General features: G+C 71.8%; 56 protein-coding genes, 1 tRNA gene and 1 riboswitch (1 of these 58 cut by a window edge). Of the genes, 29 read left to right on the top strand and 28 right to left on the bottom strand.

The window, feature by feature from the left end:
* The 5 genes from QR78_RS09290 to QR78_RS09270 form a co-directional block, all read right to left on the bottom strand.
* A protein-coding gene (locus tag QR78_RS09290) for a response regulator transcription factor (protein WP_048427225.1) crosses the window boundary here: on the bottom strand, positions 1-448 show its 5' portion. 236 nt of this gene lie to the left of the window's left edge; only the first 448 of its 684 coding nucleotides appear in the window; it begins with the start codon at positions 446-448; the stop codon falls past the left edge of the window.
* 344 nt (positions 449-792) lie between these two features.
* A complete protein-coding gene (locus tag QR78_RS09285) occupies positions 793-1,500 on the bottom strand; it encodes a glutathione S-transferase (RefSeq protein WP_048427224.1) in 708 nt (235 codons plus the stop codon).
* Positions 1,501-1,569: 69 nt separating this feature from the next.
* Entirely contained in the window at positions 1,570-2,313 is a 744-nt protein-coding gene (locus QR78_RS09280; protein WP_048427223.1) for a YidB family protein, read from the bottom strand.
* 175 nt (positions 2,314-2,488) lie between these two features.
* A complete protein-coding gene (locus tag QR78_RS09275) occupies positions 2,489-2,812 on the bottom strand; it encodes a hypothetical protein (RefSeq protein WP_048427222.1) in 324 nt (107 codons plus the stop codon).
* Positions 2,813-3,128: 316 nt separating this feature from the next.
* A complete protein-coding gene (locus QR78_RS09270) occupies positions 3,129-3,392 on the bottom strand; it encodes a hypothetical protein (protein ID WP_048427221.1) in 264 nt (87 codons plus the stop codon).
* A gap of 310 nt (positions 3,393-3,702) precedes the next feature.
* On the opposite strand from QR78_RS09270, the gene QR78_RS09265 reads away from it, so the two are divergent.
* The 4 genes from QR78_RS09265 to QR78_RS09250 all read left to right on the top strand — a co-directional run bounded on the left by QR78_RS09265 (position 3,703) and on the right by QR78_RS09250 (position 6,794).
* Positions 3,703-4,098, top strand: a complete 396-nt coding sequence (locus tag QR78_RS09265; RefSeq protein WP_048427220.1) for a VOC family protein — start codon at positions 3,703-3,705, stop codon at positions 4,096-4,098.
* A gap of 95 nt (positions 4,099-4,193) precedes the next feature.
* Positions 4,194-4,742, top strand: a complete 549-nt coding sequence (locus tag QR78_RS09260; protein WP_048427219.1) for a twin-arginine translocation signal domain-containing protein — start codon at positions 4,194-4,196, stop codon at positions 4,740-4,742.
* Between the two features lie 100 nt (positions 4,743-4,842).
* Positions 4,843-6,411, top strand: a complete 1,569-nt coding sequence (locus QR78_RS09255) for a GMC family oxidoreductase (protein ID WP_048427218.1) — start codon at positions 4,843-4,845, stop codon at positions 6,409-6,411.
* Positions 6,411-6,794 (top strand): hypothetical protein, encoded by a 384-nt coding sequence (locus tag QR78_RS09250; RefSeq protein ID WP_048427217.1) that lies wholly within the window; start codon positions 6,411-6,413, stop codon positions 6,792-6,794. Before QR78_RS09255 ends, QR78_RS09250 begins: the two co-directional genes overlap by 1 nt.
* A gap of 46 nt (positions 6,795-6,840) precedes the next feature.
* On the opposite strand, the gene QR78_RS09245 is transcribed toward QR78_RS09250, so the two are convergent.
* Complete coding sequence (locus tag QR78_RS09245) at positions 6,841-7,167, bottom strand: hypothetical protein (RefSeq protein WP_048427216.1); 327 nt, start codon at positions 7,165-7,167, stop codon at positions 6,841-6,843.
* Positions 7,164-7,286, bottom strand: a complete 123-nt coding sequence (locus tag QR78_RS36455) for a hypothetical protein (RefSeq protein ID WP_280140376.1) — start codon at positions 7,284-7,286, stop codon at positions 7,164-7,166. Before QR78_RS36455 ends, QR78_RS09245 begins: the two co-directional genes overlap by 4 nt.
* A 231-nt stretch (positions 7,287-7,517) precedes the next feature.
* On the opposite strand from QR78_RS36455, the gene QR78_RS09240 reads away from it, so the two are divergent.
* Positions 7,518-7,778 (top strand): DUF3297 family protein, encoded by a 261-nt coding sequence (locus QR78_RS09240; protein WP_048427215.1) that lies wholly within the window; start codon positions 7,518-7,520, stop codon positions 7,776-7,778.
* A gap of 98 nt (positions 7,779-7,876) precedes the next feature.
* Here QR78_RS09240 and QR78_RS09235 read toward each other — a convergent pair whose 3' ends face one another.
* On the bottom strand, positions 7,877-8,386 hold the full coding sequence (locus tag QR78_RS09235; RefSeq protein ID WP_048427214.1) for a VOC family protein: 510 nt from the start codon (positions 8,384-8,386) through the stop codon (positions 7,877-7,879).
* A 135-nt stretch (positions 8,387-8,521) separates the two neighbouring features.
* Here QR78_RS09235 and QR78_RS09230 point away from each other — a divergent pair, with 135 nt between their 5' ends.
* From QR78_RS09230 to lexA, 4 genes are all read left to right on the top strand, one after another.
* Positions 8,522-9,499 (top strand): LysR family transcriptional regulator, encoded by a 978-nt coding sequence (locus QR78_RS09230; protein WP_082171586.1) that lies wholly within the window; start codon positions 8,522-8,524, stop codon positions 9,497-9,499.
* Positions 9,496-10,563, top strand: coding sequence for a PAS domain-containing protein (locus tag QR78_RS09225; RefSeq protein ID WP_048427213.1), 1,068 nt, complete (start codon positions 9,496-9,498; stop codon positions 10,561-10,563). Before QR78_RS09230 ends, QR78_RS09225 begins: the two co-directional genes overlap by 4 nt.
* Positions 10,564-10,607: 44 nt before the next feature.
* Positions 10,608-13,406 carry an excinuclease ABC subunit UvrB gene (gene uvrB / locus QR78_RS09220; protein WP_048427212.1) on the top strand — a complete coding sequence of 933 codons (2,799 nt, stop codon included), beginning with the start codon at positions 10,608-10,610 and terminating at the stop codon, positions 13,404-13,406.
* Between the two features lie 221 nt (positions 13,407-13,627).
* Entirely contained in the window at positions 13,628-14,368 is a 741-nt protein-coding gene (lexA, locus tag QR78_RS09215; RefSeq protein WP_048427211.1) for a transcriptional repressor LexA, read from the top strand.
* A 230-nt stretch (positions 14,369-14,598) separates the two neighbouring features.
* On the opposite strand, the gene QR78_RS09210 is transcribed toward lexA, so the two are convergent.
* Genes QR78_RS09210 through QR78_RS09200 form a run of 3 tightly spaced genes read right to left on the bottom strand, consistent with a single transcriptional unit; the run spans position 14,599 to position 19,498 of the window.
* On the bottom strand, positions 14,599-15,939 hold the full coding sequence (locus tag QR78_RS09210; protein WP_048427210.1) for an NCS2 family permease: 1,341 nt from the start codon (positions 15,937-15,939) through the stop codon (positions 14,599-14,601).
* Positions 15,930-18,677, bottom strand: coding sequence for a molybdopterin-dependent oxidoreductase (locus QR78_RS09205; RefSeq protein WP_048427209.1), 2,748 nt, complete (start codon positions 18,675-18,677; stop codon positions 15,930-15,932). Before QR78_RS09205 ends, QR78_RS09210 begins: the two co-directional genes overlap by 10 nt.
* Positions 18,674-19,498 carry an FAD binding domain-containing protein gene (locus QR78_RS09200; protein WP_048427208.1) on the bottom strand — a complete coding sequence of 275 codons (825 nt, stop codon included), beginning with the start codon at positions 19,496-19,498 and terminating at the stop codon, positions 18,674-18,676. Before QR78_RS09200 ends, QR78_RS09205 begins: the two co-directional genes overlap by 4 nt.
* A 294-nt stretch (positions 19,499-19,792) precedes the next feature.
* Between QR78_RS09200 and QR78_RS09195 the strand changes: the two genes are divergently transcribed.
* Together QR78_RS09195 and QR78_RS09190 are read left to right on the top strand one after the other, a co-directional pair.
* On the top strand, positions 19,793-20,683 hold the full coding sequence (locus QR78_RS09195) for a hypothetical protein (RefSeq protein ID WP_048427207.1): 891 nt from the start codon (positions 19,793-19,795) through the stop codon (positions 20,681-20,683).
* Positions 20,684-20,711: 28 nt separating this feature from the next.
* A complete protein-coding gene (locus QR78_RS09190; RefSeq protein ID WP_053220848.1) occupies positions 20,712-21,716 on the top strand; it encodes a DMT family transporter in 1,005 nt (334 codons plus the stop codon).
* 154 nt (positions 21,717-21,870) lie between these two features.
* Here the strand turns inward: QR78_RS09190 and QR78_RS09185 are convergent, their stop codons facing one another.
* The 3 genes from QR78_RS09185 to QR78_RS09175 all read right to left on the bottom strand — a co-directional run bounded on the left by QR78_RS09185 (position 21,871) and on the right by QR78_RS09175 (position 28,389).
* A complete protein-coding gene (locus QR78_RS09185; protein WP_048427206.1) occupies positions 21,871-24,159 on the bottom strand; it encodes a putative bifunctional diguanylate cyclase/phosphodiesterase in 2,289 nt (762 codons plus the stop codon).
* Positions 24,160-24,802: 643 nt separating this feature from the next.
* Positions 24,803-26,254, bottom strand: a complete 1,452-nt coding sequence (locus tag QR78_RS09180; protein ID WP_244276300.1) for a PepSY domain-containing protein — start codon at positions 26,252-26,254, stop codon at positions 24,803-24,805.
* Complete coding sequence (locus QR78_RS09175) at positions 26,254-28,389, bottom strand: TonB-dependent receptor (protein ID WP_048427205.1); 2,136 nt, start codon at positions 28,387-28,389, stop codon at positions 26,254-26,256. Before QR78_RS09175 ends, QR78_RS09180 begins: the two co-directional genes overlap by 1 nt.
* 157 nt (positions 28,390-28,546) lie before the next feature.
* Here QR78_RS09175 and QR78_RS36450 point away from each other — a divergent pair, with 157 nt between their 5' ends.
* From QR78_RS36450 to QR78_RS09145, 7 genes are all read left to right on the top strand, one after another.
* On the top strand, positions 28,547-28,669 hold the full coding sequence (locus tag QR78_RS36450) for a hypothetical protein (protein WP_280137045.1): 123 nt from the start codon (positions 28,547-28,549) through the stop codon (positions 28,667-28,669).
* Positions 28,654-28,854: riboswitch (cobalamin riboswitch) on the bottom strand. It overlaps the preceding gene by 16 nt.
* Positions 28,855-29,071: 217 nt before the next feature.
* Positions 29,072-30,298, top strand: a complete 1,227-nt coding sequence (locus QR78_RS09170; RefSeq protein ID WP_048427204.1) for an ABC transporter substrate-binding protein — start codon at positions 29,072-29,074, stop codon at positions 30,296-30,298.
* A 92-nt stretch (positions 30,299-30,390) separates the two neighbouring features.
* Positions 30,391-31,218, top strand: coding sequence for an aldo/keto reductase (locus QR78_RS09165; RefSeq protein ID WP_048427203.1), 828 nt, complete (start codon positions 30,391-30,393; stop codon positions 31,216-31,218).
* 171 nt (positions 31,219-31,389) lie between these two features.
* Entirely contained in the window at positions 31,390-31,827 is a 438-nt protein-coding gene (locus tag QR78_RS09160) for an acyl-CoA thioesterase (RefSeq protein ID WP_048427202.1), read from the top strand.
* Positions 31,824-32,228, top strand: a complete 405-nt coding sequence (locus QR78_RS09155) for an ACT domain-containing protein (RefSeq protein ID WP_048427201.1) — start codon at positions 31,824-31,826, stop codon at positions 32,226-32,228. The genes QR78_RS09160 and QR78_RS09155 overlap by 4 nt, the downstream gene beginning before the upstream one ends.
* Positions 32,229-32,352: 124 nt before the next feature.
* A complete protein-coding gene (locus QR78_RS09150; RefSeq protein WP_048427200.1) occupies positions 32,353-32,559 on the top strand; it encodes a hypothetical protein in 207 nt (68 codons plus the stop codon).
* Between the two features lie 12 nt (positions 32,560-32,571).
* A complete protein-coding gene (locus QR78_RS09145) occupies positions 32,572-33,336 on the top strand; it encodes a sulfite exporter TauE/SafE family protein (protein WP_048427199.1) in 765 nt (254 codons plus the stop codon).
* Positions 33,337-33,349: 13 nt separating this feature from the next.
* Here the strand turns inward: QR78_RS09145 and QR78_RS09140 are convergent, their stop codons facing one another.
* Positions 33,350-33,616: a hypothetical protein gene (locus QR78_RS09140; protein ID WP_048427198.1), complete on the bottom strand. Its 267-nt coding sequence runs from the start codon at positions 33,614-33,616 to the stop codon at positions 33,350-33,352.
* A gap of 755 nt (positions 33,617-34,371) precedes the next feature.
* On the opposite strand from QR78_RS09140, the gene QR78_RS09130 reads away from it, so the two are divergent.
* The 4 genes from QR78_RS09130 to QR78_RS09115 all read left to right on the top strand — a co-directional run bounded on the left by QR78_RS09130 (position 34,372) and on the right by QR78_RS09115 (position 37,207).
* Entirely contained in the window at positions 34,372-34,581 is a 210-nt protein-coding gene (locus QR78_RS09130) for a hypothetical protein (RefSeq protein ID WP_048427196.1), read from the top strand.
* Between the two features lie 109 nt (positions 34,582-34,690).
* On the top strand, positions 34,691-35,452 hold the full coding sequence (locus QR78_RS09125; RefSeq protein ID WP_048427195.1) for a 5-oxoprolinase subunit PxpA: 762 nt from the start codon (positions 34,691-34,693) through the stop codon (positions 35,450-35,452).
* 4 nt (positions 35,453-35,456) lie between these two features.
* Positions 35,457-36,179: a 5-oxoprolinase subunit B family protein gene (locus QR78_RS09120; protein WP_048427194.1), complete on the top strand. Its 723-nt coding sequence runs from the start codon at positions 35,457-35,459 to the stop codon at positions 36,177-36,179.
* Complete coding sequence (locus tag QR78_RS09115; RefSeq protein ID WP_048427193.1) at positions 36,176-37,207, top strand: 5-oxoprolinase subunit C family protein; 1,032 nt, start codon at positions 36,176-36,178, stop codon at positions 37,205-37,207. The genes QR78_RS09120 and QR78_RS09115 overlap by 4 nt, the downstream gene beginning before the upstream one ends.
* On the opposite strand, the gene QR78_RS09110 is transcribed toward QR78_RS09115, so the two are convergent.
* Complete coding sequence (locus tag QR78_RS09110) at positions 37,195-38,460, bottom strand: serine hydroxymethyltransferase (protein ID WP_048427192.1); 1,266 nt, start codon at positions 38,458-38,460, stop codon at positions 37,195-37,197. The genes QR78_RS09115 and QR78_RS09110 overlap by 13 nt on opposite strands.
* Positions 38,461-38,580: 120 nt before the next feature.
* On the opposite strand from QR78_RS09110, the gene QR78_RS09105 reads away from it, so the two are divergent.
* Positions 38,581-39,492 (top strand): LysR substrate-binding domain-containing protein, encoded by a 912-nt coding sequence (locus QR78_RS09105; protein ID WP_048427191.1) that lies wholly within the window; start codon positions 38,581-38,583, stop codon positions 39,490-39,492.
* Here QR78_RS09105 and QR78_RS09100 read toward each other — a convergent pair.
* From QR78_RS09100 to QR78_RS09065, 8 genes are all read right to left on the bottom strand, one after another.
* Positions 39,485-40,006 (bottom strand): GNAT family N-acetyltransferase, encoded by a 522-nt coding sequence (locus QR78_RS09100; RefSeq protein WP_048427190.1) that lies wholly within the window; start codon positions 40,004-40,006, stop codon positions 39,485-39,487. The genes QR78_RS09105 and QR78_RS09100 overlap by 8 nt on opposite strands.
* Before the next feature lie 135 nt (positions 40,007-40,141).
* Entirely contained in the window at positions 40,142-41,662 is a 1,521-nt protein-coding gene (locus QR78_RS09095) for a PAS domain-containing protein (protein ID WP_048427189.1), read from the bottom strand.
* A gap of 188 nt (positions 41,663-41,850) precedes the next feature.
* The gene (locus QR78_RS09090; RefSeq protein WP_048427188.1) at positions 41,851-42,195 is read right to left on the bottom strand and encodes a DUF3088 domain-containing protein; all 345 of its coding nucleotides are present in this window, start codon (positions 42,193-42,195) and stop codon (positions 41,851-41,853) included.
* Positions 42,196-42,221: 26 nt separating this feature from the next.
* Positions 42,222-42,800, bottom strand: coding sequence for a cytochrome b (locus QR78_RS09085; RefSeq protein ID WP_048427187.1), 579 nt, complete (start codon positions 42,798-42,800; stop codon positions 42,222-42,224).
* A gap of 138 nt (positions 42,801-42,938) precedes the next feature.
* Complete coding sequence (locus QR78_RS09080; RefSeq protein ID WP_048427186.1) at positions 42,939-43,706, bottom strand: hypothetical protein; 768 nt, start codon at positions 43,704-43,706, stop codon at positions 42,939-42,941.
* A 145-nt stretch (positions 43,707-43,851) separates the two neighbouring features.
* A complete protein-coding gene (gene proC / locus QR78_RS09075) occupies positions 43,852-44,688 on the bottom strand; it encodes a pyrroline-5-carboxylate reductase (protein WP_048427185.1) in 837 nt (278 codons plus the stop codon).
* Positions 44,685-45,188, bottom strand: a complete 504-nt coding sequence (locus tag QR78_RS33595) for a type III secretion system chaperone family protein (protein WP_048427184.1) — start codon at positions 45,186-45,188, stop codon at positions 44,685-44,687. Before QR78_RS33595 ends, proC begins: the two co-directional genes overlap by 4 nt.
* A gap of 310 nt (positions 45,189-45,498) precedes the next feature.
* On the bottom strand, positions 45,499-45,789 hold the full coding sequence (locus QR78_RS09065; protein WP_048427183.1) for an accessory factor UbiK family protein: 291 nt from the start codon (positions 45,787-45,789) through the stop codon (positions 45,499-45,501).
* A gap of 297 nt (positions 45,790-46,086) precedes the next feature.
* Here QR78_RS09065 and QR78_RS09060 point away from each other — a divergent pair, with 297 nt between their 5' ends.
* Positions 46,087-46,803, top strand: a complete 717-nt coding sequence (locus QR78_RS09060; protein WP_048427182.1) for a response regulator — start codon at positions 46,087-46,089, stop codon at positions 46,801-46,803.
* A gap of 16 nt (positions 46,804-46,819) precedes the next feature.
* A complete protein-coding gene (locus QR78_RS09055) occupies positions 46,820-48,184 on the top strand; it encodes a sensor histidine kinase (protein WP_048427181.1) in 1,365 nt (454 codons plus the stop codon).
* A 36-nt stretch (positions 48,185-48,220) separates the two neighbouring features.
* Here the strand turns inward: QR78_RS09055 and ruvA are convergent, their stop codons facing one another.
* Positions 48,221-48,847 (bottom strand): Holliday junction branch migration protein RuvA, encoded by a 627-nt coding sequence (ruvA, locus tag QR78_RS09050; protein WP_048427180.1) that lies wholly within the window; start codon positions 48,845-48,847, stop codon positions 48,221-48,223.
* A 162-nt stretch (positions 48,848-49,009) separates the two neighbouring features.
* Between ruvA and QR78_RS09045 the strand changes: the two genes are divergently transcribed.
* Both QR78_RS09045 and QR78_RS09040 read left to right on the top strand, forming a co-directional pair.
* Positions 49,010-49,086 (top strand) — tRNA-Pro (locus QR78_RS09045).
* A 24-nt stretch (positions 49,087-49,110) separates the two neighbouring features.
* Positions 49,111-49,419 (top strand): ETC complex I subunit, encoded by a 309-nt coding sequence (locus QR78_RS09040; protein ID WP_048427179.1) that lies wholly within the window; start codon positions 49,111-49,113, stop codon positions 49,417-49,419.
* A gap of 133 nt (positions 49,420-49,552) precedes the next feature.
* On the opposite strand, the gene QR78_RS09035 is transcribed toward QR78_RS09040, so the two are convergent.
* A complete protein-coding gene (locus tag QR78_RS09035) occupies positions 49,553-50,152 on the bottom strand; it encodes an ActR/PrrA/RegA family redox response regulator transcription factor (RefSeq protein WP_089504105.1) in 600 nt (199 codons plus the stop codon).
* A gap of 42 nt (positions 50,153-50,194) precedes the next feature.
* Entirely contained in the window at positions 50,195-51,571 is a 1,377-nt protein-coding gene (locus tag QR78_RS09030) for an ActS/PrrB/RegB family redox-sensitive histidine kinase (protein ID WP_048427177.1), read from the bottom strand.
* 366 nt (positions 51,572-51,937) lie between these two features.
* Here QR78_RS09030 and QR78_RS09025 point away from each other — a divergent pair, with 366 nt between their 5' ends.
* Complete coding sequence (locus tag QR78_RS09025; protein WP_048427176.1) at positions 51,938-53,215, top strand: polyhydroxyalkanoate depolymerase; 1,278 nt, start codon at positions 51,938-51,940, stop codon at positions 53,213-53,215.
* Between the two features lie 193 nt (positions 53,216-53,408).
* Positions 53,409-54,152, top strand: a complete 744-nt coding sequence (locus QR78_RS09020; RefSeq protein ID WP_048427237.1) for a M48 family metallopeptidase — start codon at positions 53,409-53,411, stop codon at positions 54,150-54,152.
* A gap of 46 nt (positions 54,153-54,198) precedes the next feature.
* On the opposite strand, the gene QR78_RS09015 is transcribed toward QR78_RS09020, so the two are convergent.
* Positions 54,199-54,564 carry a hypothetical protein gene (locus QR78_RS09015; RefSeq protein ID WP_053220847.1) on the bottom strand — a complete coding sequence of 122 codons (366 nt, stop codon included), beginning with the start codon at positions 54,562-54,564 and terminating at the stop codon, positions 54,199-54,201.
* Positions 54,565-54,592 lie beyond the last annotated feature (28 nt).

Genomic DNA, 54,592 nt, shown 5'->3' with positions numbered 1-54,592 from the left:
GGCCGTCGATCTCCGGGTCGCGTCCGTCGGTATGGACGGTGAGGCGGCCGCTCTTGTCCGGGGTGCTCGCCGGCCGGCTGTCGGCGCGGTTGGTCCGGCGGCGGATCGCGCCGGCCCGGGCGATGATCTCGCGGACATGGACGGGCTTGCGCACCACGTCGTCGATGCCGGCGGTGAACAGCGCCAGGGTCTGTTCGAGCGAGCGGGTCTCGTTGAGGGCGATGATCGGAGCGCGGGACAGGCCGCGCAGGGCCGCGGTGAAGGCCGTGCGGTCCGCGCAATCGCCGATGACGAAGCCCTGGATCGCTTCCAGGTCCTGGGGCGGCGTCGCATCGATCCAGGTCTGGATGTCGCTCACGTCCAGCCCCCGGGCCGCCACGCCCTCGGCGCCGAAGCCCTGAACGTACTGTGCGGCCACGCTTTCCCGCTCGTCGACCACGATGTACACGCCAGCCCCCAAGATATCTTGACGACTTGTCTCACCCCGCAGCCAGTCAAGGCGCGAGCTTGATTGTCGTCGAATTGTCTGGATATTTCCGAGATCTTCGCGGAGAGCCGCGAGATGATCCGGCTTGCGCCTTGCGGGCGCCAACTCGTGAATGATTTGTTAAGGCGTCTATCGCCCCGAAATGGTTAATTTTCTGTTAAGCTCACCCACAAGCTGTTCACTTGCGGACACAACGTGTTGCGGCCAGGCCACGACCGGCTCGGGAAATCGTTGAAAATCAATGCGTTGCGATGAGGCAGGGTGTCATCGCCACCTGTGGCGGGGGAGCGACAGCTGTCCGGCGCTCAGCCGTCGAGTTCGGGGTAGCGCCGAAAGATTCCGTCCTCGCTGAAGGCCAGGCGTCGATCGCTCGCCAGATAGGCGGCGATGCGCGGGCGCGCGGCGACGAGCCGGTGGAGGGCAACGACCTTCGGGGTCGCGGCGAGCGCCCGCTCGGTCGCCTGCGGAAAGGCGTAGGCCAGGCCTTCGACGAGCTGGAACAGGGACAGGTCGGCGTAGCTCAGGCGGTTGCCGACGAGGTGGCGCGGGCCGAAGGGGTTGGCGGCTAGCACCCGTTCGAGCCAGCCGAGGAATTTGGGAATGCGCTCGTCACGAAAATCCGCGGACCGCCGTGCCGCCTCTCGCGTCTGGTCCGCGTAAGTGAGCGAGGAGGCGATCGGGTGGTGGCTGTCATGCGCTTCCGCCACCGCATCCGCGATGGTGAGCTGGATCTGGTGGGTCCAGATCCGGTCCGCCTCGCTCTCGCCGACGAGACCGAGGCGCGGCCCGAGATAGTGCAGGATCGCGGCGGTCTGGCCGACCACGAGATCGCCGTCGCGCAGGTATGGCGGCGCAAAGGCCGGGCGGGGCGGGGCGTCGAGGCCCGCCATCATGTCGTCGATGCCGTCCTCGCGGGTGATGTCGCGGTAATCCGCCCCCGCCTCCTCGAGCGCCAGCCGGACGAACTCGCCCCGGCCCTGGATGCACGGCCAGTAGTGGAGCTCGTAGGCCATCGCAGCACTCCCTCGACGATGTCGGGCGCCCGGGCGGTGCCGGGCGCCGAGCGGATCACCCTCGGCGTCTCACCAGCCGCGCATCTCGTCGTGGTTCGGGCGCCGGCCCTGGGGCGTCAGGCCGTCGATCACCCCCGGCAGCACCTGGGCGAGCTGCGCCAGCAGGTCGTCGCGGCCGAGGCCGGTCTGGCGGCTCAGGGTGTCGACCGTGTCGGGCCCGAGCGCCTGGGCGAGCTGGCGCGGCTCGATCGACCGGTTGTGGCCGGGGCCGATCCAGGATTCGATCACGTCGCCCAGGCCGCCGCGGCGGAAGCGGTCGATCAGCTGGTCGAGACCGCCGCCACCCGCATCGTCGGGCTGCTCACGGTCGAGGCGGGAATACGGGCCGGCGCCCTGGTCGCCGGCGCCTTGACCGAAGGAGTTCTGGTCGAAGGGATTCTGGACGCCGCCACCCGTCGGGGAGGGGGATGCGGTGCCGCCGCCCGGGCCGTCGAGCATGCCGGCGAGATCGGAATAGGGATTGTTCGGATCCTCGCCGCGCCGGCTCCGGCCTTCGTCCCGGGGCTCGGGCGCGCCGTAGCCATGCGGATCGGGGGCGTAGCCGTCCTCCGGCCCGGCCTGCGGGACCGGCCGGCGCCCGCCGCCGAAGATGTCGCCGAAGCCGCCGTTCATCGCCTTGGCGGCGAGCAGCATCAGCAGCGCCTTCACGAGGGGCGACATCGCCCCCGAGCCGCCACCTCTCTCCTCGTGCCGGCTCCCGCCCCCGAGGACGTTGCCGAGCACGGAACCGATGACCTGGTCGAGCAGACCCATGGGTGCCTCCCCCTCGCGCGTGCCGCGCCGGGGTTAACCACGCTGTGCCGCCTCGGTTGCCTTCCGGGAGGGGGCTAGTGCGCTTCACGATCGCGTTGCAATCGCGAAGCTCTCTAAGTCTTTGTTTTGCCGCATTTTCTTCGACGAACCGGCATCCACTTCGTCGGAAAATGCTCTAGCGCCGGTCGCCGGAGCCGTCGCCGCCGCCGGTGGCGCGCCGGTCCTTGGGGTCGAGCTTGTCGAGGGGGTTGGTCCGCGCCGGCGTGCCGCCGGGGGGCGCTTGTGACGGCGTCACCTGCGTCTCGGGCTTGAGTGCCTGGGGCGGCGCGACGCCGGAGCCCCCGGCGCGCGTGCCGTCGGGCGGGTCGGCATGAGGCAAGTCGTTACGAGGGAGGTCGGCCTGGGTCGGCTGGTCGCGCCGATCGGAGATCGCGAACGCCGGCACGGTGCCGGCGGCGAGGAGGAGAAGGACGGAGGCGAGGCGGGCGAGCGGGGGCATGGCTGTCTCCGGCGGGGCGCCTGGATCGGGACGTTCGGGTGAGGAATCGTCTCGGAATCGCCGCGGTTCCGGGCTCGGCCGATCCCCGGCCCGTTCGCGAAAAAGAGGACCGCCCTCGGGGGCGGTCCTCGTTCGCGGTCACATGTTCATCAAGGCGCTAGCCGTGCCGAAGGCGGTCATCGCGAGGCCGCCGGTCAGGACGCCGATCATGCCGTAGGAGACCGCGCGCAGAAGCTTCATGTCACTCATTCTCGACTCCCTCGAATTTCGTGTCGGTCCATCCGGAATCCGCCGATGTCCCGCCCGGCGGACGTCCTCAGCAGCGGTAGCCGCCCGAGGTCTGGCCGTACTGCTTGACCGGGAAGTTCTGCTGCTTGGCGTTGCCTTCGGCGGCCGAGCTCATCGGGCAGGCACCGTAGAAGGGCACGCTGTCGTTGGCCGAGCCGATCGAGCCGGTGGTCTCGACGTCCTGCGTCCAGAACGGATGGGCCGGGGCGTTCGGGCCGAACGCCATGGCGGAGGAGATCGGGGCAACGCCAAGAACGAGGGCAGTCACGACGGCGGCAATGCGGGTCTTCATTCGTTGTCTTCCTTGTTCGGTGTGATGAAAGCCGGTCCTGGCGACCCGCTCTCTTACGATGATTGGAATATAGGTGGCGACATGCCGGCGCGATGTGCCGCCGCGCACGCGACGCGGCGGAACAAATATCGCGTTCTGGACGTGGGTCGCGCGGCCGTTCCGCTGCGGGAGCGCGGCGGTTTCGCCGGGCCGGCGCGGCGCGGGGCGTCACATCCCGCTACCACCCGGTCCGCTTCCCTGGAGCTAGTCTAAGGGCCGACACCCGGGCGGCCGCGCGCGGCGCCCCCATCACACGAGGTTTCCGCTGCCGATGGCCAAGCCCGTCCACTCGATGATCCGCGTCCTCGACGAGGAGCGCTCCCGCGCCTACTACGCCCGCGCCTTCGGCCTGGAGCTCGCCGAGCGCATCGGTTTCGACGGTTTCGCGCTCGTCTACCTGCGTCACCCCTCGTCGCCGTTCGAGCTGGAACTCACCGTCAACTTCGACCGCACCGAGCCCTACGATCTCGGCAACGGCTACGGCCATCTCGCGGTGGTGGTCGACGACGTCGATGCCGAGCATGCCCGCTTCACCGAGGCAGGGCTGCCCGCGACCCCGGTCAAGGACTTCCAGCACCAGGGCAAGACGCTGGCCCGCTTCTTCTTCGCCACCGATCCCGACGGCTACAAGATCGAGGTGATCCAGAAGGGCGGCCGCTTCGCCTGAGGCCCCGACGGGCCGGGCCGGGAAGCGCGCGAAGACGCGACCCCGGCCCGGCCTTCGGCAAGACCCACCAAGAAACGATCCCGAGGAGACACCCGATGAGAGAAGTCGATCCGCGCGTGCGGTTCAGCCGCCGCGGCTTCCTGCAGACCGCCGCCGTCGCCGCACCGGCCGCGGCGCTCGCCACCGGCGCCGGGCTCCAGGTCTCGGAGGCCTGGGCCGAGAACGGCGCCGCCCTGGCGCCGGCCGAGCTGAAGACCCTGGTGAAGATGGCGCGGGACATCTACCCGCACGACTTCCTCGGCGACGTCTACTACATCACGGCGATCAAGCCCTGGGACGGCAAGGCCGCCGCCGACCCCGCGGTGAAGACGCTGCTGACCCAAGGCGTGCGCCGCCTCGACGAGGACGCGCAGGCCCGCCACAAGGTCGCCTACGCGCAGATCGGCTGGGAGGCCGACCGCGTCGTCATCCTCGAGGGGATCAGCCACACCGACTTCTTCAAGAAGATCCGGTCCGACCTCGTCGTCTCGCTCTACAACCAGCCCGAGCTGTGGCCGAAATTCGGCTACGAGGGCTCGTCCGCCGACAAGGGCGGCTACATCAACCGCGGCTTCAACGACATCGACTGGCTGCCGAAGGTCTGATCGGCCTGCGCCTGCCGATAGAGTGAGCGTCAACCAAAGAACAATCAACGAACGCCGCGCCGGATCGGCCGCGACCGGGCCGCGCGGGCCGGAGGAAACCATGGCCACATTCGACCTGAACGACGACGGGCTCGTCGTCATCGTCGGCTCGGGCGCCGGCGGCGGCACGCTCGGCACCGAGCTGGCGCTGAAGGGCATCCGCACCGTCATCCTGGAAGCCGGCGCCCGCCACAACATGGAGGACTTCGTCAACGACGAATGGGCGAGCTTCGCCCAGCTCGCCTGGACCGACATGCGCACCACCTCGGGCTCGTGGCGGGTGGCGCGGGACTTCCCCAACCTGCCGGCCTGGATCGTCAAGGCGGTGGGCGGCTCGACGGTGCACTGGGCCGGCGCGTCCCTGCGCTTCGAGGAGCACGAGTTCCGCATCCGCGACCATTACGGCGCGATCCCCGGCGCCAACCTCCTCGACTGGCCGATTACCCGGGCCGAGCTCGACCCCTGGTACGAGAAGGCCGAGGACCGGATGGGCGTGACCCGCACCAACGGCATCCCGGGCCTGCCGGGCAACAACAACTTCAAGGTGATGGAGGCCGGCGCCCGCCGCCTCGGCTACAAGGAGGTCCATACCGGCCGGATGGCGATCAACAGCCAGGAGCGGCACGACCGCGGCTCCTGCCAGCAGATCGGCTTCTGCTTCCAGGGCTGCAAGTCCGGCGCGAAGTGGTCGACCCTGATCGCCGAGATCCCCCGCGGCGAGGAGACCGGCAACCTGGAGGTCCGCCCGAACTGCATGGCGATCCGCATCGAGCACGATGCCTCGGGCAAGGTGACGGGCGTGGTCTACGCCGATGCCGACGGCAAGCTGCAGCGGCAGAAGGCCCGCATCGTCGCGGTGGCCGGCAACTCGATCGAGAGCCCGCGGCTGCTCCTCAACAGCGCCTCGTCGCTTTTTCCGGACGGCCTCGCCAACTCGTCGGGCCAGGTCGGCCGCAACTACCTGCGCCACATGACCGGCAGCGTCTACGGCGTGTTCGAGAAGTCGGTCCACATGTACCGCGGCACCACCATGGCGGGCATCATCCGGGACGAGGCCCGGCACGACCCGAAGCGCGGCTTCGCCGGCGGCTACGAGATGGAGACGGTCTCGCTCGGCGTGCCGTTCATGGCGGCGTTCCTCAATCCCGGCGCCTGGGGCCGCTCCTTCACCAGCGCCATGGAGCAGTATCCACGCATGGCCGGGATGTGGCTCGTCGGCGAGGACCTGCCGCAGGAGACCAACCGCATCACCCTCGACCCCTCGGTCAAGGACAAGCACGGGATGCCGGTGGCGAGCGTGCATTTCGACGATCACCCCAACGACGTCGCGATGCGCAACCACGCCTACAAGCAGGGCGCGGCGATCTACGAGGCGGTGGGCGCCACGGTCACCTATCCGGTCACGCCCTATCCGAGCACCCACAACATGGGCACCAACCGGATGAGTGCGAAGGCCCGGGACGGCGTCGTCAACAAGTTCGGCCAGACCCACGACGTGAAGAACCTGTTCGTCTCCGACGGCAGCCAGTTCACCAGCGGCGCGGCCTGCAACCCGACCCTGACGATCGTGGCGCTGGCCTTGCGCCAGGCCGACCATATCGCCGGCGCGATGCAGCGGCGGGAGATCTGATGCGCCCTCTCGCCCTCCGCCTCGCCCCGCCCCTCCTCGGGCTGCTGGCCGCCGGCCTCCTCGCCGGGGCCGCCGCCGCGCAGGGCTCGCCGACCCCGGCCGCACCCGTACGCCAGCCCGGCGGGGCCGCGGCCTACCCGAACAGTCCCGGCGGCCAGCCGGCGGCCGAGCGGGACGGCCGCTCGGTCGCGACCGATCACGCCGCCTGTCCGGGCCCCGGCCCTTGCCCGGCGGCGCCCGGGCCCTCGGGGGCGGCGGACACGAACCGCACATCCGCGCCGAGCAGCTCGGTCGGCCAGGCCGGGCCCGTGCCGAGCACCGCCTACCCGGACGCCCCGGGCGGGATGCCGTCGAACCGCCCGGACGGCACGGCGCCCCGGTAGGGCACCGACCGATCGCGTCGCGGTCGGTCGACGCTCCAGTGCCGCGTCACGCCCGCCCCTGCACCGGCAGGTCGAGGAGCGTCGGGCGCGACCGCTCGATCAGGGCCGCCGCCAGCATCGCCTCGAGCCGGATCAGGTCCTCGTCCGGCTCGGGCTGCCAGCCGCAGCCGCATTGCGGCACCGGGCCGTGCAGGGAGGCGATCTGGCGGTAGAGCGCGCCGACCGTGCGGGCCGCGGCTTCGAGCGCGGCCATCGGCGGCAGCGGTCCACGCTCCAGGGCGTCCCAGAAGGCCAGGGTGAGGGCGCGCTCCAGGGCCGCCTGCGACCGCCGCTCGGCCTCGACCCGCGGGCGCTCGTACCGGGGGGCGCTCATCGCACGACCTCGGCCTCGCTCAGGAGGACGACCAGCCGCTCCCAGGGCAGGCCGACCGGGGGCCATCCCTCCCGGATCAGTCCGGCACAGCCGTGAATCAGGATCAGCGCTCGCGCCATCGCGGCCTCCATCTCGGATCGTGCCGGGGTTCGGCGCGCCCTGAATGCAGCAAGACATTCGCGACCGCAAGATCATCATGAAATATTGGAGGTCTTCTACATTGGTGATGCTCATCTATATTGATCTGTGAATTATGAAAATTCCAAAGACCGGAAGCGCCGCCGGGCGGATTGGCAGCGGCGGCGGGAGCGGCTACCTGGGGCGCCGACCGAATCCCGGAGACCGGCCCGATGTCCGACACCCCGCCCGACCGCCTCAGCACCGATCCGCGCAGCCCCTTCCACGACGCCGCCCTGCTGGAGCGCGGCGTCGGCGTGCGCTTCAAGGGCGTCGAGAAGACCAATGTCGAGGAGTATTGCGTCAGCGAGGGCTGGGTGCGCCTCGCCGCCGGCAACGCCAAGGACCGCTTCGGCAACCCGATGACGGTGAAGCTCAAGGGCGCGGTCGAGCCGTATTTCCGCGGCCCGGAGGCCGGGACCGACGCGCCCTAAGCGGACCTGCGTTGGCAGGCCGACGCTTCGCCCGCTTAGGGTCTTGTTGTGTCGCAGATTTTCGGCGCCGAACCGGTCACCGCTTCGGCGAACTCTGCCTAGGACCGGGTTCCCGCGGCCCGCAGGTCCGCGAGGTCGAGGCGGCGGGTCACCATCCTGAGGCCGCCCGCCTCGTCCCGCGGCCAGTCCGCCTCGGGGCGGTCGCGATAGAGCTCCACCCCGTTGCGGTCCGGATCGTCGAGGTAGAGCGCCTCGCTGACGCCGTGGTCGCTCGCCCCGGTGAGGGGAATCCCGGCGGCATCGAGGCGCATGAGCGCGTCGGCGAGCGCCGCCCGGGTCGGGTAGAGGATCGCCACGTGGTAGAGCCCGGTGCTGCCGGGCGGCGGCGGCGATCCGCCGGCGCTGTCCCAGGTGTTGAGCCCGATATGGTGGTGGTAGCCGCCGGCCGACACGAAGGCGGCCTGGGTGCCGTAGCGCTGCATCAGGGTGAAGCCGAGCACCCCGCAATAGAAGCCGAGCGCCCGGTCGAGGTCGGCCACCCGCAGGTGGACGTGCCCGATGCGGGTCTGCGGGTCGATCGGCCCGGTCGTGGCGATCGGCGTGGTCATGCGGCCCTCCTCGGCTGCGGGGCCGGCGCCATCGTCTCCCGGCCCCGGCGGTCCCCGCAGACTGCCTCGGTTGCAAACCCCGTGGAATCCGGCATTCCGTCGTTTCACCTCACGCCCGCGGAGTGAGATCGCCCCGTGCTCGACCGGCTCACCGCCATGCAGACCTTCGTGCGCGTCGCCGCGACCGGCAGCTTCTCGGCCGCCGCGCGGGCGCTCGGCCTGTCGCAGAGCGGCGTCACCAAGCACGTCGCCGCCCTGGAGGAGCGGCTCGGCGCCCGGCTCCTGCACCGCTCGACCCGCCGGCTGACCCTGACCGAGGCCGGCCGGCGCTACCTCGAGGCCTGCGAGCGCATCCTCGGCGAGATCGACGAGGCCGAGGCGGAGGCCGGCGCCGAGGCGGCGGAACCCCGCGGCACCCTGCGGCTCAACGTGCCGGTCTCGTTCGGTGTCCTGCAGGTCGCCCCGGCGCTGGCCGAGTTCGGTCGCGCGCATCCGGCGCTCGCCGTCGAGCTCGGCCTCAACGACCGGCCCGTCGACCTGATCGAGGAGGGATGGGACCTGGCGCTCCGGATCGGCCACCTGCGCGATTCGCGCCTCGTCGCCCGGGCGCTCGCCCCGTGCCGGATGCGCGTCTGCGCGGCGCCCGCCTACCTCGCGGCGCGGGGCCGGCCGCGCCGCCCGGAGGACCTGAGCGATCACAACTGCCTCGGCTACACCCTCGCCAGCAGCGACGGCTGGCGCTTCGAGGCCGGTACCGTCGCGGTCGAGGGCTCGCTGCGCGCCTCGAACGGCGACGCCCTGGTGGCGGCGGCCGCCGCCGGGCTCGGGGTGATCTACCAGCCGACCTTCCTGGTCGCCGACGCCCTGCGCCGCGGCGCCCTCGTGGCGCTCGATCTCGGGCCGATCCCGTCGCTGCCGATCCACGCGGTGATGCCCTCGCGCCGCCGCCCGCCCGCCAAGGTCCGGGCCCTGGTGGCGTTCGTGGCGGCCCGCTTCGCCGACCCGCCCTGGGACCGGGACCTGCCCGCGCCGCTCGGGATCGACGCGCCGCTGCCCGCCGCAATTCCGGCCCTGGCACCCGCGCCGCATCGCGCCGAGGGAGCCGTCGCATGACCGGGACCGAGCCGGACGGCGCCCCGGACGACCCGCACGGGATCCTGACCTTCCCGGATGGCGACGCCCTCCGGCTGCTCGAGGCGCATGGCCTGACCGGGACCTGGGCCTGGAATTTCGTCACCGACGAGTACGCCTGGTCACCGGGGCTGTTCCGCCTGCTCGGCCTCGCCCCGGGTGCGGTGCGACCGGGCTATCACCGGTTCATGAGCTTCGTGCATCCGGACGACCGAGCCCAGCTCGAGACCGGCACCCAGATGATGCGCGAGGGGGTCTTCACCGGTTCCACCTTCCGGGTGATCCGGGCGGACGGGGCGGTCCGGCTCCTGACCGGCCGCAGCACGATCTACGTCACGCCCGAGGGGCGACCCCGCGCGGGGGCCGGCGTGGTGCTGGACATGACCGAGCCCGAGTTCCTGGCGGCGTCGCATCGCGAGAACCAGCGGCGGCGGCGCGCGCTGTTCGCCCAGACGCAGACGTGGATCCATACTCTGCCGAATGCGCCGAATGCGAGCCCGGTTCGCGTCGCCTCCTGGGAGATCATGAGCCTGACCGGCGTCACCCAGCAGGCGTTCCAGGAAAACTGGACACTGATCTTCGCGCCCGAGGAGCGTGCCAGGGCCGACCACGAGATCAGCGCGCGGTTCGCCGCGGGGCGTCCCTTCGCGGTCGAGCAGACCCTGGCCCTCGCGCGTGGCGATCGCGGCCTGTTCCGCAGCGTTGCGGTCCCGGTCCGCGGCGATGACGGGCGGATCGAGACCTGGGCCACCTTGAACGGCCGGGTCGACGGGCCCCGGCCGGTACCGTCCGGAATCGTGCGGCAAGGCCTGGAACAGGCGGTGCAGGCCGCGCATCTGCGCGCCGCCCGGGGCCTCGTCGGCTGGTCGATGGCCGATCTCGCCGGGGCGAGCGGCCTGTCCCTCTCCACCGTCCGGCGCCTGGAGGAGGGCGGCGAAGGGCCGGCCTCCCGCAGCCGCCACGCCGCGGTCGCCGCCCTGCGCCGGGCCGGCATCGGCTTCGTGGTCATCGACGGGGATACTCTGGCGGTCGTCAAGGTGCGGTGATCCGGGCTCTTTCCGGGCCCGGCACGGCTTGCCATATCTGCCGCATGCCCGCCCCGAAGAAGCTCCGCCCGTCGACCGGCAAGGCCTCGAAGCCCGAGCTGAAGCCGCTGGACCCTTTCCTCGCCGAGTTGCTGAACCCGGCGCTGAACCGCGACCGCCTGCCCGTCGTCGAGCCGCCCCCGCCCGAGCCGCCCAAGCGGGGCCGCCCGCGCAAGGATGCCGCGGCGGCGAAGCCGGCGCCCGGCCCGGTCTCGGAAGCGAAACCCGCGCGTCGCACGAAGCGGGCCGAAACGTCGGCTCCCGACGGCTTCGGCGAGGCGCCGCAGGCCGCCTTCGCGCACGGCACGGCGGCGGATGTCGATCCCAGGCTCGCCCAGGCGCTCGGCCTGCGCGAGCCCGAGGCCGCCGGCGGCCTCGATCCGTCCGAGGCGGTGGAGGAGCGCGGGTCGCTGGCCGCCGAGGGCGTCTCGGCCACGGTCGACGCGCTGACCAAGCTCCTCACCGAGGGCAACCCGCTGTTCAAGAACGGCGAATTGTGGCGCCCGCACCGGCCCGAGCGGCCGCAGAAATCCGAGGGCGGCGTCCCGTTCCGGCTGAATTCCGAGTTCACCCCGGCCGGCGACCAGCCCCGGGCCATCGCCGAGCTGGTGGCCGGCGTGCAGGGCCAGGAGCGCGATCAGGTCCTGCTCGGGGTCACGGGGTCCGGAAAGACCTTCACGATGGCCAAGGTCATCGAGGAGACCCAGCGCCCGGCCCTGATCCTCGCCCCCAACAAGACCCTGGCGGCGCAGCTCTACGGCGAGTTCAAGAGCTTCTTCCCCGACAACGCAGTCGAATATTTCGTCTCCTACTATGACTATTACCAGCCCGAGGCCTATGTCGCCCGCTCCGACACCTTCATCGAGAAGGAATCCTCGATCAACGAGCAGATCGACCGGATGCGCCACTCGGCCACCCGGGCGCTGCTGGAGCGCGACGACGTCATCATCGTCGCCTCGGTGTCGTGCATCTACGGTATCGGCTCGGTCGAGACCTATACGGCGATGTCGTTCACGGTCTCCCTCGGCGAGAAGATCGAGCAGCGCCAGCTCGTCGCCGATCTGGTGGCGCTGCAATACAAGCGCATCCAGTCCGATTTCGCCCGCGGCACCTTCCGGGTCCGCGGCGACGTGATCGAGCTGTGGCCGGCCCACCTGGAGGATCGCGGCTGGCGCATCGGCCTGTTCGGCGACGAGATCGAGGCGATCTCCGAGTTCGACCCGCTCACCGGCAAGACCCTCAACACGCTGAAATTCGTCAAGGTCTACGCCAACAGCCACTACGTGACGCCGCGCCCGACCCTCCAGCAGGCGGTGAAGGGCATCAAGGACGAGCTGAAGTGGCGGGTCGAGGAGCTGACCCGGATGGGCCGGCTGATCGAGGCCCAGCGCCTGGAGCAGCGCTGCACCTTCGACCTCGAGATGATCGAGGCGACGGGGGCCTGCAACGGCATCGAGAATTATTCGCGCTACCTCACCGGCCGCAAGCCCGGCGAGCCGCCGCCGACCCTGTTCGAGTACCTGCCCGACAACGCCCTGGTCTTCACCGACGAGAGCCACGTCACGGTCTCGCAGATCGGCGGCATGTACCGGGGCGACTTCCGCCGCAAGGCGACGCTCGCCGAATACGGCTTCCGGCTGCCCTCCTGCCTCGACAACCGCCCGTTGCGGTTCGAGGAATGGGACGCGATGCGCCCGCAATCGATCCACGTCTCGGCGACGCCGGCGAAGTGGGAGCTGGAGCAGACCGGCGGCGTCTTCGCCGAGCAGGTCATCCGCCCGACCGGCCTCGTCGATCCGGTGATCGAGGTGCGCCCGGCCCGCTCGCAGGTCGACGATCTCCTCGGCGAGGTGAAGGAGGTGGCCGCCGCCGGCTACCGCACCCTCGTGACCACGCTCACCAAGCGCATGGCCGAGGACCTGACCGAGTACCTGCACGAGAACGGCGTGCGGGTGCGCTACATGCACTCGGACATCGACACGCTGGAGCGGATCGAGATCATCCGCGACCTGCGGCTCGGTGCCTTCGACGTGCTCATCGGCATCAACCTGCTGCGCGAGGGCCTCGACATCCCGGAATGCGCCCTCGTCGGCATCCTCGACGCCGACAAGGAAGGCTTTCTGCGCTCCGAGACCTCGCTGATCCAGACCATCGGCCGGGCCGCCCGCAACGCCGACGCCCGCTGCATCCTCTATGCCGACCACATCACCGGCTCGATGGAGCGGGCGATGGCCGAGACCGAGCGCCGGCGCAAGAAGCAGCTCGCCTATAACGAGGAGCACGGCATCACGCCCCAGAGCGTGAAGCGCAACATCTCCGATATCCTGGAGAGCGTCTACGAGCGCGACCACGTCCAGGTCGATACGGGGCTCGCGAAATCCGCCGTCACGGTGGGCCACAACCTCAAGGCCGTGATGGCCGATCTCGAGAAGCGGATGCGGACGGCGGCCGCCGATCTCGACTTCGAGGAGGCGGCGCGCCTGCGCGACGAGCTCAAGCGGCTCCAGGCGACGGAGCTCTCCATCGCCGACGATCCGATGGCCGAGCAGGCCGACGTCGAGCGCGAAGCCGGCCGCTTCGGCGCCAAGCGCAAGCGTCGCGGCGCGGAGCCCTTGGGCTATGGCCCGGGCGGCAAGGGCACCTCCGACGAGGGCACCCGCATCCGCCAGCCCGACCTCGACGACATGGGCCCGGGCACCGACCGCGAAGTGCCGTTCTCCTACGCCGAGCGCCCGACCGGCCGCTCGACGCAAGGCTTTCCGGGCCAGAAGCCGAAATACAAGGGGCGCAAGGGCCGGGGCTGAGGCCCATGCAAGAGGCCGGTGCGGTGGACAGTCCCCGCGCCGGTCGGACCCCGCGCGGGGCACGCCTCATCGTCCGTTCGACCCGCGATATCCCCGTCTATCACCCCGGTTGCTGCGGCCGCGCGCCGCTTTCTCGAAGCCGCTTGCGGAACACTTGCGGAACGCTTACCATGTTCGCGATTTGTTTCCGGAGCGCGGCAGCGCGGGGATGAGAGTGTCACATGCTCACGCGTAAGCAGTTGGACCTGCTCCGCTTCATTCAGCAGAGAATGCGCGAGACGGGAGTCCCGCCGTCCTTCGACGAGATGAAGGACGCCCTCGATCTCAAGTCGAAGTCGGGCATCCACCGCCTGATCACCGCCCTGGAGGAGCGCGGCTTCCTGCGCCGCCTGCCGAACCGGGCCCGGGCGATCGAGGTGATCCGCATTCCCGACACGGTGACGGGGCCGGCGACGGCGCCCGCGGCCGGGGCCGAGGTGGTGCGGTTCAACCCGAGCGTCGTCGAGGGTGGGCGCGCCCACGAGCCGAAGCGGCCCGCCGGCATTCCCGCCATGGCGACCGCCTCGGACGAGAACGGTCACTCGGTCAGCGTGCCGGTGATGGGCCGGATCGCCGCCGGTACGCCGATCTCGGCGATCCAGAGCCAGAGCCGCACGGTGGCGATGTCGCCGGACTTTTTGGCCAGCGGCGAACACTACGCCCTGGAGGTGCGCGGCGACTCGATGATCGAGGCCGGCATCCTCGACGGCGACCTCGTGGTGATCCGCCGCCAGGAGACCGCCAATACCGGCGACATCATCGTGGCGCTGATCGACGACGAGGAGGCGACCCTCAAGCGCCTGCGCCGCCGCGGCTCGTCGATCGCGCTGGAAGCCGCCAACCCGGCCTACGAGACCCGGGTGCTCGGGCCGGACCGGGTGCGGATCCAGGGCCGGCTGGTGAGTTTGGTGCGGAAGTACTGAAACCACACTGGCCCTTCCTTGCAGGGCGCGCGGCTCTGAACCCTCCCCCCTCTGCGGGGGAGGGTGGACCCTGCGCCAGCAGGGGCCGGGAGAGGGGCGGCGCGACGCGGATCCAGGGAGCGCCCGCCAGAACGGTTCAGGTCTTTTCCGGAAGCGGCGTCCCCTCTCCCGGCCTGCTCCGCAGGCCACCCTCCCCCGCAGAGGGGGGAGGGTTTTGGCGGTGCCGCCCGTCAGTGCGCGCTGCCCGTCGCCACGAACTTGAACAGGAACACCGCGGCGATCACCCACACCACCGGCTTCACCTCCCGGAACCGCCCGGTGAGCAGCTTGATCACCGCATAGGTGATGAAGCCGAAGGCGACGCCGTTGGCGATCGAGTAGGTGAAGGGCATCAGCAGCGCCGTCACGCAGGCCGGCAGCACTTCGGTCAGGTCGTCCCAGTCGAGATCGACCAATTCGTGCAGCATCAGGCAGGCGACGTAGAACAGGGCCGGGGCCGTGGCATAGGCCGGGACCGAGCCGGCGAGCGGCGCGAAGAACAGGCAGGCCAGGAACAAGACCGCCACGGTCGCGGCGGTGAGCCCGGTGCGGCCGCCCTCCTCGACGCCCGACGCGCTCTCCAGATACGCCGTGGTGCTCGACGTGCCGAGCAGCGAGCCGACGAAGATCGACGAGGAATCCGCCATCAGGGCCTTGTCGAGCCGCTCCATCTTGCCCTGCGTGAGCAGTCCCGCCCGGTTGGCGACGCCCATCAGCGTGCCGGTGGCGTCGAACAATTCGACGAGGAAGAACACCAGGATCACGTTGAGCAGGCCGCCCGACAGCGCGCCCTTGATGTCGAGGGCGAACAGCGTCGGGGCGATCGAGGGCGGCAGCGAGGCGACGCCCTGGAAGGTATTGTCGGCGACGATGAAGCTCAACGCCGTGACGGTGAGGATGCCGGCGAGCAGCGCGCCGCGGACCTTGCGCACGGAGAGCACCGCGACGATCAGGAAGCCCAGTACCGCCAGCACCGTGCTCGGCTTGTGCAGGTCGCCGAGCGTCACGAAGGTCGCCGGGCTCGCCGTCACCACCCCGGCGCTCTTGAGCGCGATGATCGCCAGGAAAAGCCCGATGCCGACCGTGATGGCGATCCGCATCGATCGCGGGATGCCCTCGACGATGATCCGGCGCAGCCCCGTCAGCGTGACGGCCATGAAGCACAGGCCGGAGATGAACACCGCGCCGAGCGCCGCCTGCCAGGTGTAGCCCATCTGGAGCACCACCACGTAGGCGAAATAGGCGTTGAGCCCCATGCCGGGCGCGAGCGCGATCGGATAGTTGGCGTAGAACGCCATCACCAGCGAGCCGATCGCCGCGACGAGGCAGGTCGCGACGAACACCGCCCCTTTGGGCATCCCGGCATCGCCCAGGATGTTGGGATTGACGAAGACGATGTAGGCCATCGTCAGGAAGGTGGTGAGCCCGGCGAGCAATTCCGTGCGTATGGTGGTGCCGTTTGCCGTGAGCGCGAAGGTGCGCTCCAGGAATCCATTCGGCCGGGTCAGGCCGTCGTCGCGTTTCAGGTCCATCGCTCCTCCTCGCCGCTCTGGGTCGTGGTGCCGATCTGTCGGAAGATCCGGTCGGGCGCGAACGGCGTCGCGGTCAGCCGCGCGCCGGTCGCGTCCCGGATGGCGTTGGCGAGCGCCGCCGCCACGGGGTTGAACGGGCTCTCGCTCATCGACTTGGCGCCGAGCGGCCCGACCGCGTCATGGGTGTCGGCGAAGATCACCTCGGTGCGCGGCACGTCGGCGAGGGCCGGGATGTGGTAGGTGCGGAAGGTCGGGGTCGCGACCCGGCCCGCGGCGTCGATCGCCAGATCCTCGTAGAGCGCCGCGCCCAAAGCCTGGGCGACGCCGCCCTCGATCTGGCCGCGGCACTGCACCGGGTTCATCACCCGGCCGGCATCGGCGGCGTGGACGCTTCGCAGAATCCGCACCTCGCCGGTCTCCGGCCGCACCGCGACCTGGAAGCCCTGGACGTTGAACGCCACCGAGCGCGGGCTGCCGTCGGCGTGCCCCACCGCCTCCGCGGGGCCGAGCTCGGCGAGCCTCACCCGGGCGTCTCCCGCGCTCACGCCGTCGCCGTCGAGCCGGCAGGCGGCGGGATCGACGCCGAGCCGGGCGGCGGCGCGCTCCCGCAGGAGAGCGGCGAGCGTTTCCGCGGCGCGCCACGTCGCCTGGCCGGCGACCACGATGCCGGTGCTGCCATAGGCGCCGGTATCGTGCGGGACCGCGTCGGTGTCGCCCTGGCGCAAGGAGATCCGGTCCGGGGTGGTGGCGAGGGCCTCCGCGGCGATCTGGCCGTGCACCGTCGAGGTGCCGTTGCCGAACTCCACCGTGCCGACGCGCAGGACGTAGCGGCCATCCTCGAGCGCGATCCGCGCCTCGGCGAAGTGGCCCCGCGGCGGGATGGTGTCGATCATCGACAGCGCCATGCCCGATCCCGTGCGCCAGCCCGCCGGGGCGGGGGGAGGGGGCTCGGCCAGGGACGCCGCGACCGCGTCGAGGCATTGATCGAGGCCGTAGCTGCCGTACTGGACGTCGTGCGGCTCCAGGCTCGTCGACACCATCGGGTCGCCGGGGCGGACGACGTTGCGCCGCCGCAGCTCGAACGGGTCGAGGTCGAGCGCGCGGGCGAGCTCGTCCATGGCGGATTCGACCGCGAAGATGGTCTGGCTCAACCCGTAGCCGCGAAAGGCCCCGGCCGGCAGGGTGTGGGTGTGGACGGCATAGCCCTCGACCCGCTTGTTGGCGCAGCGATAGACCGCGATCACCTCGTTGCAGCCGTGATGCAGCACGCCGCCGGCATGGTTGCCGTAGGCGCCGGTATTCGACAGCACCTGGAGGTCGATCGCCGTCAGGGTGCCGTCGGCCCGCGCCCCGAGGCGCACCCGCACCCGCATCGGGTGGCGGGTGGTGGTGGCGGTGAACTGCTCGGTGCGGGTCAGTTCCCAGCGCACCGGCCGGCCGGTGGCCAGCACGGCCAGCGCCACGAGGTCCTCGGTCAGCATCTCCTGCTTGCCGCCGAAGCCGCCGCCGACCCGGCCGCACTCGACCCGGATTTTCTCGCGCGGGAGATCGAACAGGGCGCAGAGGGCGTCGCGGGTGAGGAACGGCACCTGGGTGCTGGAGCGGAGGACGAGGCGCCCGTCCGGGTCGCGCCAGCCCATCGCCGCGTGGGTCTCCAGATGCGCGTGCTGGATCCGCTGCGAGCGGTAGGTGCCCTCGTGCACCACGTCGGCCGCCGCGAGACCGGCGGCCACGTCGCCGATCTCGCCATGCGCCTCGGCGGCGAGGTTGGGATGGGGATGGAGCGGCGGGGCGTCCTCGCCCGTCGGCCGCGCGCCGTGGACCAGGGGGGCATCGGGGTCGAGCGCCCGCTCGGGATCGAGGCAGGCCGGCAGCACCTCGTAGTCCACGATCAAGGCCCGGCAGCCGGCGGCAGCGGCGGCCTCCGTCTCGGCGAGCACCGCGGCGACGCGCTGGCCGACGAAGCGCAGGACCGGATCGAGCACCCGCGTGTCGCTGGCGTCGTCGCCCGGGTTCTGGTGCCGGGCGGTGGAAAAGAGCCGGTCCGGCGCGTCCGCATGGGTCAGCACCCGCACGACGCCCGGCACCGCCAGGGCCGCCGCGGTGTCGATGCGGACGATCCGCGCATGGGGATGGGGCGAGCGCAGCACCTTGAGATGGAGCGCGCCCGGCAGGTCGCGGTCGAGGGTGTAGCGGGCCCGCCCGCTCACCACGGCGGCGCTGGCCGGGGCCGGGGGGCTGTGCCGGCAGGGCGCCACCGGCGATCCGTCCATCCCCGCGGCCGCGTCGGCGATGCCCTCGATCGCATCCGCGATCGACCGGTAGCCGGTGCAGCGGCACAGGTTGCCCTTGAGCGCCGCCGACAGGTCGCGGCTCTGACCCTGGTCGAGGGCGGCCGCCGTCATCACCATGCCGGGCGTGCAGAACCCGCACTGGAACCCTTGCGCGGCGACGAAGGCCGCCTGGACCGGGTGGAGCGCGTCCGGCACGCCGTCCCCGGGCGCGCAGGGGCCCGCCAGGCCCTCGACCGTGGTGACCTGGCGCTCCGCCGCCCGGAAGGCCGGCACCAGGCAGGCATGCAGCGGTTCGCCGTCGAGATGGATCGTGCAGGCGCCGCAATCGCCCGCGTCGCAGCCCTTCTTGACCCCGAACCAGCCGAGTTCGCGCAGCAGGGTGCGCAGGGATTGGCCGGGCCGGGGCGCGACCTCGTGGCTCGTGCCGTTGACCGTCAGTCTCACGCGCGGCCTCCCACGAGCTCGGCCCGGGTCTCCTCGGCGAGGAGGCCGGTGACGTGGCGGCGCCAGTCGGGCGCGCCGTGGACGTCGTCGTACCAGAGCCCGTCGGGGATCGCGGCGGCAAGCGCCGCCTGCAATGTCTCGGCCGAGGGCGGGGCGGGCCGGTCGATCCGCACCGGGCGCCGGGTCGCGGCCGTCACCGTGAGGGCGAAGGCGCCGGCGGAATCCAGGGTGGCGATCACCAGGGCGCCCGAGCGGCCGTTGGGGCTGAGCGAGATCCGCCGGAAGGCGGTGCGGCGGCCGAGGGCGGCCGCCGGCAGGTCGATGCGGCGCAGGATCTCGCCGGGGCGGAGCGCCGTCGCCTGCGGCCCGAGCACCAGATCGCGGACGGGGAGGCGTCGCTCGCCGCCCTCCGGCGTCCAGATCAACCCCACGCCGTCGAGCGCGACCGTCAGCGCGATCATCGGCCCGGCCGGCAGCGCGAGGCACAGGTTGCCGCCGACGGTCGCGGCGTTCCAGACCTTGAACGAGCCGAGGAGCGCCCGGCAGCACTGGCCGACGAGGGGCGCCGCCCGGAAGGCCGGCGGCAGCGCGAGCCGGTCGAGGGCCGCGATGGGGCAGGTCGCGGCGATCCGCACGCCTGCATCATCCACCGCGAGCGGCTCCCAGCCGAGGGAGGGCAGGTCGATGAGCCGGGCGATCCCGTCCTGCGGCTCGGAGAAGAGCCAGGTCCCCCCGGCGAGCCAGGCGTCGCCCGGCCGCCACGCCGGCAGCGCGTCGCGGGCGCGGGGGGCCACCACCTCCGTGATGCTGTCGAGGTCCATGCGTCGTTCCCGCGATCCTCCGGGGCGCGGCCCCGGGCGGGGCCTGCCTCACCATAAGGCAAGATCCTGTCCAGCGCGGCTGCGACGTGGCGGCGGCCGCGGTCCGGGCCGCCCGGGCCCCGTTCCTGAGCCGGCGAACATCCTTTTACGAGGGCGCGTTAACTATTTGTCAGCAATCCGTTTGACTTTAATAGGTCATTAATACATTTTTCGCGCATACCGGACGATGAACAGGTCGGCGCCATGTCTACCCTTAGCAAGATTACTTTCGATCACGCGGTGCCGTCCGCAATCATGACGAAGGACATGGCGCCGCGCTCCCCGAGCGTCATCGACGCTCTCGCCGCCGCGTCGGAGGCGGTCGAACTGGTATCGGCCAGTTCGCACCAGCGGCAGGACGGGCCCGCCGCCCGGTCGGGCAAGTCCGGCGGCAAGTCCAGCGGCAAGTCCAGCCGCAAGTCGGCGGCTCCGAAGCCCGTCGATGCCGACGCGGTCATCAAGGCGTTCAACACCTGGGCGTTCAAGCGCGAGCAGCCCGGCAACGCCGAGCGTCTGGTGCCGATGGTCGAGGCGGCGGCCGAGGCCGGGCGTCCGATCGAGTTCGTGCTCTACTGGGGCAAGGGCCCGCGCGCCGAGATCGCCGCGCCGGACCTCGCCTGCCTCGACTATCTCGGCCAGCTCGCCGAGCGGGTGCGCCAGGTCTACGCTCCGGGCGCGGTCTTCCGGCTGATCTTCACCGACACCCACGCGACGCTGAACGGGCATCCGGCCGCGGCGATGAATGCCTATTTCGACGCCATCGATGCCGCCGCCCAGGCCCGCGGCTTCGCCAGCACCCGGCTCAGCGACGTCGTCGCCTTCGCCCGGGAGATCGGCGCCGCCGCCGCCGAGGAGGAGCCGTCCGGCGAGATCCTGGCGAGCCTGATCGCCTGCGCGGCCAAGTGGTACCGCGGCGAGGGCTCCACCGAGCAGGGTGCCCTCGACTACCACCGCATGAACATGGTCGAGAAGCGCGCCGTCGCGGCGGCCTTCCCGGAGGCGGTCTTCGTCACCTTCAACGGCAGCGAGTTCCGCGACCTGTTCCCGGCCACGATGCCGATCTTCTACATGTACTCCCTGCGCCGCGGCGTCGGGGTGAAGCCCTGGTTCATGGACGCCCAGCCGGTCGCCCAGACCTCCGCCTGATCCGGCGACGGCTTCGGAGAGCCCGACCATGCAGAGCGCCGCCCGCCCCCAGGCCGCCGATCGTCCCGATGTCGCCGATCGTCCCGCCGACAACGTCCCCCTCGGCATCGCGCTGATGATCGGGGCGACGGTGCTGCTGACCCTGTCGAACGCGTTCTCGAAGCACCTCGTCGCGCATTATCCCGTCGGCGAGGTGATGTTCCTGCGCTCCTCGATCGCCTTCGGGCTGGTCTGCGCCTTCATGCTGCCGGCGACCGGTCTGTCGGTGTTCCGCACCGCCAAGCCCGGTGCCCACGTCGCCCGCGGCCTGTCCCAGGCGATCTCGCAGACGCTGACGGTGCTGGCCCTCGGCCTGATGCCCCTCGCCGGAGTGACGGCGATCGGCTTCTCGGCCCCGCTCTTCGCCGCCGTGGTGGCGATCCTCTGGCACAAGGAGGCGTCGGACCCGGTGCGCTGGGCCGTCCTGGTGGTGGGCTTCCTCGGGGTGCTCGTGGTGACCAACCCGGGCGCCGACTCGCTCCAGGTCGGCGCCCTGTTCGCACTCGGCAATGCCGTGATGTACGGCACCGTCACGGTGGCGGTGCGGGGCATGGCCAAGACCGAGAGGCCCGGCACCCTGCTGATCTGGCAGATGGCCGTGATGACCGCGGCCCATGCGGCGCTGCTCGCCTTCGGCTTCCGCTGGCCGAGCCTGCCCGACGCCGCCCTGTTCGGGCTGCTCGGCGCCTCGAATGTCGGCGCGCAGTATCTCTGGACCCGGGCCCTGTCCGCGGCGCCGGCCACCGCGGTGTCGCCGTTCTACTACCTGATGCTGGTCTGGGGCATGGCCCTCGGCTACCTCGCCTTCGGCGAGGTCCCGAACCTGCACCTCGTCGTCGGTGGCGTGATCGTGGTGGCGGCCGGCGCGCTGCTCCTGTGGCACGAGACCTGGACGCGCCGCGGCCGCTCGCCCCTCGGGCTCCCCGGTCGGGCGGTGGGGCGGGCGATGCACCGGTGGGCGACAGCGCTGCGCCGTAAGCCCGCGACGCGCTGAAGGGCCTGCCCCGCCGGGGCCGTCAAAGGACGAAAAGCCGGAGATCCGCCGTGTCGGACCTCCGGCTTTTCGTGTGCCGTCCTCTCCCGCGCGCGACCGGGCTTTGCCGTTCGCGTCGTCGATCCCGGGTCGTGCCGCCCCGATGCGGGACGGATCAGGCCGCCCGCGTCGTCGCGCGCCGGTCCTCGGGGCGCCAGCGGCTGATCAGGGCCTGCGCCTCCTCGGCCGGAACCGGGCGGCTGAACAGGTAGCCCTGGACCTCGTCGCAGCCGAGCAGCGACAGGACGTGCTGCTGGTCGGCGGTCTCCACCCCCTCGGCGGTGGTGCGCATGCCGAGCGCCCGGGCGATGTCGATGACCGCCCGGATGATCGCGGCGTTCTGGGCCCCGGAGCCGAGCCCGGTGACGAAGCTGCGATCGACCTTGATGCGGTCGAACGGGAAGCTCCTCAGGTAGTTGAGCGAGGAATAGCCGGTGCCGAAATCGTCCATCGCGACGCGCAGGCCCAGCGCCTTGAGGTCGCGCAGGATGGCGAGCGTCGCCTCGCCGCTGTCGAGCAGCATCTGCTCGGTGATCTCGAGCTCGAGGCGGTGGGCCGGCAGTCCGGTGCGCTCCAGGACCCCGCGCACCATCCCGACGAGGTCCGGGCCGGCGAACTGCACCGGCGACAGGTTCACGGCGATCTTCAGGCGGTCGGGCCAGGTCGCGGCCTTGCGGCAGGCCTCGGCCAGGGACCACTCGCCGATGGCGTGGATGAGGCCGCATTCCTCCGCGATCGAGATGAAGGTCGTGGGCGGGACGTTGCCCCGCACCGGGTGGCGCCAGCGCGCCAGCGCCTCGAACCCGGCGATCTCGCCGGTCTTGAGGACGACGGAGGGCTGGTAGTACAGCTCCAGCTCGCCCCGCTCGATCGCCCGGCGCAGGTCGGTCTCGAGCTGGCGCCGGTCGTCCAGCCCCTCGCTCATCTGGCGGTCGTAGAACTGGAAGGTGCCGCGCTTGCCCGCCTTCACGGCGTAGAGCGCGAGATCGGCGGCGATCAGGATGTCGTCGGCATTCGCGCCGTCCTCGGGTCCGACCGCGATGCCGATGCTGACGCTCGAGCGGATCTGGTGGCTGCCGATCTCGAAGGGCGGCAGGACCACCTCGGCGATGCGCGCCGCGAGGGTCTCGAGATCGGCCCGGTCGCCGACATGCGGCACCAGCAGCGCGAACTCGTCGCCGCCCAGGCGCGCCAGGACCTGGCCGGGCGCGAGCGTGGCGGCGAGCCGTACGGCCACCGCCTGGAGCAGGTCGTCGCCGATCTTGTGGCCGAGGGTGTCGTTGACGATCTTGAAGCGGTCGAGGTCGAGGAACAGCACCGCGTACCGGGCGCTGCCGGGGGGGACCCCCTTGGCGGCCACCGCCTCGAGCGAGGCACGGAACACCCGGCGGTTCGGCAGGTCGGTGAGGGGGTCGAGCGAGGCCAGGCGCGCGACCCGGGCCTCGGCCTCGGAGCGCTTGGCCTCGATGCGCAGGAGCTTCTCCACCGCGATCCCGACGAGGAGGGTGATCAGCGCCGCCGCGATGGCGTCGATCCGCAGGGTCGCCTGGGCATCGCGGTAGATCTCGGCCTCCGGCACGCTGACGCTCACCCAGAGCGGCTGCTCGCGCACCTTGCGGATCGTCACCAGCCGCGGCTCCGCCCCGTCGGGCATCGCGAGGGTGAAGGTGCCGGAGCGGCCCGAGCGGATCTTCTGGTAGGTCTCGGTCCGAGAGAGGTCGGCGCCGACCCCGAAGCCGCCGCCGGCGCCGCCGCTCGAGCGCACCACCCCGTCGCTGCCGATCAGCGAGATCGAGGCCGGGCTGCCGAGGTCGATCTTGTCGTAGAACTGGGTCAGATGGCTCGGGTTGAGCGAGGCCACCACCACGCCGCCGAACTGGCCGTCCGGCCCGAGGAAGCGGCGGCTGAACTGCACCGAGACCCGGCCGCTCGCCCGTCCGATCACCGGCCGGCTGATGTAGAGGGCGTCGTCCGGGTTCTCGACCTGGGCGCGGAAATGGTCGCGGTCGCTGAGGTCGGTGGCCGGCGGCGGCTGCGGGCCGACATTGGTCGCCCGCATCACGCCGTCGCGCCCGATGATCGCCACCTGCACGATGATCTCGCTCAGGAGGTCGGTCGTGTTGACGATCGTACCGTAATCCTCCCGGCCGGCGCGGCTCTCGATGCTGCGCCGCATGTAGAGCAGCGCCTTGTCGATCTCGCCGATCGAGCGCAGCACGTTCTCCTCGAACACCATCGCGAAATTGTGGGTGGTGCGCTCGGAATCCTGCAACGCGCCGCGCAGGTCGTTCACGTGCTTGGCCGCGACGCCGAGCCAGAGCAGGAGCACCACGATCAGGCCGAGGATCACCGGCCCGCGGCGCTCCGCCAGGAACCTGGGAAATTGCTTGAGGTACACGGCCATCCCGGCTCGTCCAGCGGTGTCAGTCCGCCGATCATGCGCCGTGAAAGTTATCGGGATCTGAATCCGATCATCCTATTCCGACATTTTCGCGTGCTGGTCCAAAGGCATAGCTTGCGGCGACGAGGTTTTCGGGTCCGATCTGCTTGGTCTATCCGGTGCCGCTGCGCGGTATAGCTTCGTCCGTCATGGTTCAGACGGGCAGGATTGTTGCACCATGCAGGTCATGGCGTGCGTTCATCGACGCGGTCAAAGTCGAGAGCTGGAATTGCAACCATTGGTAGCGATTGTTTCAGTGCCTTCGTTCGCGTTGTAGATCGACGGGCGGGTGCATCGCGCGCCTTTCGTCTCGATGTCATGCCCTCTCGCCAGTCGATCGTGCGTCATGCGATGCATCGCCTGCGATCCTGCCCGTCCCGATCCGCGGCCAGGCGAGCATCATCCTGGAAACGATTTGGCGACCGATCCGGCCGGGCTATGAGCGTATTCACATGAATAGAAAAATGTCTGCCAGAGGCATCCAGGTGATCCAATGGTATCCGGTCCCTGGCGAAGGCTTTGAACATTGCCGCGCGCGTGGCCAACTCTCCGTGTGATTGCCGATCGTGCCGATAACGGCCGCGATCGGCCGGCAGGGTGTGCCACGTCAAGCGCGCCGGCGGCGCAGGCGGCGCCAGCCGAGGACCGTGCCGCTCGTCGCGATGACGAGGCCGAGTGCGGACAGGGCGACGATCAGTGCGAGGCGCAGGGGCGGGTTCCGGGCCAGCGGGCCGACATCGAGGGTATGGAGGGCATCGAACAGCCAGCGGTTGGCCCGGCCGCTGCGATCGGTCCGTCCCAGGATCGCCCCGGTGGCGGGATCGAGGTGGAACCAGGTGCCGGCCGGATCGTCGAAGGCGAGGCGCAGGACCGGCAGCGTGGGCGCGCCGTGGCGGTCGTACCAGTAGGCGTCCGGTGCCTCGAGCCGGATGACCGATCGCAGGCGCGCCCCCGGCAGCATCGCCCGGGCGGCGGCGACGATCGCCTCGGGGGGGAGCGCGGTGCCGCAGCACGGCGCCGTGCCCCCCGGGCCGGAGGCGAGGATGACGGGCCGCCCGCCGATCCAGGCGAAGTCGAGCGCGACGGTGCCGGCGGGGGCCCGCGCCAGGGCGTCGAGGCCGAGGGGGAAGATCGGTGCCGTCTGCCCGGCATAGGCCGCCCGCATGGCGGCATCGGCGCCACGCGGACCGAACCAGCCGCGCGGGTTCATCGACAGCCAGCCGCTGAGGAGGAAGGTGACGACGACGAGCCCTCCCGCCACCCCGGCGAGGTGGTGCCAGGCGGCCCAGCCGCGATAGGGCGTCAGCCGGTCGTGCATCAGCCGGACGAAGCCGAGGACGTAGCCGCTCACGGCTCCGGCGAGCGCGATGCCGGAGACCCACAGGACCACGTCCTGCCACAGGCCCGCCCGCGCGCGGAGCGGCGTCAGGTAGATCCAGTGGGTGACGGCGCCGGGCCAGTTCCACACCCGCTCGGTGCGGGTGGTGTCGAGGGCGAGTTCGCCCGTCGCCGCAGACAGGTAGAGCTCGGTCCCGGCCGGATCGCCGAGCGCCACCACGCGGAACGGCCGCAAGGGATCGTAGCGCGCCGTCACCGTCCACTGGTCGCGGGTCACCGTGCCGCGATCGGTGACGGCGCGGGCCGCCGGATGGGTGGCGGCGAGCGCCGTCGCGCTCTCGGCGGTCAGCCGGGGCACGGGATCGCCGGTCGCCGCCGACAGGGCCCGCCGGCGCCCGTCGGTATCGGTGATCCAGTAGGCCGGTTCCCCGCCCCGCATCGCGAGCGTCAGCCGGGTGGGGAAGTGCGCGAGGCCCGCCCGCTCCACCGCCGCCTGCGGGGTGATCCGCACCCCGGCGGGGGCGAGCGGCGGCAGGGCACCGAGCCGCTCGCCCTCGGTGAGGGTCGGGAAGCCGACGCACAGCATCACCAGGCCGGATCCGAACCAGAGGAGGATCAGGAGGCCGGTGGCGATGCCGAGCCAGCGATGGCCGAGATGCAGCCAGCGCTTCAGCCGCTTGACCGCCGCCTTCGTCGCCGGCCCCGACATCGCGATCCGCATCAGAACACGACGTGGTAGGCGAGCTCGACCGAGCGCGGCCGGCCGAGCAGCCAGGAATTGGGATTGCCCGAGACCGCGTAGATCTGGTCGGTGAGGTTGTAGCCGCGCAGCGACAGGCGCGAGGTCGGGGTCACCTGCCAGTCGAGCGTCGCGTTCACCAGCGTGTAGGATGGCCGCTTGGCCGTGTTGGCGAAGTCGCTGAACACCGGCCCGACATCGTTGACGCCGACCCGCGCCACCCAGCCCGGCGCGAAGGCGTAGGCGAGCCAGACGTTGGTGACGCGCTGGGGCACGTCGACCGGGACCTTGCCGGCGAACGACACCAGGCCCGCATCGGTGTTCTGCGAGAAGGTGTCGTAGCGGGCCTTCAGCAGCGCGGTGTTGGCCTCGATGCGCCAGGCGTCCGAGATCTGGTAGGCGAAGGCGACCTCGACGCCGCGGGAGGACTGGCTGCCGACCTGCGCCACCTCGGTCGGCCGGCCGGGGATCGGCGAGAGCAGGTTGTCCTTGGCGATGTGGTAGGCCGCCACCGTCCACTCGCCGCGGCCATCGTCGAACAGGCCCTTCGCGCCGGCCTCGACCTGCTCGCCGGTGGCGAGCCGGAACTGCGATTGCGGCACGCTGGTGGTGATCAGGCTGCCGAGCGGGTCGGCGGCGGTGGCGTATTGCGCGTAGAGCGCGAAATCCGGAACCGGGGTGTAGACGGCGCCGACCCGGAAACTCGTCGAGTCGAAGGTCTTTTCGAACGCGGCCCCTGCGAGCGGCCGGTTCACCGCCACCGTCGGTGCGTCGTAGCGCACCCCCGTCACCAGGGCGAGCTGGGGCGAGAATTCGAGCCGGTTCTCGGCGAAGACCGAGGCCTGGCGGGTGCGCGACACGATGTCGGTGCGGGTGCCCGCTACGTTGATGAAGGAGCCGGGGACCGGGTTGAACGGGTCGACCGCGCTCTCGCCGCCGAACGGCGCATTGCTGTCGCGCCGGAACGCGATGTGGTTGACGTCGAAGCCGACGACGGTGCTGGTCTTGAAGCCGAACAGGCTGCCACGGAACGTCGCGTCGAGCCGGTTCCCGATCTGCTCCTCGTGGTGGAAGATCTCGATGTAGTCGCTGCGGCCGATCAGGCCGGTCGCCGGCTGGTAGGTGTATTGCTCGACGTCGCGCCAGTGCCGCTCGGTCGAGAGCCGGTAGGCGGTGTTGCGCACCGTGATGTCGGCGGTGGGGTTCCACTCGGTGCGCAGCTGCGTCCAGTTGTCGAACCAGGCGATCTGCGAATCCCGGATGTTGTAGTTGGTGAAACGCAGCCGGTCGGGCACCCGGTTGCCGACGAGCGGCGAGCCCCAGTAGCGGGTCGGCTCGTTGTAGCCGAGATCGTGCGAGAGGCTGACGGTCAGGTCGGGCGTCACCCGCCAGGTCATCGCCGCCGAGAGGGCGAGGTTGCGGAAATCGCCGTCGGGCTTGACCCAGCCGTCGGCCCGGTTGCCGCTGAGGTTGATCCGGTAGGCCAGGTCCTCGCCGACCGGGCCGCCGCTGTCGAGGGCGAGCCGCCCCACGCCGTCCGAGCCGATTGCCGCCCGCGCCTCGCCGATCGCGGTGAAGACCGGCTTCTTCGGCACCACGTTGATGATGCCGCCGATCGCGCCCTCGCCGTAGAGCACCGAGGCGGGCCCGCGCAAAACCTCGATCCGCTCCGCCGACCAGGTGTCGAACGGGAAGGTCACGGTGCCGACCCCGACATAGAGCCGGGTGCCGTCGTAGAGCTGCTGCACCGAGCTCGGCCCGACGAAGCCGCGGCTGGCGAAGGACAGGTTGCCGTTGCCGGGCCCGGCGACGCTGGTGATGCCGACGGCGTTCTGGGTCACCGCCTCCTCGACGGTGTTCTGGCCCCGGGCCCGGATCGTCTCGCCGCCGATGACGTCGAGGCTCGCCGGGGTCTCGAGCGGGGTGAGGCCGAGGCGGCTGCCGGAACGCGCCGGCGTCGCGAGGTTGAGGCCGGGAGCCGCCACCTCGCGGCTCCGGCGGCCGGCGACGTCGATGGTATCGAGCGGGAGATCGTCGGCCCGTGCGGGGATTGCGCCCAGCAGCGGAGCGGCGAGGGCGGCGACGGGGACGAGGTGGGAGACGCGACGGGGGGACATGCGGAGTTCCGGGGCAGGCGTGCGCCTCGTCCCTATCCGAGCCCATCGAAAATGTAACGTTATATAGTCACATTTCGTGCTTCCGCGCCGCCGCCGTGATGGGACGGCACGCGGGCCGTGCACCGAACCGGCGGGTGGCGGGAGGAGGGCGGGGGACATGCGGGACGTGACGCGGCTGTGGCACGTCACCGCGAACGACGGCGCGACGCAGGCTCCTCGCCTCCGCCTCGACACCCATCAGGACACCCCGCCCGACGTGCTCGCGTGTGACCACGGCTGACGGCAGGTCTCCTGGCTCACGGGTCGTCGCCGTCCATCGTCTTCCCAGGGACCGTTGCGGGTTCCCAGTGACGTTCGTGATGGAAAGCTCGCCGCTTACAGTTGCGGGGGCAGCCGCGGCCTCGGGCGAGCCCTCACCGCGTTCCCTTTTGATCCCCGGAGGGAACCGTCAGCGGTGAGCTTAGCCATTCGGCAACGAAGGAGCAACCGTGGCCGTTGCCCAAGACGCGGTCGCGAAAAAGAACGGCGCGACGGACCCCGCCGATGCAACCCCTCAGCTTTCTCAACCACGCCGCGCGATCCCGCATCGACGCCGCCCCGCACCCCTGACATACAGAAGCCCGAACGGCCCGCGCGGGCCGCGAATAAGCTCTGACAAGAAGCTCCCTGGGAGGATCCCCCGATGTCGTTCCGCTCTCGGGCCGCCGGTCTCGCCGGCCTCGCCCTGTCGCTGGCTCTGGGCACCTCCGCGGGCACCTCCGCCCTGGCGCAGGACGCCAAGGCGCCGATTAAGATCGGCGTGCTCAGCGACATGAGCGGGCCCTTCGCCGACCAGGCCGGTACCGGCTCGGTCACGGCGGCGCAGCTCGCCGTCGAGGATTTTTCGAAGGAGGCCGGCGAGCTGAAGGTCGAGGTCGTCTCGGCCGATCACCAGAACAAGCCCGATATCGGGCTGGCCACCGCCCGGCGCTGGCTCGACCAGGAGGGCGTCTCGACCATCGTCGACCTGCCGAACTCGGCGGTGGCGCTGGCGGTCTCGAACCTGATGCGCGAGCGGCACCGGGTGGCGCTGGCCTCCAGCGCGCTGACCTCCGACCTCACCGGCAAGGCCTGCGCGCCGACCACCGTGCAATGGGTCTCCGACACCTGGGCGCAGGGCTCCGCCACCGCGCGGGCCATCGCCGCGCGCGGCGGCAAGTCGTGGTACTTCGTCACCGTCGATTACGCGCTCGGCCACGCGCTGGAGCGCGACGCGACCGTGGCGCTCAAGTCCGCCGGCGGGACCGTGAAGGGCTCGAGCAAGCACCCGCTCAATGCCGGCGACTTCGCCTCGCCGCTGCTCTCGGCCCAGGGCTCGGGCGCGCAGGTGCTGGCGCTCGCCGATACCGGCGCCGACATGATCAACGCCGTCAAGCAGGCGGCGGAGTTCGGCGTGATGCCGCAGATGCGGCTCGCCGCGCTGTTCGTGCAGCTCTCCGACACCCATGCGCTGGGCCTCAAGGCGGCGCAGGGGCTCCAGCTCGCCAGCGCCTTCTACTGGGACCGCACCGACGGCACCCGCGCCTTCGCCAAGCGCTTCGCCGAGCGGATGAACGGCCGGATGCCGACCGAGAACCATGCCGGCGTCTATTCCTCGACCCTGGCCTACCTCCGGGCGGTGCGCGACACCGGCACGATCGAGGGCGAGAAGGTCGTGGCGGCGATGCGCGAGAAGCCGATCACCGATCCGCTCTTCGGCACCGTCACGGTGCGCCAGGACGGCCGCGCCGTGCACGACGTCTTCCTGTACGAGGTGAAGAGCCCGGCCGAGAGCAAGGGGCCGTACGACTACTACAAGCTCCTCGACACCGTGCCGGGCGACCAGGCCTTCCGGCCGATGGCCGACGGCGGCTGCCCGCTGGTGAAGTAGGCGGGACGCGCCAGGCCTCCGGCTCGACTTCGGCGGGCCCCGACCCAGATCAGGGGCTCGCACCCCTGTTAGGCCCCGCCGAGAGTGTTCCCATGTCCGACGCCGTCCTGACCCTGAACGACGGGAAGCGCATCCCCCAGCTCGGCTTCGGGGTGTGGCGGCTCGAGAACGAGGAGGCGCCGGCGATCGTCGGGGCGGCGCTGGAGGCCGGCTACCGCTCGATCGACACCGCGGCGGTCTACGGCAACGAGGCCGGGGTCGGCCGCGCCATCGCGGCCTCCGGGTTGAACCGCGAGGACATCTTCGTCGCCACAAAGGTCTGGAACGACCGCCACGGCTACGACGAAACCCTGCGGGCCTGCGAGGACTCGCTCGCCCGCCTCGGCCTCGACCACGTCGACCTCTATCTCGTGCACTGGCCGGTGCCGCAGCGCGGCGCCTATCTCGACACCTGGCGCGCCCTGATGCGCCTGCGCGAGGATGGCCGCGCCCGCTCGATCGGCGTCTCGAACTTCACGGTCGAACACCTCAAGCGCGTCATCGACGCCTCCGGCTCGACCCCGGCGATCAACCAGGTCGAGCTGCATCCGCGCTTCCAGCAGACCGCCCTGCGCGCCTTCCATGCCGAGGCCGGGATCGTCACCGAGGCCTGGGCCCCGCTCGGCCGCGGCGGGGTGCTGGACGATCCGGCGATCCGGGCGATCGCCGAGAAGCACGGCCGCACCCCGGCCCAGGTCGTCCTGCGCTGGCAGCTCGACATCGGCAACGTCGCGATCCCGAAATCCGCGACGCCCGCCCGCATCCGCGAGAACCGCGACGTCGCGGGATTCACCCTCGACGCCGACGACCTCGCGCGGATCACGGCCCTCGACGACCCGGCGGGGCGGATGGGGCCGGACCCGGAGACGTTCGGAGCGTGATGCGACCTTGATCGGCGGCGCCGGGCCGGCCCAAGCAGACTTGCGTCGGCAGGCCAACGCTTCGCCCGCTCCGATTCTTGTTGTGTCGCAGATTTTTGCCGCCGAACCGGTGTCCACTTCGGCGAAATCTGCTTAGGCTCGGCCATTCCGATCGTGACCGAGAGACAGCCCGTGAGCGGCCGCACGCCCCCCGAGACCCGCGCCGCCTACCGGCGCTTCGTGCCGATCACCACCCGCTGGGCCGACAACGACGTCTACGGCCACGTCAACAACGTGGTCTATTACGCGTTCTTCGACACGGCGGTGAACAGCGTGCTGATCGCCGAGGGCGCCCTCGACATCGCCAGGAGCGCGGTGATCGGCCTCGTGGTCGAGACCGGCTGCCGCTATTTCCGCTCGATGGCGTTTCCCGACCGGGTGACCGCGGGGATCCGGGTGGCGCATCTCGGCACGTCGAGCGTGCGCTACGAGGTCGGGCTGTTCCGCGAGGACGAGGAGGAGGCCGCGGCCCAGGGACACTTCGTCCACGTCTATGTCGACCGGGCGACGCAGCGCCCGGTGCCCTTGCCGGCGGACCTGCGCCGGGTGCTGGGCCCGCTCGCGGTATGAGCGGCGAGACCGACCTCGCGCGGCTCCTCGCCGGGATGCGGCCGGAGCGGCAGCCCGGCATCTACGTCTTCGTCACCCTGCGGGACGGCGCGGTGCCGGTGGGACTCGCCCCCGTGATGAGCTTTCGCGAGGCCGAGGGCACGACCCTGATCCTGCCCGAGGACGAGGCGGCGCGGGCCGGGCTCGCCGGCGCCTTCCCGTGCGGGTGGATCACGCTGGCGGTCCATTCCTCCCTGTCGGCCGTCGGATTCCTCGCCGCCGTGACGGCGCGCCTCGCGGCGGCCGGCCTCGCCGTCAACGCGGTCTCGGCCTTCCATCACGATCATCTGTTCGTGCCGGCCGCGCGGGTGGAGGAGGCGATGGTCCTGCTGCGGGACCTCGCCGGACCTTCCACGCCCTGACGCCGGGCCCGGGCCGGCCTACTCGGGCCTCCGGCCCGCACGAAGGCAACGTTCGTCCCTTACGGCTTGTTACCCCCTCCGCCGCCGCCCAAGCTCGGGGTGTCGCAACCGGAGGACGCCACCCATGCCACCGCGCATCCCGCTCAGTTCCGGCGGCCCGGGGCCGCTCGGGCTCGTCGCCCTCGCCCTGGCGATCCTCGCCGCCGGCCTCCTCCTCGAAGGGCATCCGGTCGATGCCTCGGTCGCGCCGCGGCCCGGGCAGCCGGAGATCGCCGCCCCGCCGGGGCCGAGCCAGGAATCGATGCTCCAGGACCTGATCGGCCGCGACTGACCGGACCCCGCCGTGACCGATTTTCTCGCCGGCAGCGCCGGCCCGCTCGGCTGGGCGGTGATCCTCGCCACCTTCCTGCTGGCCGGTTTCGTCAAGGGCGTGATCGGCCTCGGCCTGCCGACGGTGGCGGTGGGGCTGCTCGCCACCGTGATGACCCCGGCTCAGGCCGCGGCGCTGCTGATCGTGCCGTCCTTCGTCACCAACATCTGGCAGCTTCTCGCCGGTCCGCGGTTCGGCGGCCTGTTGCGGCGGCTCTGGCCGATGATGGCGGCCATCGCCGTCGGCACCGTGGCGAGCGCCGGGCTGATCGCCGGGGCGCGCGGTCCGGGGCCGGCGAGCGCGCTCGGCATCGCCCTCGTCGCCTACGCGGTCACCGGGCTCGCCGGCCTGTCGCTCCGGGTGCCGCCCCGGGCCGAGCCCTGGCTGTCGCCCCTCGTCGGCCTCGCCACCGGCCTCGTCACCGGGGCGACCGGGGTCTTCGTGATCCCGGCGGTGCCCTACCTCCAGGCGCTGAACCTCGACCGGGACGGGTTGATCCAGGCGCTCGGCCTCTCCTTCACGGTCTCGACCGTGGCGCTCGCCGCCGGGCTCGCCCGGGAGGGCGCGCTGCCGCTCGCCGCCGGGGCGGCGTCCCTCGTCACCCTGGCGCCGGCGCTCCTCGGCATGGCGGCCGGGCAGTGGCTGCGCGGCCGGGTCTCGGCGCCGACCTTCCGGCGGGCCTTCCTCATCGGCCTGCTGCTGCTCGGCACCCACCTCGCCCTGCGGCCGTGGCTGTGACGGAGGGCGGGGTCTATTCGTCCTCGTCGTCGAGGGGACGCAGGAGCTGCATCCGCCGTCCGGTCGCGTCCTCGATCGTCGTGCGGCGCATCACCAGGTAGCCGCCGTCCCGGGCGCGACGGATCCGGTCGGCCCTGGCATCGATCCAGAGATCGGTGGGCTCCCGCAGGTCCGGCGGCGGGACATACCGCACCGCGCCGATCCGGGCCGGCAGCCTCTCGACGACGGGGCGCCCCGGCCGGGCCGCGACCCGCGCCTCGGCCCTGCGCGGTGCGGTCACGGCACGCCCGATCCTGCGGGGCAGGGCGGTCCGCGCCGCGCTCTCTCCGGTCCGCGTCGATCCGGCGGGGCGGCGCTGGTCCGCAGCGATGCGAGACCTGAAGTTGTTCTGGAATTTGGAGTTGTTCCGGAGCTTGGCGATGTTCCGGGACTTCGTCGTCGTCGATGCTGCGGTCCGGTTCCGAGACCTGGCGACGCCGCGGGGTCGGGCGGCGGGATGCGGCTCCGCGGCGGGCCCGGGCGTCTGGGGAGCGGACGACGCCTCGGCGGGCTTCGCCGGTGGATCGCTCCATGGACGAGAGCCGGGCTGGACCTGAGCCCGCTCCTGAGCCCAGGCCGGCGCTCCGCACAGGAGGCCGAGCAGCAGGGCGAGCCCGATGGGGCGGCGCATCCCGTCACGCATGATCGCACCTCCGGGCCGGCGGACCTGAGCCCACCGGGTCGCTTCGGTTGCACGGCGGATCCACGCCGCTGCGGCTGAGCACGATCGTTCGCAACCTGACCGTGTCCGGAAAAGGTAGCGAGACACGACGATGCCGTCCACGCCGCGAGGGTTACGAATTCGTTTGCCCGAGCCCGGATGACTGTTTCACTTCCACACAAAGTGCGGCATTAGGTCCTCAACTTGGCATTAACCATACCCTGCCCAACCCGTACCGCCTATTCTATATCGCGCGCAATTCAGTGGCAGGCGGCGATTCGTTCGGGCCCACCGCTTGCCACCCTGGCTCCAAGACTTCTCCAGGACCGACACCGATGATCCAGTTCGAGACGAATGCCTCCGTTGCGGGACAGCTGGCAGCCCGCGGCGCGTCATTCGAGGCCAGGCTGCGCCGCGCCGCCATGGTGCTGACGCTGATGGTCGGCGTCCCGCTGGTCCTGGTCTGGTTCGGCCTGATCGGCTGGGGCGTTTTTTGGCTGGCGCGGAACGCGCTGGAACTGTCGGTGACCGCCCTCACGCTCTGACGGCGCCGAACGCGCGGGGAACAACCCGGGCCGGCGCGGCCCGCGGGTTGCAGGGGCGTGGGCGCGGTGCCAGGAACAGGGGCCGCAACCGTCCGCCCGGAGGCCCGCCATGCTGTCCATCGACCTCAACTCGGACCTCGGCGAGGGTTTCGGCGATTATCGCTGCGGCGACGACGCGGCGATGCTCGAGGTGGTGACCTCGGCCAACGTCGCCTGCGGCCTGCATGCGGGCGACCCCGAGATCATGGCCCGCACCTTCGCCATCGCCCGCGAGCGCGGCGTCGCGGTCGGTGCCCATCCGGGCTACCCGGATCGGTGGGGCTTCGGCCGCCGGGTCCTGCCCTTCACCCCCGGCGAGGTCGAGCGGCTCGTCGCCTACCAGGTCGGCGCCGCGGCCGGGCTGGCGGCCTATGCCGGCCACCGCCTCACCTACGTCAAGGCGCACGGGGCCCTCGCCAACCTGGCCGCGGTCGAGCGCCCGGTGGCGGACGCCATCGCGCGTGCGGTCAAGGCCGTCGATCCCTCGCTGTCGCTGCTCGCCATCGCGCTCACCGCGCAAGTCGCGGCCGGCGAGGCACAGGGGCTCGACGTGCACCAGGAGATCTTCGCCGACCGCGGCTACACCGAGGCCGGGTTCCTGATCCCCCGCGGCCAGCCCGGCGCCCTGATCACCGACGAGGCCGAGGCCGCCGACCGTGTGCTCGCCATGGTGCAGGAGGGGGCGATCATCGCGGCGAGCGGCCGGCGCCTGCCGACGCCGATCCGCTCGGTCTGCGTCCACGGCGATTCCGCCCATGCGGTCGCCACCGCCCGCGCCGTGCGCGCCCGGCTCGAAGCCGCGGGCGTCCGCCTCGCCCCGTTCCGGGCCTGATCCGATGGAGAGCCCCCGCCTCCTGGATGCCGGCGAGGCCGCCCTGGTGGCGGAGTTCGGCACCACCGTCGACCCGGCGATCCACGACCGGGTGCTCGCCCTCGACGACGCGCTGCGCGCCGACCCCCCGCCGGGCCTGCGCGAGACGGTGCCGACTTACCGCTCGCTGATGATCCACTACGATCCCCTGGTCCTCGATCGCGACGACCTCGCCGCGCGGGTGACGGCGCTCGCCGCCGGGCCTGCCGCAGCCCGGCCCGGCGCCGCCCTCTGGATTCTGCCCTGCTGCTACGATCCGGCCTGCGCCGAGGATATCGGCGCGGTGGCGCAGGCGACGGGGCTCACGGTCGAGCGCGTCGCCGCTTTGCACGCGGGGGCCGAGTACCGGGTCTACATGTACGGTTTCGCCCCGGGCTTCGCCTATCTGGGCGGGCTGCCGAAAGATCTGGCGGTGTCGCGCCGCGCCACCCCGCGGCCGCCGCATCCGGCGAACGCCCTCCTGATCGGCGGCGGGCTCGCGGCGGTCGGCACCTTCCCGATGCCGACCGGCTGGTACGTGATCGGCCGCACGCCCGAGCGGCTCTACGCGCCGCAGCGGCCCGAGCCGTTCCCGGTCGCCGTCGGCGACACGCTCCGGTTCGAGGCGATCGACGCCGCCACCTTCGCGGATCTCGAAAGCCGCGCCGCCGCGGGCGAGATCGTCGCCCAGCGCCGGGAGGCCGCATGAATCCGCGTCTCAGCATCCTGTCGGCCGGGCCCGGGGTGACGCTCCAGGATGGCGGCCGCCACGGCTACCTGCGCTACGGCATCACCGCCGCCGGGCCGATGGACCCGCTCGCCCATGCCACCGCCAACCGGGCCCTCGGCAACCCGCTCGGGGCCACCGCCCTCGAGGTTTCTCTCGGCGGCGTCGAGGTGACGGCGGAGGGCGGACCGCTCGGGATCGCGGTCGCGGGCGGCGCATTCCGGCTCGCCCTCGACGGCGCGCCCCTGCCGCCGGCCTGCGCGCTGACGCTCCACCCCGGCCAGAGCCTCGTCGTCCGGGCGGGCCGGGTCGGGGCGTGGGCGTATCTCGCGGCGGCGGGTCGGTTCGACCTTCCTCCCACCCTCGGCTCCACCGCCACCCATACCCGTTCCGGCTTCGGCGGACTCGACGGCCGGGCCCTGCGGGCCGGCGACCGGCTCGCGGTGGAGGATGCCCGCCCGGGCCCGGCCGATCCCCACGCCCTGGTCGCCCCCTGGCTCGACCGGCCGCCGGAGGAGATCCGGGTCGTGCTCGGCCCCCAGGACGATTTCTTCTCGGACGACCAGATCGCCGCCTTCCTGGCCGGGCCCTGGACGGTGACGACCAAGGGCGACCGGATGGCCTGCTTCCTCGACGGGACGCCGCTCACCCACGCCAAGGGCTACAACATCGTCTCGGACGGCATCGCCATGGGGGCGATCCAGGTGCCGGGGGAGGGCTGGCCGATCGTCTTGATGGCCGACCGCCAGTCCACCGGCGGCTACCCCAAGATCGCGACCGTGATCGGTCCCGATCTCGGCCGCCTCGCGCAAGCCCAGGGCGGCACGCGGATCCGCTTCCGCGCCGTCGATCGCGCCGAGGCGGTGGCGGCGCGACGCGGCGAGGCGCAGGCGCTCGCCGGGCCGGTGGCGATGGAGCCCCTGATCCGCACCGATTTCAGCGCCGAGTTCCTGCTCGGGCGCAACCTGATCGGCGGGGTCGTGGACGGGGCCGGCGCTCACGCGCCGTAGATCGGAAACCTCCGGCAGAGCGCCAGCACCTCCTCCCGGATTGCCGCCAGCCCGGCCCCGTCGTGGGGCGCCGCCACCACCCGGGCGATCCAGCGGCCGACCTGCCGGAACTCCTGCGCGCCGAAGCCCCGCGCCGTGCCGGCATTCGAGGACAGGCGCAGGCCCGAGGGCGCCTCGGGCGGGCGGGTGTCGAACGGGATCTGGTTCTTGTTGACCGCGAGCCCCGCCGCCTCCAGCGCCTTGGCGGCGATGTCCCCGGTGACGCCCTGGGGCGAGAGGTCGACCAGCATCAGCCCGCAATCGGTGCCGCCGGCGACGAGGCGCATCCCGGATTCCGCGACGCTCTCGGCGAGCGCCCGGGCGTTGTCGAGGACCGCCCGATTGTAGGCCCGGAACTCGGGCCGCAGGGCCTCGCCGAAGCAGGCCGCCTTGGCGGCGACGGCGTGCATCATCACCGAGCCCTGCACGCCCGGGAAGATCCCGTAATTGATCCGGTCCGACAGTGCGGGGTCGTTCCACAGCACCAGCCCGCCCCGGGCCCCGCGCAGGGACTTGTAGGTGGTCGAGGTCACGATGTGGGCGTGCGGGAAGGGATGCAGGTAGAGCCCGGTGGCGACGAGGCCGGCGAAATGCGCCATGTCGACCATCAGGAGTGCCCCGACCTCGTCGGCGATGGCCCTCAAGCCCGCGAAATCGAAGGCCCGGGCATAGGCCGAGCCGCCGGCGACGATCATCTTCGGCCGGTGCTCGCGGGCGAGCGCCGCGACCGCATCCAGCTCCACCCGCTCGCTGTCGCGCGCCACGCCGTAGCGGACGATGGTGTAGTCGCGCCCGGTCAGGGTGGCCGGGTGGCCGTGGCTGATATGGCCGCCGGCCTCGACGCCCATCGACAGGATCGTGTCGCCGAGCTTGAGCAGCCCGAGGAAGACGCCCGCATTGGCGTTCGAGCCCGAATGGGGCTGCACGTTGGCGAAGCGGCAGCCGAAGAGCCGCGTCGCCCGCTCCACCGCCAGGGCCTCGATCGCGTCGGCATGCTCGGCGCCGCCGTAATAGCGGGCATAGGCCAGCCCCTCGACGGTCTTGTTGGTGAGGACCGAGCCCTGTGCCTCCAGCACCAGCCGCGAGACGATGTTTTCCGAGGCGATCAGCTCGATCCCGTCCCGCTGCCGGGCGAGCTCGCCCCGGATCGAGGCGGCGAGCTCCGGGTCGGCGTCGAGGCCCTGGTCGAAATAGCCGTCATGGAGGAGGCGCATGGTCGGGGTCCCGCGAGGTGTCCGTCTGGTCCCGACTGTCGGGCTTGCGGGGACGGCTCGCAAACGGGATAAGCTTGGGCTGAGGCCAAGATTTTCTTGGCCTGGAGCGAAGGTCTTGCCATGGACCAGGGCGGCCGACCCTCGCCTCCCTCCCTCAACGCGCTGCGCGCCTTCGAGGCGGCGGCGCGGCACGGCGGTTATGTCGGGGCGGCGAAGGAGCTTCACGTCACGCCCGCGGCGATCGGCACCCAGGTGAAGGGGCTGGAGGCCTGGCTCGGCCGGCCCCTCTTCCACCGTCTGGCCAACGGCCTGGTCCTCACGCCGGAGGGCCGCGACGTGCTCCCGTCCCTCAGCGCCGCCTTCGACGCCCTCAACGGGGCGGTGCGGGCGATGCGGGCGGTCGGCCGGCCGCGCAGCCTGACGGTCGCCGCGCTGCCCTGCATCGCCCAGCTCTGGCTCGCGCCCCGGCTCCCCGACCTGCAGGCGGCCTTCGACCTCGACGTGACCATCCTGACCCGGGACGAGCAGCCGGACTATGCTCGCGACCTCGTCGATCTCGGGCTCTATGTCGGCGACGCGGCGCCCGCCGGGTGCACCTCCGTGGTGCTCGCCCGCGACGACCTTTTTCCGGTCTGCACGCCGGCCCTGGCGGCGGGCCTGCGCCATCCGGGCGATCTGGCCGGGGCGACGCTGCTGCACGATTCGGTCTGGCGCGCGGACTGGCCGCGCTGGCTCGCCGCCCATGGCGCAGGGACATTGCGGCCGGCCCGGGAGGCGGCGTTCTCGCTCTACAGCGTCGCCCTCGACGCGGCGCTCGCCGGCAGCGGGGTCCTCATCGGCCACAGGGCCCTCGTCGCCGACGCGCTGGGCGGCGGACGCCTCGTCGCGCCGTTCGGCGACCGGGCGGTGGCGGGGCCGCCGCTGCGGCTGATCGTGCCGGAGGGCGGGGAGGGGATGCGGCTCGCTCCGGTGATCCGCTGGTTGAGCGAGGGAGGGGAGCCCGGACGGCGCGATGGCCCGCCGTTCACATGACCTTCTCGAACCGGAACGCCTCGCCGTCGCCGGGCAGATCGTCCTGCCCGGGCCCGTGCGGGTCCGGGTGATGCGCGCTGAAGAACTCGACGATCCGGAAGCCGCAGACGTTGACGTAGAAGTGGATGTTCCGCTTCTCGAAATACGGCGTGTGCGTCTCCCAGACCCGTGTCTGCGGAAACAGCCGCTCGATCGCGAACCAGGCCCGGCGCCCCAGGCCGCGTCCATGCGCGCCGGGCGAGACGAAGAAGAGGTCGAGCGTGTTGCGGTGCGTCTCGCCGTCGATCGTCACCACGGCGCCGCCGACCGCCCGGCCCTCGTGGCGGATGCGCAGCACCACGGCGCCCGGATGCGCGAACGTGGCGTCGAGGTCGTCGTCGGAGGGGATCGGGCCGTCCGGCAGCGCTCCGAACTCCGCGACGACGGCGATCGCGAAGGCTTCCTGCAATTCCCGCTTGAAGGCCGGAAGGTCGTCGGGATGCGCGGGCGCGAGGGTGACCGTGTCGTTCGTCATGCCCCGTTGTCCAAGCAGATTTCGCCGAAGTGGTGACCGGTTCGGCGCCGAAAATCTGCGGCAAGACAAGAACCTGAGCGGGCGAAGCGTTGGCCTGCCAACGCAAGCCTGCTTAGACCATGGCGGCCTCGCCCGTCAGGGCGGGGGGCAGGCGGTCCGGTTCAGGTCGCGGTCGGTCGCCCGGTCTTGCGTTTTGCCCATGGCCGGCAGCGGCGCCTCCACGGTCGCCACCACGCCGCGCGGGCGGTACTCCACCTCCGCCGTGCCGCCGAGTTCGGCGGCCAGCACCCGCTCGATCATCCGCGAGCCGAAGCCGCGGCGGGCCGGCTCCACGACCGGCGGACCGCCGATCTCTTCCCAGCGCAGCCACAGCCGGCCCGGATCCGAGCCGTCGACGATGTCCCAGTTGAGGATCACCCGGCCCTGCGCGTTCGACAGCGCGCCGTACTTCACCGCGTTGGTCGCCAGCTCGTGCAGGGCCATCACGAAGGCCAGGGCCAGCCGGGGCGGCAGGCGCAGGGGCGGTCCCCCGGTCTTGAACCGGGTGCCCTGTCCGGTGCGGAACGGGCGCAGGGCCTCCTCGACGATCTCGGCGAGCGTCGCGCCCTCCCAGCTCTCGCGGGTGAGTACGTCGTGGGCGGCCGAGAGCGATTGCAGGCGCGCGTTGAAGGCGAGCCGCGCCTCGGGCAGCGACGTGGCGTGCGTCAGGGTCTGGTTGGCGATCGACTGGATGGTCGCCAGGGAATTCTTGACCCGGTGGTTCAGCTCCTCGGCGAGCAGCGCCCGGTGCTCCTCGCCGCGCTTGCGTTCGGTCACGTCGAGGGTGACGCCCGCCATGCTCAGCGGCTGGCCGTCGGCGTCGTAGAAGGGCTGGCCGCGGATCTGGAGCCAGCGCACCTCGCCGGCCGGCGTGCGGATCCGGTACTCGATGTCGTAGTCGCTCCGGTTCTCGATCGACTCGCGGACCGCCGCCTGCATCCGCTCGCGGTCCTCGGGCAGGATCGCGTCGATCAGGTCCTCGAAGGTGAACGGGTCGCTCGGCTCGCGGCCGACGTTGCGCTTGCAGCTGTCGGAGGCCACCAGCCGCATGCCGTCGAGGTCGAGGGTCCAGGAGCCCAGCCGCGAGGCCTTGAGGATGAAGTGCAGCCGCTCCTCGCTGCGCCGCAGGGCCTGCGAGCGCCGCTCGATCTGCTGCTCCAGGGCATCGCGGTCGCGCTGCAGGCGCACCAGCCGCTCGCGCTCCAGCGTCACGTCGAACTGCGAGGCGAAGTAGTAGGTCAGCTGGCCCTCGTCGTCGAAGACCGGCGAGACGAGCAGGCGGTTCCAGAACGTCTCGCCCGATTTCTTGTAGTTCTGGAGGTCGATCTCGATCGAGACCCGGCGCTCGATCGCGTCGCGCACCTTGGCCACGTCGTCCCGGTTGGTCTCGGGCCCCTGCAGGAAGCGGCAGTTCCGGCCCATGATTTCGTCCCGGGCGTAGCCGGTGAGCTTCGTGAAGGCGTCGTTGACGAAGACGATCGGGTTGTCGGCCTGGTGCGGGTCGGTGACCAGCATCGGCATCCGCGTCGCCCGCACGGCCGCGGCGAACGGATCGGAGCTCGCGCCGACCCGGGTCAGCTCGGCGGCGATGCGGTTCTCTTCGCGGCGGTCGGTCACGCGTCGGTCGTCCCTTGCGCGCCCGTCGGAGGGCGCGCGTCTGCCACTATCTCATGAGCAAGGGTCCGGTTCGGTGCAACGCTCCGGACCGCTGCAAAAACGCACATCCGGAGAGGTTGGTTCAATCGCGTGCGATCGAATATATCCGACCGCACGTCATGGACGGCGCGCGGCGGTCGGTCGCTCCGTCACGGATGCGCTTCCGGGAATCCGTGCCGCGCGTGCAGGACGCGCAGGATCGCGTCCTTGTCGTCGACGAAGCGCACCGGGCCCCGGCGGCCGGTGGCGAGGCCATCCGGGGCATCCGGGGCGAGCACCAGCACGGGCAGCACCTGGTGCGCCTCGCCGAGGCGCGAGACGAGGGGCTCCCGGGGCCGCGGCCAGGGCAGGCGCGTCACGTCGAGCCGCCGCGCGAGGTCGGGGAAGCCCGCCAGCACCCCCTCGATCAGGGCGCAGTGCCAGCAATAGAAGCGCCGGCCCGGCAGGGCCGGGTCGGCGAAATCGGGGGCGAGAAGGTAGAGGTGGTCGCGCATCCGGGCGATCCTCAGGCCGGCGAGGCTCAGACGTCCTGGCGCGGCAGCATCCGGTCGAGGAGGGCGTCGCGGCGCACGATCAGGTGCCAGGCGGTGGCGAGCACGTGCAGCGACACCAGGAGGTAGACCGCGTACTGGCCGGCGAGATGGATCTGGTCGGCGAGATCGGCCACCGCCTTGTTCTTCTCCATGAAGGGCGGGATCGGGAACAGGAAGAAGTACTGCGTGGTGTTGCCGGCGGCGGCCGACAGCACGAAGCCGCTCAGCGGCATCAGCAGGAACACGAGGTAGAGCAGCCAGTGGTTGATCCGGCCGAGCAGGGCCAGGGCCGGCGGCACGAAGGCCTCTCGCGGGGCCGGGTGCCAGGCCCGCCACAGGATGCGCAGGGCGACGATGGCGAAGATCGTGATGCCGACCGACTTGTGCAGCTGGAAGACGAATCCCTTCGTCGGGCTCGCCGGCAGGCTCGTCGCCACCCAGGCGAGCGGCAGCACCGCCAGAACGAGGAGGGCGGTGAACCAGTGCAGGGCCTGCGCGACGGCGGTGTAGCGCGGCTGCTCGACGCGGGCGATCGTCGCCGGCGCGCGGGGGAACGGGTCGAGCATCCGGACAAGTCCTCGGGGAACGCCGCCGCGGATATGCGGCGGTCACCCCATCAGGCTAGCCCGCGGGCGACCCACGGTCACCCTGGAATGTCTCGAAAGTCCCCAGGCGAGACGCGCGATGTCCCCGATCACCCGGCGTCAGATCGCCGCCGCCGGATCGCCGCCGAGGGGATTGCCCTCGTCCTCGTTGCGCTCGTCGTCCCGGCCGCGCCGGCGACGGCGGCGGCCGCCCTCGGCGAGGGACTGGGCCAGCGCCCGGAACGGCGCGGTCAGGCGGCGCACGTCCTCGGCCCGCTCCATGAAGCGCTCGCCGTTGCGGATCTCGCGGTCGAGGGCCGCCATGGTGCGGGCCAGCGCCGGATCCTCGTCCTCGAGCCACACCTCCGTCACCCGGGCGAAGGCGATGACGACCCCCTGGAGCTTGAGGCGGCCGAGCGGTCCCTCGGTGCTGATGCCGGCCGAGGCCAGCATGAAGCGCTGCGAGTTCAGGGCCACCTGGTTGAGGGCGGCGAGCGACAGCGGGTCGCCGCGCAGCGCGAAGACGATGCGGCGGAGCGCCGGCTTGTAGGGGTCCATCGCGTCGAGGCGGCGCATCAGCACGTCGAACAGCCGCTCGCGGGTCGGCTCGTCGTCGAGGTCGTCGCTCGCGCCGTCGAGCACCTGCTTGTCGATCATGCGGGCGAAGCCGCCGAGCACCGCACCCTTCGAGGGATAGCACTCGCGGAACTCGGCCAGGGTCACCCCGGCCTCGCGGGCGATGTCGCCGATCTCGATGTCGTTCCAGGGCTGCTCGGCGGCAAGGCGCATCAGCGCCTCGACGATCGCCTCCCGCGGCGGCAGGCGGGTGGCGTGCGGCGTGTCGCCGGCGCCATCGTGCTCGCCGGTCGTCTTGGGATTGCGGGCCATGGGGACGCTCCGATACCGTGGGCCGACGGGCGCGCGCACCTGCCGTCGGAGCCGGGTCCGCCGCCGTCACCCTCTATCTAGGGGCCGCACCGCCCATCGGGCAGGGGCCCGCGGCGACGCGCCCGAGGGAGGGTGCGGCGGGCGTTCAGCCCGCCAGCTCCTCGGCCCGGGCCTTGGCGGCCGCCACCGCGTCGCGCATCAGCGGTTCCAGGCCGTCCCCGGCCATCAGCACCCCGAGGGCCGCCGCGGTGGTGCCGCCCGGCGAGGTCACGTTCTGGCGCAGGGTCGCCGGGGCCTCGGCGCTCTGCCCGAGGAGCTCGCCCGCTCCCGCCACGGTCTGGCGGGCGAGGCGGTCCGCCACCTCCGCGGGCAGCCCGGCGGCGATGCCGGCCGCCGCCAGCGCTTCGGCGAGGAGGAAGACGTAGGCCGGACCCGAGCCCGAGACCGCCGTCACGGCGTCGATCAGGTCCTCGCTGTCCAGCCACTCGACGAGGCCGACGCCCGACAGGAGCGCGTGCGCGGTGCGGCGCTGGGCCTCGCTCGTCTCCGGCGAGGCGGCGGCGCCGGTCGCGCCGCGGCGGATGCTCGCGGGCAGGTTCGGCATCGCCCGTACCACCGCGCGGGCCCGCGGCAGGCGGTCCCGGAGGTTGGCGATCGTCTTGCCGGCCAGCACCGAGACCACGAGGGTGCCGGGCCCGGCGAGCGCCGAGACGGCCGCCGCCGCGGCGTCGAGCCCCTGCGGCTTGATCGCCAGCACCAGGGCTTCGGGCTCGCCCGGCTCGGCCGGGTTGAGCGCGACGCCGTGGCGCTCGCACAACGCCACCATGGCGGGGGCGGGGTTGGGATCGATCACGGCGGCGCGGGCGCCGGGCAGCCCGTCGGCGAGCCAGCCCTCGAGCAGGGCGCCGCCCATCTTGCCGGCCCCGACGAGGATCAGGGAGGCCGGCAGCGCGGCCCCGGACCCGGTGCCGTCCCGGCTCACGCCTCGCCCTCGGTCTCGAACAGCACGGCGTCCAGGGCCTCGCGGGCGGTCTTGCCGGCCCAGATCACGAACTGGAACGCCTGGAAGTAGCGCTCGCAGGCCTCGACCGCGGTCTTCAGGATCGATTCGCACTGGCCGTGCGTCGGCTCGGCGCCGCCGGTGAGCACCAGCGAGTGGCGGAACATCACCACGTGCTCGCTGTTCCAGAGGTCGAAATGCCCGACCCAGAGCTGCTCGTTGACGAGCGAGACGAGGCGCAGCACCTCGTTGCGGCGCCGGTCCGGCACCTTGAGGTCGAAGGCGGAGGCGATGTGCAGCGCCTCGACGTCCTCGATCCAGGTGAAGGCGACGTGGTACTCGGCCCATCGTCCGGCCACCGCCACCGACATCTCGTCGGTCTCAGCGCGATCGAAGATCCAGTCCCGGAGGGAAGCGAGGCGCTCGACGACATCGAGCGGGTGCTCGGCGCGGGTCAGGTCGTCGATGGTGAGCTGGGTCATGGCGATCCAAGTTTGGCTCGTCCGAGCGGGATACAGCTGCGTCAGCGGACGCGGCGGGTGTCGTCATCAAGGCAGATCGCGACCCGAGCACGGTCAGGACGTGCAGGCGATAAGCTTAAGCGCCGACTTGTTGTCCCCCTGGGCGACGGCGAATCAGTGCGTGACCCACTATAGCCCGGGCGAGTCGAGGGACTCAAAGCGGAAACCCGCGGGGCCGGCGGCAGGCCGCCGGCTATCCACCGAAGCTTCCTGTGCACAAGCGCCGGGCATCCGGCGCCTGTTGCACGGTCCTGTGGCAGCGGCCCGGGCGTCAGGCGGTCGCCGTGCCGGCACCGGCGGCCTTGGCGGCCGGCTTGGTTTCCGCCGGCTTGGCCTCCAGCGCCGCGACGCGGGCGGTCAGCGCCTCGTTCTGGGCGCGCAGGGAGGCGACGAGATCGCGCAGAACCTCGACCTCCTCGCGGGTGGCGACGTCCATGTCCCGCAGCATGCGCTCGATCTGCGCCTTGACCACGGTCTCGGCCTCGCGGCGCACGCCCTGGGCGGCGCCGGCCGCGTCGGTCATCAGGCGGGCGAAGTCGTCGAACAGGCGGTTCTGCTGCATCGGAAAAATTCCTGTCAGGGCGGGTCCGGCGCCCAGCACTAGTGCATTTCCCGAAAAAAGGGGCCCCGGACGGCCGAGAAATGCGCGTTCGCGCTTCGTCCTCGCCCGGGAATGCGGCACCATCGCGGAGGCGCGGCGGCACCGCGGCAGGGACCGTCGCCGCCTGCGCGGTGGTGTCGCGCCCTGGCGCGTGCCGGCCGGGGTGTCTCGCGACGGTATCGCCGGGGGCGGCCAGCAACACACGGATGCACTTCGATGGCTTCAAGCAAAAGCCGGACTGCGGCATAAGGCGTTCCCGTGAGCACGACACCGCACATCCTGATCGTCGAGGACGATCGCGAGATCAGCACGCTGGTCGCCCGCTATCTCCGCGGCAACGATTGCCGCGTCTCCATCGCCGGCGACGGCCGCGAGATGGATCGGCTGATGGCCGATTCCCGCGTCGACCTCGTCGTGCTCGACCTGATGCTGCCGGGGGAGGACGGGCTGTCGATCTGCCGGCGCCTGCGCGCCGCCTCCGGCATCCCGATCCTGATGCTCACCGCGAAGAGCGAGGAGATCGACCGCATCGTCGGGCTCGAGATCGGGGCCGACGACTACCTGGCGAAACCCTTCAACCCGCGCGAGCTGCTGGCGCGCATCCGCGCCATCCTGCGCCGGGGCGCCGCCGCGCCGGGGCGCGACGACGAGGGCGTGCGCCGCCACGCCTTCGGGGGCTTCGTCCTCGATGCGGGCCTGCGCCAGCTCCTCAACCCGGAGGGCGCGCAGGTCGCGCTCACCGGCGCCGAGTTCGACCTCCTGCACGCCATGTGCCTGCGGCCGGGCCGGGTGCTCTCCCGCGACCAGCTCCTCGACCTGACGCAGGGCCGCGCCCCCGGCCCGTTCGAGCGCAGCATCGACGTGCTGGTGAGCCGCATCCGCCAGAAGATCGAGCGCGACCCGCGCAACCCCGAGATGATCAAGACCATCCGCTCCGGCGGCTACCTGTTCACCCCCGAGGTGGTCTCGACATGATCCGGCGGGCGCCGGCATGAGGCGGTGGGGGCCCGTGCCGGGCCGCATCGCCGGGCAGCTCGCCCTCCTGGTGGTGGCCGCGATCGTGGTGACCCACGTCGTCGTCACGGTCGCCTTCCTGCTGCTGCGCCCCGAGCTGCGCCGCTCCGACGAGCGGCCGAACGCGCTGGCCAACCGCCTCGTCACCGTCGTCCACATGGTGGCGGCGGCTCCGGCGGAGGACCGGACCGACGTGGTGGCGGCGGCCCGCCGCAGCGCCTCGGCCCTGCACCTGACCCTGCTGCCCGCGGACGAGCCGAACGCCCCCCCGGCCGCCAGCGCCGAGGTGCCGGAGATCACCGGGCTGCGGGCGGCCCTGGGATCGGGCTACGGCGTCTCGGCCGAGCACATGCCCGGCGGCGCCCTGCACCTGCGCATCGCCGGGCCGGCCGGCCTGCAGCTCTCCGCCGACCTGCCGCCCCTGCCGCTGCCGCACCCGCCGCTGACGAGCGCGGTGCTGATCACCCTGGTCTTCCTCGCGCTCTCGCTCACCCTGCTGTCGATCTGGGCGACGCGGGCGCTCACCGCGCCGCTCGCCCGCCTCGCCGAGGCCGCGGAGGCCTTCGGCACCGCCACCGAGGCCCGGCCGCTGCCCCAGCACGGCCCCGAGGAGGTGCTGGCGGTGTCCCGCGCGCTCGGCCGGATGCGCGACCGGGTGCTGCGCCTCATCGACGACCGCACCCACATGCTGGCGGCGATCAGCCACGACCTGCGCACCCCGATCACCCGCCTGCGCCTGCGGGCGGAATTTTTGGAGGACGAGGTCCTGCGCCGGCAGTTCCTGCGCGACCTCGACCAGATGAACGCCCTCGTCGAGGCGGCCCTGTCCTTCGTGCGCGACGGCCAGTCCCGGGAGGGCCTCGGCCTCATCGACCTCGGCTCGGTGGTGCAGACGGTCTGCGACGGCTTCGCCGATATCGGCGAGGCGGTGCGGGCCGAGGAGGTGCAGGCCGAGGATCTCCGACCGGCCCTGGTGCGCGGCTCCTCCGGCGAATTGCAGCGGGCGCTGACCAACCTGATCGACAACGCGGTCAAGTATGCCGGCGGCGCCACCGTGCGCCTCGTCGAGGCCGGTCCCGGCCGCGTCGCCGTCGAGATCCTGGACGAGGGCCCGGGCATCCCGGAGGCGGAGCGCGCCCTGATGCTCCAGCCCTTCGTGCGCGGCGACCGCGCCCGTACCCTCAACGAGGCCGGCGGCTTCGGCCTCGGCCTGTCGATCGCCAGCGCCATCGCCCAGTCGCATGGCGGCACGTTCAGCCTCGAGAACCGGCAGCCGCAGGGCCTGCGCGTCCGCCTCGAACTGCCGCGGGCCGCCGGCACGCCGTCGCGCGAAGCCGCCTGAGAAAGGCCGCGCGAGGGAAGGCGGAGGCCCGGCGCCTCAGCGCGCCAGTTCGCGCAAGCCCAGGCGGATCAGGGTCTTGGCCTCCATCTGGGCCGCCCCCTCGCCGGCGTTCTTGAGGGCCGCGGCCACCGCCGCCGAGGCCTGGACCTGGGCGTAGCCGAGATTGACCAGCGCCGAGATCGCATCGGCCACCGGCTGGGGCGCCGTGTTGGCCTCCACCGCCCCGGTGAGCTGGATCAGGGCCGGATCGACGGGCGAGAAGGCCGGGGCCTTGTCCTTCAGTTCCGCGACGAGGCGGGCGGCGAGGCGCGGCCCGACCCCGGGCGCGCGGGCAACCGCGCCCTTGTCGCCGGTGGCGATGGCGGTGGCGAGGTCGCCCGGCTCCATCACCGAGAGCACGCCGAGGGCGACCCGCGTGCCGACGCCCTGGACGGTCTGGAGCAGGCGGAACCACTCGCGCTCCGCATCGGCCCGGAAGCCGTAGAGGCGGATCATGTCCTCGCGCACATGGGTCTCGATCGCGAGCTCCGCCGCCTCGCCGGTGGAGGGCAGGCGCTGCAGCGTGCGGGCCGAGCAATGCACCACGTAGCCGACGCCGTGCACGTCGAGGATCACGAAATCCTCGCCGTAGGAATCCACGACGCCCTTCAGCTTGCCGATCATCGCCGCCACGGTCTCCGGCGGGCCGACAGGCGGGCCCGGGTCCCGGGCCTTAGCGAGCCGGGACCGGAGTCACAAGGCGGGGCGATGCCGCGCGGGAGCCTCTGCATCGGCTTGCGCCCCCGGGGGATTTTCACTAGGAACCGGGAGCACACGTGCACGCGTCGGGGCGTAGCGCAGTCTGGTAGCGCATCTGGTTTGGGACCAGAGGGTCGCTGGTTCGAATCCGGCCGCCCCGACCACCTCTCCACGGATCAGAGCCCGCGATGTCGACCGCCCGCATCTTCCGCCCTGCCAAGGATCCGACCCAGTCCGGCCTCGCCCGGACGAAGCAGTGGACGCTGGAGTTCGAGCAGACGAGCCCGCGCGAGACCGAGCCGCTGATGGGCTGGACGTCGTCCTCGGACATGCTGCAGCAGGTGCGGCTCGAGTTCGACACCAAGGACGAGGCGATCGCCTACGCCACCCGGGAGGGCATCGCCTACCGGGTCGAGGAGCCGCAGGAGCTCCTGCGCCGCGGCCTCTCCTACTCGGACAACTTCAAGTACAACCGCACGATGCCCTGGACGCACTGACGGACCGGCAATACGGGCGCGGCCGCGGCAATCGCCTCCGGTCCGATCGCCGCCGATGGGTCCCGTGCCATGAATCGAGAAGAGCCCGGCGCCTCGCGGCACCGGGCTCTTCTCGTTTCCCTCGCCATTCGCGTCAGCGCGGGGCGCGCTTGGCCAGGATGCGCTGCAGCGTGCGGCGGTGCATGTTGAGGCGCCGCGCCGTCTCCGAGACGTTGCGGCCGCACAGCTCGTAGACCCGCTGGATGTGCTCCCAGCGCACCCGGTCGGCCGACATCGGATTCTCCGGCGGGTCGGCCCGCTCGCCCGGCTCGGCCATCAGGGTGCCGTGGATCTCGTCGGCGTCGGCGGGCTTGGCGAGGTAATCGAAGGCGCCGAGCTTCACCGCCGTCACCGCGGTGGCGATGTTGCCGTAGCCGGTCAGGATCACGCCGCGGGCCTCGGGCCGGCGCTCCTTCAGGCGAGCGATCACGTCGAGGCCATTGCCGTCGGCGAGCCGCATGTCGATCACCGCGAAGGCCGGCGGCTGCGCGTCGACCGCCGAGACGCCCTCGGCCACGCTCTCGGCCACGTGGACCCGGTAGCCGCGCGCCTCCATGGCCCGGGCGAGGCGGGTCGAGAACGGCTTGTCGTCGTCCACGATCAGCAGGCTGCGGTCGGCGTGGTTGAGGAGGGCGTCGCCCTCCGGGATGGTGCCGGTCGCGGCCTCCGGGCTGAGTGTTCCGTACTGCGTCATCAACCGACGCTCCTTCAACTTTCAATCAGCAAGTTCAGGACTTTATATAGGAACGCCGGGAGGCTGCGTCAGGGGTGCGGCGCCCCCCGGGCCCGGGTTTCGGAGACCTTTGGCCTCCCTCTCGAAAATGTGACGCGCCCAACCGATCCGCACCACCGCCCCGGTCGAGGGGTCGACCGCGTTGGTGAGCGAGAGCTGCGCGCCGGAGCGCTCGATCAGCGTCTTGGCGATGAACAGGCCGAGGCCGAGCCCCGTTCCCCCGTCGGTGCCGATCTTCGCCGCGCTGCGGGTGCTGACATAGGGCTCGCCGACCCGCAGCAGCACCTCCGGGGCGAAGCCCGGCCCGTCGTCGCGGATCTCCAGCGTGACCCGGTCGGCGCTCCAGCGCGCCTCGATCGACACGCAGCTCTCGGCGAAGTCGATCGCGTTGTCGACGATGTTGCCCAGGCCGAACATCACCCCCGGGTTGCGCCGGCAGGCCGGCTCCGGGCCATCGCCCTTGGTGGTCACGTCGAGGACGATGCCGAGCGCCCGCTGGGGCGCCACCAGCTCCTCGACGAGGTGGCTGAGCGTGATGGTCTCGATGAAGCCGCCCTGGTCGGCGTCGAGGGAGGTGAGCTTGGCGAGGATGCCGCGGCAGCGCTCGACCTGGTCGCGCAGCAGCGCCAGGTCCTCGGCGACGCTGGGGGAGGCCGAGGGGCCGAGCTGGCGGTCGAGTTCCTTGGCCACCACCGTGATGGTGGCGAGCGGAGTGCCGAGCTCGTGGGCGGCCGCCGCCGCCAGCCCGTCGAGCTGCGACAGGTGCTGCTCGCGGGCGAGCACCAGCTCGGTCGCGGCCAGCGCCTGGGCGAGCTGGCGCGCCTCCTCGGCGACCCGCCAGGCATAGACCCCCGTGAAGGCGGTGCCGAGCAGGATCGCGGTCCAGACGCCGGAGACGTACAGGAACGGCAGCTCCAGCGTCTCGCCGGCGAACCACGGCAGCGGCCGGTAGACGAGGGCGAGCATCGTCGACAGGCCGACGGCGAGGAGCCCCAGCGCCAGGGTGTGGACCGGAGGCAGCGCGGTCGCGGAGATCAGCACCGGGGCGAGGAACAGGAGCGCGAACGGGTTCTGCAGCCCGCCGGTGAGGAACAGGAGCGCGGCGAGCTGGACGATGTCGAAGGCGAGCAGCAGCACCGCCGCGTCGTCGCTGAGCCGGTGGCTCGCCGGGTAGCGGATGCGCAGCGTCAGGTTGAGCCAGGACGAGGCCGCGATGACGAGGAAGCACCAGCCGAACGGCAGGGGCAGGCCGAGGCCGAGATGGGCGCCGGCCACCGCGGCGCCCTGGCCGGCCACCGCGAGCCAGCGCAGCCGCACCAGGGTATCGAGGCGCAGGTGGCGGGCGTCCCGCACGGGGTCGGTCTGCGTGATGTCGAACATCGCCGAGACGATAGTGCGCCGCCGACCAACGCCCAGGGCGGGGCGATGGAAACCCTCCCGGTTCCGGTGCGTTCCCTCCCCGTCGGCGCGGTCGATCGCGCGGTCCCGGCCGAAAGCCGGGTATGCCGGTCGCTTCGGTCCGGGGGACCCGACGGAGGTCCCGCGGCAGCCTCGTACCGCGGCGCAGACTTCCGGGATGCGCGCTGTAGTTGAGGTAAAAAGGGCACAGTGACGGGTTTCGGCCGTTTCGTTTTTCCCAGATCTTGCTCTCCAATAGCAATACTCTATTGTCGGCCTCCCAGTTGGGACAGGCGTCTCCTGGCGGCGGGTGCGCGCGTCGCTGGGTCAATCGTGGACGGTGGCGTCATGGATCTCTCGTATTTCTGGTATGAAGCGGCGCACTGGATGTTGACGCCGGCCCGGGCGGCCGCCGACGCCACGCAACTCGTGTTCAAGAACCCCGCCAACCCGATCACCTACACGCCCTACGGACGGACGGTCTCGGCCGCCTGCGAGATGTTCGAGCGCACCACGCGGCGCTACGGCAAGCCGGCCTTCAACCTGCCCACCACCACCGTCGAGGGGCTGGTGACCGACGTCACCGAGCGGGTGGTGTGGTCGAAGCCGTTCTGCCAGGTGATCAAGTTCGACCGCGCCCTGAAGCGTCCGACCACCCAGGCCCAGCCGAAGGTGCTGGTCGTGGCGCCGATGTCGGGCCACTACGCCACGCTGCTGCGCGGCACCGTCGAGGCGATGCTGCCCGCCCACGAGGTGATGATCACCGACTGGATCGACGCCCGCATGGTGCCGCTCGAGGCCGGCCGCTTCGACCTCGACACCTACATCGACTACCTGATCGAGATGTTCCAGGCCTTCGGCCCGGACCTGCACGTCATCGCGGTCTGCCAGCCCTCGGTGCCGGTCTTCGCCGCCGTCGCCCGGATGGAGGCCGAGGGCATGTCCGGCGTGCCGACCTCGATGACCCTGATGGGCGGCCCGATCGACACCCGCCGCTCGCCCACCGCCGTGAACTGCCTCGCCGCCGAGCGCGGCTCGGAATGGTTCAAGCGCAACTGCATCACCGTCGTGCCGCCCGGCTATCCCGGCACCTGGCGCGAGGTCTATCCCGGCTTCTTCCAGCTCTCCGGCTTCATGGGCATGAACCTCGACCGTCACCTGACGGCGCACTGGGACATGTTCAAGCACCTCGTGCACGAGGACGGCGATTCGGCCGAGAAGCACCGCGACTTCTACGACGAGTACCTGTCGGTGATGGACCTGACGGCGGAGTTCTACCTCCAGACCGTCAATACGGTCTTCGTCGAGCATGCCCTGCCGAAGGGCGAGATGCGCCACCGCGACAAACCGGTCGACCCGACGGCGATCCGCCATTGCGGCATCCTGGCGGTGGAAGGCGAGAAGGACGACATCTCGGGCGTCGGCCAGACGCTCGCCGCCCTCGACCTGACGCCGAACCTGCCGGCGGAGCGCAAGAGCTACTACCTGCAGCAGGGCGTCGGCCATTACGGCGTCTTCAACGGCTCGCGCTTCCGCGCCAACATCGCCCCGCGCATCTCCGCCTTCATGCACGAGATGCAGGGTACCGCCGGCAGCGGGCAGGGGGACCTGCGGCAGGCCTCCTGAGCGCCCGGGCGGATTTTCTCCGAGCCTGATTCGGTCTTCGTCTCCCGGCGCCCGGCGGCGCCGGGATGTTTCGTCGGGTGCCCCGATGCCGTCGCCCGCCCGCTCCCTGCGCGCCTGGTTCGCCGGCCTTCTCGCGCGGGCCGCGCGTGGCGCGCCCCTGGCAGGCAAGGGGCCTTCCTCCTACAAAGGCGGGATGCGAGTCGCGCTCCTGCGCCGGTCGGCGCCCGAACCCTCCCACATCACGGTCATCCACGCCGGCACCTGCTACCCGGTCGCCCTGCGCCGCCGCGCGGCGGCCCGGCGCATCACCCTGCGGGTGTCGAGCGCCACCGGCGAGATCGTCCTGACCCTGCCCGAGCGCGTCGACCTCGCCGCCGCCCAGCGTTTCGCCGAGTCGCACGGCGCCTGGATCGCCGCCCGGGTGGCGAAGCTGCCCGAGCGCGTCGCCTTCCTGCCCGGCGCGGTCGTGCCCCTGCGCGGCGTGCCGCATCGGATCGTGCACGCCTCCACCGTTTCGCGAGCCACCGTCGCCGCCACGGCGCCGGACGGCACGCCGGTGATCGCGGTGTCCTGCGCCGCCGCCCACGTGGCGCGGCGGGTCCGCGACTTCCTGGAGATCGAGGCACGGCGCGACCTCGCCGCCGCGGTGGCGCGCCATGCCGGAGCCCTCGGCCGCACGCCCAAGCGCCTGACCGTGCGCGACACCCGCAGCCGCTGGGGCTCGTGCTCGGCCGCCGGCCACCTGAACTTTTCCTGGCGCCTGATCATGGCGCCGCCCGCGGTGCTGGACTATCTCGCCGCCCACGAGGTGTCCCACCTCGCCGAGATGAACCACTCGGACCGGTTCTGGGCGATCGTCGCGCGCCTCTACCCGGGCTACGACGAGCCCGAGGCCTGGCTGAAGCGGCACGGCACCGAGCTGCATCGCTACGGCTGAGGGTCCTGGGATCCGGCCCGAAGCCGAGGCTCCGGGGCCGTCGGGATCAGCCCTTGGTGCGCACCACCACCAAGCGCTCCGCCGGCCAGGCCGGGCGCGGATCGACATGGCCGGGATAGAGGGTGCGCGGCGCGACGCTGTCGCACAGCTCGCGCTGGCGCAGGATGATCTCGCCGTTCTCGCCCCGGCGCCGGATCACGCCGCCGTCGCGGCAGAAGCCGGCGATCTCGGCCGAGCGCGACGCCCGGCGCCCGCGGGGAGTGCGGGGCACCGGCGGGTGCTCGATCGTCAGCGTGGCGTCCCGGTTGAGCGAGCGCTCGACATAGGTGGTCTCGTCGACCGGCAGCGGCTCGGCCGATGCGGCACCGGTGGCGAGGACCAGGAGGGCGAAGGAGGTGGCGGCGCGTCTCATCGGGGCGGCTTCTCGCGGGGAAGGGGAG

The sequence above is a fragment of the Methylobacterium indicum genome (assembly GCF_001043895.1).
Taxonomy (GTDB): domain Bacteria; phylum Pseudomonadota; class Alphaproteobacteria; order Rhizobiales; family Beijerinckiaceae; genus Methylobacterium; species Methylobacterium indicum.
Note: the sequence above shows the minus strand (reverse complement) of the source record. Positions and strands in the feature narration are given on the sequence as shown.

What these genes read in the sequence shown, in the direction of transcription:
- QR78_RS36450 (WP_280137045.1), top strand. Translation starts at nt 28,547, where the DNA reads ATGCGGGACGTGACGCGGCTGTGGCACGTCACCGCGAACGACGGCGCG.
- QR78_RS09065 (WP_048427183.1), bottom strand. Translation starts at nt 45,789, where the DNA reads ATGCAGCAGAACCGCCTGTTCGACGACTTCGCCCGCCTGATGACCGAC.
- QR78_RS09125 (WP_048427195.1), top strand. Translation starts at nt 34,691, where the DNA reads ATGCTGTCCATCGACCTCAACTCGGACCTCGGCGAGGGTTTCGGCGAT.
- lexA (WP_048427211.1), top strand. Translation starts at nt 13,628, where the DNA reads ATGCTCACGCGTAAGCAGTTGGACCTGCTCCGCTTCATTCAGCAGAGA.
- QR78_RS09120 (WP_048427194.1), top strand. Translation starts at nt 35,457, where the DNA reads ATGGAGAGCCCCCGCCTCCTGGATGCCGGCGAGGCCGCCCTGGTGGCG.
- QR78_RS09280 (WP_048427223.1), bottom strand. Translation starts at nt 2,313, where the DNA reads ATGGGTCTGCTCGACCAGGTCATCGGTTCCGTGCTCGGCAACGTCCTC.
- QR78_RS09105 (WP_048427191.1), top strand. Translation starts at nt 38,581, where the DNA reads ATGGACCAGGGCGGCCGACCCTCGCCTCCCTCCCTCAACGCGCTGCGC.
- QR78_RS09185 (WP_048427206.1), bottom strand. Translation starts at nt 24,159, where the DNA reads ATGGCCGTGTACCTCAAGCAATTTCCCAGGTTCCTGGCGGAGCGCCGC.
- QR78_RS09260 (WP_048427219.1), top strand. Translation starts at nt 4,194, where the DNA reads ATGAGAGAAGTCGATCCGCGCGTGCGGTTCAGCCGCCGCGGCTTCCTG.
- QR78_RS09035 (WP_089504105.1), bottom strand. Translation starts at nt 50,152, where the DNA reads ATGACGCAGTACGGAACACTCAGCCCGGAGGCCGCGACCGGCACCATC.
- QR78_RS09090 (WP_048427188.1), bottom strand. Translation starts at nt 42,195, where the DNA reads ATGCGCGACCACCTCTACCTTCTCGCCCCCGATTTCGCCGACCCGGCC.
- QR78_RS33595 (WP_048427184.1), bottom strand. Translation starts at nt 45,188, where the DNA reads ATGACCCAGCTCACCATCGACGACCTGACCCGCGCCGAGCACCCGCTC.
- QR78_RS09240 (WP_048427215.1), top strand. Translation starts at nt 7,518, where the DNA reads ATGTCCGACACCCCGCCCGACCGCCTCAGCACCGATCCGCGCAGCCCC.
- QR78_RS09080 (WP_048427186.1), bottom strand. Translation starts at nt 43,706, where the DNA reads ATGGCCCGCAATCCCAAGACGACCGGCGAGCACGATGGCGCCGGCGAC.
- QR78_RS09040 (WP_048427179.1), top strand. Translation starts at nt 49,111, where the DNA reads ATGTCGACCGCCCGCATCTTCCGCCCTGCCAAGGATCCGACCCAGTCC.
- QR78_RS09110 (WP_048427192.1), bottom strand. Translation starts at nt 38,460, where the DNA reads ATGCGCCTCCTCCATGACGGCTATTTCGACCAGGGCCTCGACGCCGAC.
- QR78_RS09015 (WP_053220847.1), bottom strand. Translation starts at nt 54,564, where the DNA reads ATGAGACGCGCCGCCACCTCCTTCGCCCTCCTGGTCCTCGCCACCGGT.
- QR78_RS09200 (WP_048427208.1), bottom strand. Translation starts at nt 19,498, where the DNA reads ATGGACCTCGACAGCATCACGGAGGTGGTGGCCCCCCGCGCCCGCGAC.
- QR78_RS09085 (WP_048427187.1), bottom strand. Translation starts at nt 42,800, where the DNA reads ATGCTCGACCCGTTCCCCCGCGCGCCGGCGACGATCGCCCGCGTCGAG.
- QR78_RS09235 (WP_048427214.1), bottom strand. Translation starts at nt 8,386, where the DNA reads ATGACCACGCCGATCGCCACGACCGGGCCGATCGACCCGCAGACCCGC.
- QR78_RS09175 (WP_048427205.1), bottom strand. Translation starts at nt 28,389, where the DNA reads ATGTCCCCCCGTCGCGTCTCCCACCTCGTCCCCGTCGCCGCCCTCGCC.
- QR78_RS09210 (WP_048427210.1), bottom strand. Translation starts at nt 15,939, where the DNA reads ATGGACCTGAAACGCGACGACGGCCTGACCCGGCCGAATGGATTCCTG.
- QR78_RS09030 (WP_048427177.1), bottom strand. Translation starts at nt 51,571, where the DNA reads ATGTTCGACATCACGCAGACCGACCCCGTGCGGGACGCCCGCCACCTG.
- QR78_RS09255 (WP_048427218.1), top strand. Translation starts at nt 4,843, where the DNA reads ATGGCCACATTCGACCTGAACGACGACGGGCTCGTCGTCATCGTCGGC.
- uvrB (WP_048427212.1), top strand. Translation starts at nt 10,608, where the DNA reads ATGCCCGCCCCGAAGAAGCTCCGCCCGTCGACCGGCAAGGCCTCGAAG.
- ruvA (WP_048427180.1), bottom strand. Translation starts at nt 48,847, where the DNA reads ATGATCGGCAAGCTGAAGGGCGTCGTGGATTCCTACGGCGAGGATTTC.
- QR78_RS09130 (WP_048427196.1), top strand. Translation starts at nt 34,372, where the DNA reads ATGATCCAGTTCGAGACGAATGCCTCCGTTGCGGGACAGCTGGCAGCC.
- QR78_RS09055 (WP_048427181.1), top strand. Translation starts at nt 46,820, where the DNA reads ATGAGGCGGTGGGGGCCCGTGCCGGGCCGCATCGCCGGGCAGCTCGCC.
- QR78_RS09270 (WP_048427221.1), bottom strand. Translation starts at nt 3,392, where the DNA reads ATGAAGACCCGCATTGCCGCCGTCGTGACTGCCCTCGTTCTTGGCGTT.
- QR78_RS09265 (WP_048427220.1), top strand. Translation starts at nt 3,703, where the DNA reads ATGGCCAAGCCCGTCCACTCGATGATCCGCGTCCTCGACGAGGAGCGC.
- QR78_RS09115 (WP_048427193.1), top strand. Translation starts at nt 36,176, where the DNA reads ATGAATCCGCGTCTCAGCATCCTGTCGGCCGGGCCCGGGGTGACGCTC.
- QR78_RS09155 (WP_048427201.1), top strand. Translation starts at nt 31,824, where the DNA reads ATGAGCGGCGAGACCGACCTCGCGCGGCTCCTCGCCGGGATGCGGCCG.
- QR78_RS09250 (WP_048427217.1), top strand. Translation starts at nt 6,411, where the DNA reads ATGCGCCCTCTCGCCCTCCGCCTCGCCCCGCCCCTCCTCGGGCTGCTG.
- QR78_RS09170 (WP_048427204.1), top strand. Translation starts at nt 29,072, where the DNA reads ATGTCGTTCCGCTCTCGGGCCGCCGGTCTCGCCGGCCTCGCCCTGTCG.
- QR78_RS09225 (WP_048427213.1), top strand. Translation starts at nt 9,496, where the DNA reads ATGACCGGGACCGAGCCGGACGGCGCCCCGGACGACCCGCACGGGATC.
- QR78_RS09020 (WP_048427237.1), top strand. Translation starts at nt 53,409, where the DNA reads ATGCGAGTCGCGCTCCTGCGCCGGTCGGCGCCCGAACCCTCCCACATC.
- QR78_RS09165 (WP_048427203.1), top strand. Translation starts at nt 30,391, where the DNA reads ATGTCCGACGCCGTCCTGACCCTGAACGACGGGAAGCGCATCCCCCAG.
- QR78_RS09100 (WP_048427190.1), bottom strand. Translation starts at nt 40,006, where the DNA reads ATGACGAACGACACGGTCACCCTCGCGCCCGCGCATCCCGACGACCTT.
- QR78_RS09195 (WP_048427207.1), top strand. Translation starts at nt 19,793, where the DNA reads ATGACGAAGGACATGGCGCCGCGCTCCCCGAGCGTCATCGACGCTCTC.
- QR78_RS09180 (WP_244276300.1), bottom strand. Translation starts at nt 26,254, where the DNA reads ATGCGGATCGCGATGTCGGGGCCGGCGACGAAGGCGGCGGTCAAGCGG.
- QR78_RS09245 (WP_048427216.1), bottom strand. Translation starts at nt 7,167, where the DNA reads ATGAGCGCCCCCCGGTACGAGCGCCCGCGGGTCGAGGCCGAGCGGCGG.
- QR78_RS09150 (WP_048427200.1), top strand. Translation starts at nt 32,353, where the DNA reads ATGCCACCGCGCATCCCGCTCAGTTCCGGCGGCCCGGGGCCGCTCGGG.
- QR78_RS09275 (WP_048427222.1), bottom strand. Translation starts at nt 2,812, where the DNA reads ATGCCCCCGCTCGCCCGCCTCGCCTCCGTCCTTCTCCTCCTCGCCGCC.
- QR78_RS09025 (WP_048427176.1), top strand. Translation starts at nt 51,938, where the DNA reads ATGGATCTCTCGTATTTCTGGTATGAAGCGGCGCACTGGATGTTGACG.
- QR78_RS36455 (WP_280140376.1), bottom strand. Translation starts at nt 7,286, where the DNA reads ATGGCGCGAGCGCTGATCCTGATTCACGGCTGTGCCGGACTGATCCGG.
- QR78_RS09285 (WP_048427224.1), bottom strand. Translation starts at nt 1,500, where the DNA reads ATGGCCTACGAGCTCCACTACTGGCCGTGCATCCAGGGCCGGGGCGAG.
- QR78_RS09190 (WP_053220848.1), top strand. Translation starts at nt 20,712, where the DNA reads ATGCAGAGCGCCGCCCGCCCCCAGGCCGCCGATCGTCCCGATGTCGCC.